The sequence below is a fragment of the Pantoea wallisii genome (assembly GCF_002095485.1).
In the GTDB taxonomy this organism is placed as follows: domain Bacteria; phylum Pseudomonadota; class Gammaproteobacteria; order Enterobacterales; family Enterobacteriaceae; genus Pantoea; species Pantoea wallisii.
The window spans coordinates 1-42,789 of record NZ_MLFS01000046.1; the positions used below are offsets into that span (position 1 = coordinate 1).

At 57.9% G+C, this 42,789-nt stretch carries 29 protein-coding genes, 2 tRNA genes and 4 pseudogenes; 25 read left to right on the forward strand and 10 right to left on the reverse strand.

The features are described 5' to 3' along the window. The 5 genes from HA48_RS15570 to bcsR form a co-directional block, all read right to left on the reverse strand. A partial coding sequence (locus HA48_RS15570) for a tetratricopeptide repeat protein (RefSeq protein ID WP_128602140.1) occupies positions 1–1,629 on the reverse strand: 1,629 nt, incomplete at its 3' end. Next, on the reverse strand, positions 1,622–3,919 hold the full coding sequence (gene bcsB, locus HA48_RS15575; protein ID WP_167377158.1) for a cellulose biosynthesis cyclic di-GMP-binding regulatory protein BcsB: 2,298 nt from the start codon (positions 3,917–3,919) through the stop codon (positions 1,622–1,624). The genes HA48_RS15570 and bcsB, both read right to left, overlap by 8 nt. Positions 3,920–3,934: 15 nt before the next feature. Continuing rightward, positions 3,935–6,550 carry a UDP-forming cellulose synthase catalytic subunit gene (gene bcsA, locus HA48_RS15580; RefSeq protein ID WP_128602142.1) on the reverse strand — a complete coding sequence of 872 codons (2,616 nt, stop codon included), beginning with the start codon at positions 6,548–6,550 and terminating at the stop codon, positions 3,935–3,937. Further along, the gene (gene bcsQ, locus HA48_RS15585) at positions 6,547–7,278 is read right to left on the reverse strand and encodes a cellulose biosynthesis protein BcsQ (protein ID WP_128602143.1); all 732 of its coding nucleotides are present in this window, start codon (positions 7,276–7,278) and stop codon (positions 6,547–6,549) included. The genes bcsA and bcsQ overlap by 4 nt, the downstream gene beginning before the upstream one ends. Continuing rightward, the gene (gene bcsR, locus HA48_RS15590) at positions 7,278–7,472 is read right to left on the reverse strand and encodes a cellulose biosynthesis protein BcsR (protein ID WP_128602144.1); all 195 of its coding nucleotides are present in this window, start codon (positions 7,470–7,472) and stop codon (positions 7,278–7,280) included. Before bcsR ends, bcsQ begins: the two co-directional genes overlap by 1 nt. 193 nt (positions 7,473–7,665) lie before the next feature. On the opposite strand from bcsR, the pseudogene bcsE reads away from it, so the two are divergent. The 6 genes and pseudogenes from bcsE to HA48_RS15620 all read left to right on the forward strand — a co-directional run bounded on the left by bcsE (position 7,666) and on the right by HA48_RS15620 (position 16,559). After that, a pseudogene (gene bcsE / locus HA48_RS15595) lies at positions 7,666–9,209 on the forward strand (cellulose biosynthesis protein BcsE). Next, positions 9,206–9,394: a cellulose biosynthesis protein BcsF gene (gene bcsF, locus HA48_RS15600; protein ID WP_128602145.1), complete on the forward strand. Its 189-nt coding sequence runs from the start codon at positions 9,206–9,208 to the stop codon at positions 9,392–9,394. The pseudogene bcsE and the gene bcsF overlap by 4 nt, the downstream one beginning before the upstream one ends. After that, complete coding sequence (gene bcsG, locus HA48_RS15605) at positions 9,387–11,024, forward strand: cellulose biosynthesis protein BcsG (RefSeq protein WP_128602146.1); 1,638 nt, start codon at positions 9,387–9,389, stop codon at positions 11,022–11,024. Before bcsF ends, bcsG begins: the two co-directional genes overlap by 8 nt. Before the next feature lie 248 nt (positions 11,025–11,272). Continuing rightward, positions 11,273–13,285, forward strand: coding sequence for a biofilm formation regulator HmsP (hmsP, locus tag HA48_RS15610; protein WP_208613142.1), 2,013 nt, complete (start codon positions 11,273–11,275; stop codon positions 13,283–13,285). Positions 13,286–13,516: 231 nt separating this feature from the next. After that, entirely contained in the window at positions 13,517–14,797 is a 1,281-nt protein-coding gene (locus tag HA48_RS15615) for a dicarboxylate/amino acid:cation symporter (protein ID WP_128602148.1), read from the forward strand. A 244-nt stretch (positions 14,798–15,041) separates the two neighbouring features. Further along, positions 15,042–16,559, forward strand: coding sequence for a M16 family metallopeptidase (locus HA48_RS15620; RefSeq protein ID WP_128602149.1), 1,518 nt, complete (start codon positions 15,042–15,044; stop codon positions 16,557–16,559). A 56-nt stretch (positions 16,560–16,615) separates the two neighbouring features. Here HA48_RS15620 and HA48_RS15625 read toward each other — a convergent pair whose 3' ends face one another. Then, on the reverse strand, positions 16,616–17,485 hold the full coding sequence (locus tag HA48_RS15625) for an alpha/beta hydrolase (RefSeq protein ID WP_128602150.1): 870 nt from the start codon (positions 17,483–17,485) through the stop codon (positions 16,616–16,618). Positions 17,486–17,865: 380 nt separating this feature from the next. Continuing rightward, entirely contained in the window at positions 17,866–18,804 is a 939-nt protein-coding gene (gene kdgK, locus HA48_RS15630) for a 2-dehydro-3-deoxygluconokinase (RefSeq protein WP_128602151.1), read from the reverse strand. A 284-nt stretch (positions 18,805–19,088) separates the two neighbouring features. On the opposite strand from kdgK, the gene pdeH reads away from it, so the two are divergent. Both pdeH and HA48_RS15640 read left to right on the forward strand, forming a co-directional pair. After that, on the forward strand, positions 19,089–19,862 hold the full coding sequence (gene pdeH / locus HA48_RS15635; RefSeq protein ID WP_128602166.1) for a cyclic-guanylate-specific phosphodiesterase: 774 nt from the start codon (positions 19,089–19,091) through the stop codon (positions 19,860–19,862). 61 nt (positions 19,863–19,923) lie between these two features. After that, a pseudogene (locus HA48_RS15640) lies at positions 19,924–21,983 on the forward strand (AsmA family protein). On the opposite strand, the gene ppiC reads toward HA48_RS15640, so the two are convergent. Further along, positions 21,984–22,265 carry a peptidylprolyl isomerase PpiC gene (gene ppiC, locus HA48_RS15645; RefSeq protein ID WP_128602152.1) on the reverse strand — a complete coding sequence of 94 codons (282 nt, stop codon included), beginning with the start codon at positions 22,263–22,265 and terminating at the stop codon, positions 21,984–21,986. It abuts the pseudogene before it with no gap. 164 nt (positions 22,266–22,429) lie between these two features. Here ppiC and rep point away from each other — a divergent pair, with 164 nt between their 5' ends. Beyond that, positions 22,430–24,451, forward strand: a complete 2,022-nt coding sequence (gene rep, locus HA48_RS15650) for a DNA helicase Rep (RefSeq protein ID WP_128602153.1) — start codon at positions 22,430–22,432, stop codon at positions 24,449–24,451. A gap of 59 nt (positions 24,452–24,510) precedes the next feature. Here the strand turns inward: rep and ppx are convergent, their stop codons facing one another. Further along, positions 24,511–25,995 (reverse strand): exopolyphosphatase, encoded by a 1,485-nt coding sequence (gene ppx, locus HA48_RS15655; RefSeq protein WP_128602154.1) that lies wholly within the window; start codon positions 25,993–25,995, stop codon positions 24,511–24,513. Positions 25,996–26,001: 6 nt separating this feature from the next. Continuing rightward, positions 26,002–27,296: pseudogene (gene rhlB, locus HA48_RS15660) on the reverse strand (ATP-dependent RNA helicase RhlB). A gap of 116 nt (positions 27,297–27,412) precedes the next feature. On the opposite strand from rhlB, the gene trxA reads away from it, so the two are divergent. The 16 genes and pseudogenes from trxA (at position 27,413) to HA48_RS15740 (ending at position 42,773) form a co-directional block, all read left to right on the forward strand. Then, complete coding sequence (gene trxA, locus HA48_RS15665; RefSeq protein WP_008105741.1) at positions 27,413–27,745, forward strand: thioredoxin TrxA; 333 nt, start codon at positions 27,413–27,415, stop codon at positions 27,743–27,745. 346 nt (positions 27,746–28,091) lie between these two features. After that, a complete protein-coding gene (rho, locus tag HA48_RS15670) occupies positions 28,092–29,351 on the forward strand; it encodes a transcription termination factor Rho (RefSeq protein ID WP_128602155.1) in 1,260 nt (419 codons plus the stop codon). Between the two features lie 261 nt (positions 29,352–29,612). After that, entirely contained in the window at positions 29,613–30,698 is a 1,086-nt protein-coding gene (gene wecA, locus HA48_RS15675; RefSeq protein ID WP_128602167.1) for a UDP-N-acetylglucosamine--undecaprenyl-phosphate N-acetylglucosaminephosphotransferase, read from the forward strand. A gap of 25 nt (positions 30,699–30,723) precedes the next feature. Then, complete coding sequence (gene wzzE, locus HA48_RS15680; protein WP_128602156.1) at positions 30,724–31,773, forward strand: ECA polysaccharide chain length modulation protein; 1,050 nt, start codon at positions 30,724–30,726, stop codon at positions 31,771–31,773. A 10-nt stretch (positions 31,774–31,783) separates the two neighbouring features. After that, positions 31,784–32,908: a non-hydrolyzing UDP-N-acetylglucosamine 2-epimerase gene (gene wecB, locus HA48_RS15685; protein ID WP_128602157.1), complete on the forward strand. Its 1,125-nt coding sequence runs from the start codon at positions 31,784–31,786 to the stop codon at positions 32,906–32,908. Positions 32,909–32,910: 2 nt separating this feature from the next. Further along, positions 32,911–34,170, forward strand: coding sequence for a UDP-N-acetyl-D-mannosamine dehydrogenase (gene wecC / locus HA48_RS15690; RefSeq protein WP_128602158.1), 1,260 nt, complete (start codon positions 32,911–32,913; stop codon positions 34,168–34,170). Then, positions 34,167–35,243: a dTDP-glucose 4,6-dehydratase gene (gene rfbB, locus HA48_RS15695; RefSeq protein ID WP_128602159.1), complete on the forward strand. Its 1,077-nt coding sequence runs from the start codon at positions 34,167–34,169 to the stop codon at positions 35,241–35,243. Before wecC ends, rfbB begins: the two co-directional genes overlap by 4 nt. Before the next feature lie 23 nt (positions 35,244–35,266). Next, a pseudogene (gene rfbA, locus HA48_RS15700) lies at positions 35,267–36,147 on the forward strand (glucose-1-phosphate thymidylyltransferase RfbA). Beyond that, positions 36,125–36,823 carry a dTDP-4-amino-4,6-dideoxy-D-galactose acyltransferase gene (gene rffC, locus HA48_RS15705; RefSeq protein ID WP_128602160.1) on the forward strand — a complete coding sequence of 233 codons (699 nt, stop codon included), beginning with the start codon at positions 36,125–36,127 and terminating at the stop codon, positions 36,821–36,823. Before rfbA ends, rffC begins: the two are co-directional and overlap by 23 nt. Then, positions 36,820–37,950 (forward strand): dTDP-4-amino-4,6-dideoxygalactose transaminase, encoded by a 1,131-nt coding sequence (rffA, locus tag HA48_RS15710; RefSeq protein ID WP_128602161.1) that lies wholly within the window; start codon positions 36,820–36,822, stop codon positions 37,948–37,950. The genes rffC and rffA overlap by 4 nt, the downstream gene beginning before the upstream one ends. After that, positions 37,950–39,203 (forward strand): lipid III flippase WzxE, encoded by a 1,254-nt coding sequence (gene wzxE / locus HA48_RS15715; protein ID WP_128602162.1) that lies wholly within the window; start codon positions 37,950–37,952, stop codon positions 39,201–39,203. The genes rffA and wzxE overlap by 1 nt, the downstream gene beginning before the upstream one ends. After that, positions 39,200–40,270, forward strand: coding sequence for a TDP-N-acetylfucosamine:lipid II N-acetylfucosaminyltransferase (gene wecF, locus HA48_RS15720; protein ID WP_128602163.1), 1,071 nt, complete (start codon positions 39,200–39,202; stop codon positions 40,268–40,270). The genes wzxE and wecF overlap by 4 nt, the downstream gene beginning before the upstream one ends. Beyond that, positions 40,267–41,610, forward strand: coding sequence for an ECA oligosaccharide polymerase (wzyE, locus tag HA48_RS15725; protein ID WP_128602164.1), 1,344 nt, complete (start codon positions 40,267–40,269; stop codon positions 41,608–41,610). The genes wecF and wzyE overlap by 4 nt, the downstream gene beginning before the upstream one ends. A 28-nt stretch (positions 41,611–41,638) precedes the next feature. Further along, positions 41,639–42,373, forward strand: coding sequence for a lipopolysaccharide N-acetylmannosaminouronosyltransferase (gene wecG / locus HA48_RS15730; protein ID WP_128602165.1), 735 nt, complete (start codon positions 41,639–41,641; stop codon positions 42,371–42,373). A 159-nt stretch (positions 42,374–42,532) separates the two neighbouring features. Continuing rightward, a tRNA-Arg gene (locus HA48_RS15735) sits at positions 42,533–42,609 on the forward strand. 88 nt (positions 42,610–42,697) lie between these two features. Beyond that, positions 42,698–42,773 (forward strand) — tRNA-His (locus HA48_RS15740). Positions 42,774–42,789 lie beyond the last annotated feature (16 nt).

Sequence of the window (42,789 nt, forward strand, 5' to 3'; positions counted from 1 at the left end):
CTGCGTCAGACGCTGCGCCAGCGCGCGCATGTTGTCATCCCAGCGCGTTTCCGGCAGACGATGCAGCGCGGCCATGGCGGCGTCATCCTGATTGCCGGAGGAGAGCCACAGCGCCGCGGCATAGAGCGCCGCTGGCTGTTGCGGGTGCTGGCGCACCAGGGTCTCTATTACCTGTGCGCCCTGGCTCTCCGCGCCGCTATTGCGCAGCGCCCCGGCCAGACGGTACGAGAGCCAGATGTCATCCGGGTTGCTTTGCAGCGCCTGACGGTATTTCGCCACGGCCTGCTGCCACTGGCCCTGCTGCGCCAGCGCGTCGGCATCGGCCAGCACTTTACCGGTGCGCAGGTCATTCAGCCGGCGCTGTGCGGTGGTATTGCCTCTGTCGAGTTGCAGCGCCTGCTGCCAGTATTGTTCAGCCTGCGCGTCGTTTTTACGCGCCTGCGCCACGTCGCCGAGGCCAATAAGCGCCCAGCTGTCGCGACTATCCAGCGCCTGCGCGCTGCGATATTGCTGCTCCGCCGCGGCTATATCACCCTTTTTCAACGCGGCATCGCCGTTGTTGATCGCCATCCAGTAGCGGTTGGTCTGCAGAAGCGACTGCCATTTACCTATCTGGGTGCTGGCCTGCCCGGCCTGAATGGCTTTCTCCAGCCAGCTGATGGCCGCCGCACGGTTATTGGCGCGCGCCTGCGCCTGGCCCATGGCGCCCATCAGTTCGGCATCCCCGGGATTGGCTTTTAGCGCCGCACTCAGTGCGGCAATGGCTTCAGCCCCGGCGCCGCTGTCCACCAGCGCCAGCCCGCGTATACGCTGCCGGTAAGCGGGATCGGCCAGCAGTTTCTGCTGGCGTGCCAGCTCGTCCGCGCCACGCTGCTGCGCATCACCACTGGTAAACACCTGCAGATATTGCTGCAGGCTGGCAACACTGCGTTCACTGACCGGCTGATTCTGGATCTGCTGTAGCCACAGCTCAGATGCTGCATCCCGTCCGCCGTCGCGATTCGCCAGACGGCGCAGCTGGCCCAGCGCTTCATCAGGTTGATTGTTCTCAAACGCCATGCGTGCCAGCTGTAACTCGACACCAATATTGCCGGGATAGCGCTGCTCCAGCGCCTGTAGCTGGCGCCAGGCGTTGAGCTGCTGATCGGGCAAGCGCGCGACCAGCCGCCAGTACTCCAGTGCCGTATTGACGTCAGGAAATACGCCCTGAAACAGCGCATCCCAGGCCGCTTTGGCCTCCGGCAGCCGGCCGGCGGTGGCCAGCAGACGCGCCTGCTGCAGCTGCTGGCGGCCCTCATCGGTTGTCAGGCGTAAACCGGCTTCCGATTCCCGCGTGGCAGGCGCGTCCGGCGCGGCTTTTTTCAGCGCGTCCAGTAACGTCTGCGCTTTTGCCCGATCGCCCTGGCGCAGCGCCAGACGGATCTGCGCGGCCATCAGCTGCGGGTTATCCGGATCGATCTTCTCCAGCCGGTACAGCGACTGCTGCACCAGATCGTATTTATTGGTCGATTCACCGGTACGAATCTGCGTCAGCAGCCAGTCAACCGGCGCCACCTGCTGGCCGGTTTCCGCCAGGGCGGCCCCGGTGAGCGCGCCGCCGATCAATAGCGCCAGCGGCAACTTATTCATCATCATCCTGCTCGCCAAGGCGACGACGGGTCACCATGCGCATCAGGCGCCACACAAGCAGGGCGAACAGAATCACCACCGCGACGGCGCACACGGCCAGCCACACCGGGTGCGTTGCCATCGCACTCCACAAGCGCTCCCACCATGGCAAGTGCCCGACAAAATAGCTGTCGCCGACGCGCACGCTGGCGACGCCGGATTCGCGTACCACGCTGGCGGAGCCAAATACCGCGGCGCGTTTGCCGCTGTCGAGCAGCGCGTTATTCAGCAGATCCCACCCGCGCGGGCTGTCGGCCAGCAGCGCCACGACGCTGCGCTGATCGTTGAAGGGTGACTGGAAGCCAATGATCGTCCCGATAGGGCCACGTGAGCTGATGCCGGTCTGACTCTCTGGCGCGCGATCGCTGTCGGTCACCGGCACGTTTTGCGCGCTCACCGGCCGTGACGGCATCTTTATCCAGCTGCGGGCGCGATCGACCAGCACAGTGATCGACGGATTGTCCTGCAGATCCGCCGGCAGCGTGCCGATCAACAGCACATCGGCATCAGTGCTTTTCGCTTTGCTCCAGTCATCGCTCATCTGCACGCGCAGCGCCGGTAAGCCAGTTTGTGCGCCAATGTTGCCGAGCGTATTCAGCAGCGTACTGACTTCACCGCTTTCCGGCTTCGGCGGCATCAGTACCAGGGTTTGCGCCAAATCGGCATAGCGGCTGTAAGGGAAGCCGGCGCTGGCGAAGGTGCCAAGTGAGGGCATTTCGATGTAGTGACGATAGCCAGAGAAATCGATACTGGAGTTATCGTCAATCACCACATGGTGATCGACCGGCGTAACGGTTTCGCAGCGGCCATCGGCGGTGCCGCCTACAAAGGTGTTGGCATAATCAAAGTTGAAGCGCAGCTGGTTTACCGCGCCCAGGCGCAGCGCCGGGATAGTGAGCTGACGATTACTGTCCTGTAAACCCTGTACCAGCGGCAGGTGGAGCAGCTGCTGGCCGGCCGTGTTTTTGCTGGTCAGCGGATAGTCCTGCATGAACTGATTGTTGAGATGCACTGCCAGGCGCGAGCCATCCTGCTGCGTTGGCGAGGTGTAGCGGTACATCAGATTCATATCGATGCCGCGGGCGCGAACCAGGAACAGGTCCGGCGGCAGATTGAGCGTCAGGCTGATGGGGTTAGGCTGCATGCCATCGCCCTGCAGCTGGTTCTGATACTGCGTCAGCTCGGCGAACGTGGTACGGCGATCGGTGCGCACCCAGTTCGGCGCGTCATAAGCCTGACGTGGCGCCTGCAGTTTAACGCTTTCGATGGTTGAGGTATCGCCACGCAGCAGCAGCTCGCCCTGCGCGATGCCCTCAACGGCGGTGAGCAGATCGCTATCGTTACGCCCTAAGATAAGCAGCATTTTCTGATAGGGGTTATCTGGCTGGCTGACCATGCGCACGGTTGGTTTATCTACCGCGGGCAGATCTTTCAGGAAGTCCGGGCGTTGATCGTTAGTGGCAAAGACCACCGCGTGCTGCTGCTGCGGCAGCTGGTTGTAGAGCACCGGGAACGACTGCCCGCGCCACTGCGCTTTGCTACCAAACCACGATGCCAGCAGCGCGGCGGCGCGCTGCTGCTGCAGATCGGGCTGGCTGCTGAACACCATGGGCAGCTGCAGCGGCTGCGTATCGCGTGCGTCAAAAAACGGCTCCGGGAAGTGGGAGAGATCGTTCTTCAGCGGCAGCTTCTGCAGGGTGAGATCGAGCTTGCTCTCTTTGCCGATGTCCATCCAGATGGTGCTGTTAGCCGGGTTTTCACACACGTTGGCATAATGCCCGACCAGCTCCAGACGCACGCGGTTAAAATCGCTGATAAAGCGGGGATCGATAGGTAACTGCGCCTGGTTCTGTTTCCCGAGCTGATCGGCCGCCACGGTAATCAGGCCAACCAGTTCATCATTGAGATAGACCTTGAGCTGCGACAGCGTGGGAAGCAGGGCCGGTGACGGACGATAGCTGAGCGTCAGCAGCGCCTGCGTGACCACTTCATCACTGCGCACGCCAAACTCGATCTGGCTGGTGGGCTCTGTGCCGCGCAGCTTCATGCTGCCCGGAGGTGGCGCGATCTGATTAAACAGCAGCTGGCTATCACGCAGCGGCGCGCTGGCATCAGCCGGCTGCGCCACCAGCGGCAGCGGCGTCTGTTCCGACGCGCCAGAGGCTGCCGGTGCTGCCATCGGCGGCGCGGCCTGTGCCAGAGAAGCGGTGCCCAGCAGCAGGGCAGTGAACCAGCTCAGTTTTCTCGTCATGGTCATATCATCAATTTAATTGAAAGAGGTTGTGCCTGGCGCAGGCAGCGGTTTAATGCTCTGCGGCAACAGCGTTGCCAGCCAGCTCAGCAGTACGGTCAGCCCGCGGAACAGGCGGCGCAACGGCTGTGGGCCATACTCCGCCAGGCGCAGATAGCCTTTGAAACCCAGCACCATGATGTCAGCCAGACTCTGCACCGGCTTATCTTCCGGGAAGCCGTCCTGCCACAGCGCCCAGGTATCGGCGCGCGCAAAGGTACACTGGATAAATTCGATGTGCTGGGGCGTGGTGAGCGCATGCAGGCGAATCCCGGCGCGGCGACCAAATACGCGCTGCACCTGACACGGGAAGCTGAACTCCTGCTGACCGCGCCGCAGCAGCAGTGACACGGCCTCATTTTCGCGCAGCGCATCCGGCTCGCGCAGCTCAACGCCCACGCCGCCGTCGGAGTAGTCACGCAGCGTACACGGCACCATGTGGCCATCCGCCCGGGCTATTGCCGCCGGCATGGCGATCTCTACGCGGTGCGCCTCACGAATCTGCCGCGCTTCCACCGATACCGCGACGGCGCCGCCAAGGATAATCATGTTGTAAATCACCCACACCAGACTGACCCAGATGGTGAGGATTTCGTTGGCCGGCCCATAGGCCATGCGCCAGAACGCCATGCCAATGCCGGCAATGTTGAGCACCACCAGCATCATGTAGGGCTTGGTGATCACCCAGTCGAGATGGCGCTGCTCAACCAGACCGCCTTTCGCGGTGACGTTAAACTTGCCTTTGTGCGGATTGAAGAGCGCCACCGTCGTGGGACGCGCAATGTACCAGGCGAGCACGGTCTCATACACCTCGCTCCAGAACGAGTGACGCCAGCGCCCCTGGATGCGTGAGTTGGTCAGGCTGGTATGCACCATATGCGGCAGCACGTAGATGGCAATCGCCAGCGCCGGTGCGTAGATGATGTAAGCGTGGAACAGCAGAAACGCCAGCGGCGCCAGCAGGAAGATCAGGCGCGGGATGCCGGCAAGAAAGTGCAGCATCGCATTGGCGTAGCAGAGCCGCTGTACCAGCTTCAGCCCCTTACCGAATAGCGGGTTATCGAGGCGGAAAATCTGCACCATGCCGCGCGCCCAGCGGATGCGCTGACCGATGTGCGCCGACAGGCTTTCGGTGGCCAGGCCGGCCGCCTGTGGAATGCGGATATAGGCCGAGGTATAACCACGGCGATGCAGGCGCAGCGACGTGTGCGCATCTTCGGTAACGGTCTCAACCGCGATACCGCCAATCTCATCCAGCGCGCTGCGGCGCAGTACGGCACAGGAGCCGCAGAAGAACGCCGCATCCCAGGTGTCGTTACCGTCCTGCACCAGGCCGTAAAACAGAGATCCTTCGTTAGGCGTCTGACGGAAGCGGCCCAGGTTGCGTTCGAACGGATCGGGCGAGAAGAAGTGGTGCGGCGTTTGCAGCATCGCCAGCTGGTGATCTTTCAGGAACCAGCCCAGGGTAAGCTGCAGGAACGAGCGCGTAGGCACGTGGTCGCAGTCAAAAATTGCCACGTAATCGCTGCGGCAGGTGGTTTTCAGCGCATGGTTGATGTTGCCGGCTTTGGCATGTTCGTGGGTCGGGCGCACCACATAGTTGATGCCAACGCTGGCGGCGAAGGCGCGAAACTCTTCGCGCGTGCCGTCATCCAGCAGATAGATATTGAGCTTGTCCTGCGGCCAGTCGATGCCCATCGCCGCATACAGCGTTGGTTTCACGACGCTCAGCGGTTCGTTATAGGTTGGCACCAGAATGTCCACGCTCGGCCAGCTGGTGATCTCCGGTGGCATGGAGACGGGCTGGCGGTTGAGCGGCCACAGCGTCTGGAAATAGCCCAGCACCAGCACCGTCCACGCATAGGTCTCCGCGCCGATCAGAAGCAGCCCAAATACCAGACTGAACGGGTCATCCCAGTTGAGCGTTTCCGTGTAGCGCCACCACAGATAGCGGCAGGAGATCGTCAGCGACAGCACAATCAGCATCATGGTCGCCAGGCGGCCAGGCACGCGCCGTACCAGCATGGCCAGACCCCACAGCAGCAGCACAAAAATAAACTGCGTCGCGATGCTGAACGGCTGCGAGATGCACAGCAGCGCCAGCAGACCGGCCACCAACGCGGTAAGGATAAACAACCCCTGACGCAGGCGTACCGGTAACCGCTGCAGCTGGCGTTCGGCGCGTGCCGGCAGCCCGCTGGCAATCAGCCGTGCCGGTACGTTACCCAGCCACTGATTAAGGCGCTGACGCCAGCGGAACAGCGGGCCGAAAGCGTTAAAGCGTTTGCGTTCGCTGCGCGCGCTGTTATCCAGCGGCAGTGTCACCATCAGCCACAGGCTTTGCACCGCGTAGCGCAGGAAATCAAGCGGGCGCGGGCGCAGCGGGGAGATGTGCGGGTAATAGCGCTGCCGCTGCTGTAACACCTGCTGCCAGCCCGGCATCTCCAGCCGCAGCAGCGACCAGGCAAGTACACACCAGACCAGGTGGAACGCCAGGGTTAACCGGCCGGCACCGTGCTGCCGCGCCACCTGAGCACGATGTTGCAGCGCCTGCCACACCGGCGGCACCAGCAGCCAGCGCAGCGGATTCACGCTGCACCGCCGGCAACGTTCAGCAGCAGCCAGTTGGCGAGCGTGTTGATCTCCTCGCTTGCCAGCGCATGCGGCCGGTACTCACCCACCGGTTGCTTCATCATCTGCGCTTCCGCCAGCGCTTCATCGCGATGAATCACCTGTGGAATCAGGTTATTGAGTGAGCGCAGCCACAGCTGATGCAGATCCTGCTGCAGCTGGCTGTTAGCGTTAAACTGGTTGATCAGGAACAGCGTCTGCGGAAGAAAAGGGTGCTGATGCAGACGCAGCTGGCAGTTGGCATCCAGCGTCAGTACCTGTAGCAGGCGATCGGCCGCCGCATGAAACGGCTGCTGCCACGGCAGCAGATCCGCAGGCAGGTCGAGAATGATCCAGCGATAGTCGTTTTTCAGGGCCGGAAGCGCCTGCAGTAGCGGCGCAGCACACTCCTCTGGCGCACGGTTTACCATTAAGGTTTGCTGATGGGTCAGGGCGCCAAACGGCAAAAAATCCAGCCCCGGCTGATAGCGCAGCGCGCTGTGGTGCCAGGGTTGCCCGGCGTGCAGTGCCGTCATCCAGCCCGAGGTGTGATTCAGGGGCGTATTAAAGTGGGCCGCGAGCTGATTGGCCGGAGAGAGGTCAATCAGTAGCGCTGACTCCTGTAAGGCATTCAGCGCCCAGCCTAGCGCCGCGCTGAGTGAGGTGGCGCCACAGCCGCCGCGCAAACCCTGTAGGGCGATCACCGGCATTAGCGATTACTCTCCCGTACCGCCGCCATCTCATGCAGCAGCGGCCAGCGCGACAATATCGCCTTCATTCGCTCTTCGCGCGCAATATCAATATAGCGAAATGCCTTGAGGTCAAAGGCCTCGCTGAGTGCCGTGATGTCATCCTGATCTTCACTGGCAGAAGCGATCAGTGAAAAAGCATTTTCAGTTTTCATTACTTGTTTGCCACCAAAAAAAAGGACAACGGAAGAAGAGAGATTATATTATTACCGGGTTTTAAACCGAAGTGATCGATGCGACATAACGGCATTGATATGATTGCCCTGGCGCAGCTTTTTTTATTTCAGCAGTTCCAATCGTCGCCGTCTATATTAAACTAGCCTGGATTGTTCTGATCGCGAATCAAATATGAAAAATCGCTATGCGCTCGGCCTGCAACAGGTTCAGCAGGAATTAATAACACTGCAATCGCCAGGCTTTTACTGGCTCACCAGCCAGCGGCCGGAAGACGCGCGAACATTGCTGCGTCAGGTGGTTAGCCATCAGGAGTTTGCCACGCTGATTAGCGCGGATGAACCCCCAAAGGCATTGCTGACGCCCGATCCGCCTGGCGGACCGGCGCGCATCCCATTATTTTCCCTGCCGGCAAATAAAGCCAGTCTCCTGCATGCAGAGAGCGATTTTGCGCGCGTGCTGAATAATCGCAGCGGCGTAGTGCTGTTTTATAGCCAGGCTGCCTGTGGGGTAAATTATCACCCGGGGAGCTGACGGCGTGGATTAAAGGGCTGCGACGGCTGGTTGTTAAAAAACAAATGACGCTGCTTATGATCACCTCAGGCACGACAATAATTCACCTGCGTAATCATCTGCAACGTTATTTTCGCCAGCTTGATGGTGTCGCCCATTTAGATTTTCAGCAGGATAGCTGGGAATATCGAATTAACTGGTGGTACTCCGCGGATAAATTGCTGGCCGACCGCGCGCTGCGCCTGCGTTGTGTTGATAATCAATTCGTTGCAGAAAAAGATGAGCAGCAGACGATGCCGCTTAGCCTGAACGATGAGAATCAGTTTCTTGCGCAGCAGGGTGTGCTGGAAGGTGCGCCGCCGCTTTCGGCCCAGTGGCAACTGTTTAGCGATAATGAAAGTGTGTTCGCCCGGGCACAGCAGGCAAATGCCGCCACAGTCATCTTTAGCCTGGCCCATAATCAGGATATTCAGTCACTGGCAACCCTGGTCCACAGTTTGCGCCGCTCACGCGGCAATGCGCTCAAGATCGTGGTACGTGAGCTGGGTACCAGCCTGCGTTACAACGATGAGCGTCTGCTGCTGGCCTGCGGTGTGAACGCGATTGTGCCGGGTGCGGCAACGCTGTCGCGCTTTCTGACCACGCTGGAGGGCATTCAGGGTCAGCAGTTTACCCGCCACGTGCCCGCCAATCTTCCGGCGCTGGTGCAGGCGTTGCAGCCGCTGCAGCAGAAGGGTTATCTGGCGCTGGATCCCTTCTGTGCGGCGGTGCAGCAGTTGATGAACAACACGCTGCTGCCCGAGAATGATAAGGGTCTGATGGTCGCCCTGCGCCCGGTGCCGCAACTGAAGCCGGAGCAGATCCTCACCTTGTGTAAACCGCGCCGTTTTGGTGATTTGGTGACGCTGGTGGGCGATCGCCTCTATCTGTTCCTCTCATCATGCCGTTTCAATGACCTGGATATCGCACTGAAGTCGATTTTCTCACTGCCGCACGATGAGTTGTTCAGCAATCGCATGGTGTGGTTTGAGGACAACCAGATTCTGTCTGAAGTGCAAAAGGTGCGTCAGCTGACCAGCGTGGCGCAGCGTGAGACAACGGTTACGTCACAGGTGAGTGAACCGGTAGTGACCTCTGCAGCGCAGCCGCGCGCGGCGCAAACGCCGCAGCCTGTCAGCCTTAACCTCAAGGGAGTGCGCTCATGACGCTGATGGATTGGGTGCAGGTGGCGATCCTGCTGTTACTGATTTTGCTGTTTCTGAAATCGCTGTGGCGACGCTGGTTGCCGCGCCGCAGCACCAGTTTGCTGATGCGTCTGCTGCCGACGCGCGCCCTGAAATCGGAAGGGCAGTGGCAACGTCAATCGACCAAAACGGATAAACATGGATAACAAACCTGCGATGTTGCCCGGTGCGTGGTGGCGCGGCCTCGGCGGCTGGAATTTCTATTTTTTACTGAAGTTTGGCCTGCTGTGGTTCGGCTACCTCAATTTTCACGCCCTGAGCAATCTGGTGTTTCTGGCGTGGCTGCTGTTTCCGCTGCCTTCGCAGCGTCTGCACCGCGTGCGCCAGTGGATCTCGCTGCCGGCAGGCATTGCACTGTTCTGGCACGATACCTGGCTGCCGGGTCTCAACTCGCTGCTGAGCCAGGGTAACCAGCTGGCCGGGTTCTCTCCCGCCTATCTGCTGGATCTGGTGGAGCGCTTTATCAACTGGGAGATGATTGGCGCAGCCTTTGTACTACTGGTGCTCTATCTGTTTGTTGCGCAGTGGATTCGCATCACCGTGCTGGTGACGCTGGCGCTGATCTGGCTAAACGTGCTGACCATTGCCGGCCCGGCAATGAACCTGCTGCCGGAGAAATCGGCAACGCCGGCTGTGGTGCTGAATGATAAACCGGCCGCGAGCAAAGCGCCGGAGGGGCTGGATCAGTCGGCGCCACCGACCAGCGCTAACCTTACCGCCTGGCTTAACCGCTTCTACGACAGCGAGCGGCAGCGTGCGACGCACTTCCCGGATGCGCTGCCCGCCGATTCGCAGCCGTTTGATATTCTGGTGATCAACATCTGCTCGCTCTCCTGGGCGGATATTGACGTGGCGCAGCTGCGTACGCATCCGCTGTGGCAGCATTTCGACATCATGCTGAATAACTACAACTCCGCGACCGGTTACAGCGGGCCGGCGGGGATTCGTCTGCTGCGCGCCAGCTGCGGCCAGACTTCCCACAGTAATCTTTATAAGAGCACCGATCAGCGCTGCTATCTGTTTGATAACCTGGCGAAGCTCGGCTTTAAGCAGCAGCTGATGATGGACCACACCGGCGTGTTCGGTAACTACCTGAAGGAGCTGCGCGAGGACGGTAATCTGCAGGCGCCGCTGATGTCGCAGACCGGCATTGCACCAGAGCTGACCTCGTTTGACGGTTCGCCTGTGTTCAACGATGGCCAGCTGATGCAGCGCTGGCTGGATGACAGAACAAAGAGCAGCGACGCACGCAGCGCTACGTTCTATAACCTGATTCCGCTGCACGACGGCACGCGCGAACTGGGCAGCACGCGTACCGCCGACTGGCAGCCGCGCGCTAAAGTACTGTTTGATCAGCTTGATACTTTCCTCACCAATCTGGAGAAATCAGGCCGGCGGGTGATGGTGCTGGTGGTGCCAGAGCACGGCGCGGCGCTGCAGGGCGATAAGATGCAGATGTCCGGCCTGCGTGATATCCCCAGTCCGGGCATTACTCACGTACCGGTAGGCATTAAGTTTGTCGGCATGAAAGCACCGCATCAGGGACAACCGCTGACGATAGATACGCCAACCAGCCTGCTGGCTATCTCCGAAATTGTGTCGCGCGTGGTGGATGGACAGGTATTTAATGCGCCGAATGTGAATATGTCGGTGCTGACGGATAACCTGCCGCAAACGCCAGTGGTATCGGAAAACGATAATGCGGTGGTGATGATGTATCAGGGTAAACCGTGGATCCGCCTGAACGGCGGCGATTGGGTGGCATATCCGCAGTAATCATCCGCCAGGGTCGGCAGCACGACTGCAGCCCTGGCCCCTGCGGGGCTGCCGCTACCGGGGTTACGTCGCGGTGACCCGCCAGGGCTGACGCTTCACACTTCCCGCCAAAACGCCCATACATCTCGCAAAGGCGTCATCTTCAGCGATTTTCGCCTTTATCCCGACGCAAAAAAAGGCTGACCTGGGATATACTTGCTGCGCACGCAGGCTACTATCACTGCTTATTGCTGCCAGGAGAAGTTTTGTTGCGCGTCAGTCGCTCGCTCACGATAAAGCAGATGGCCACCGTTTCCGCCGTGGCAATGGTCACTATCTGCATCTTTATCGTCATTCAGTTATTCCACTTTGTGCAGCAGCGCAGGATTGATTACGCCCAGCAAATGGAGAACGTGGCGCATACTGTCCGCCAGCCGCTCTCTGAAGCGGTGCTGAAAGCGGATATTCCGCAAGCCGAACGCATTCTCAATACGCTGAAACCGGCCGGTATCCTGTCGCGCGCTGATGTGGTGCTGCCGAACGCCTTCCAGGCGCTGCACGCCGACTTCGCGCCGGAAAAACCGGTGCCGCGCTTAGTCGCTCGTCTGTTTGAGCTGCCGGTGCAGATCACCCTGCCGCTCTACTCTGTGGAGCGCAGCGGGCTGCCAAAGCCGATTGCTTATCTGGTGCTGCAGGCTGATTCATCGCGCGTCTATCAGTTCCTGCTCAGCACCTTATCCACCATGATCACCACCTACCTGTTACTGGCGCTGATTCTTTCCGTCGCCATCAGCTGGTGCATCAACCGCCTGATCGTCCATCCGCTGCGTAACATCTCACGCGAGCTGCAGGAGCTGCCGCCGCCGGCAATTCTGACGCATAAACTGGGGCTGCCGCATAATCATCGCGATGATGAAATTGGTATGCTGATCCGCAGCTACAACCGCAATCAGCAGGTGCTGGAGTCCATCCATGATGAGATGAGCCGCCTGACGACCCACGTTGCGGTCACTGACCTGCCCAATCGCGCGCTCTTCCTGGCGCTGCTGGAGCAGCACATCAGCCATCGCCACAGCCACCAGGCGTGGGGGCTGATGGTGATTCGGATCGAAACGCTGCAGGAGGCCAATGGCGTACTGAGCGATGAGCAGCGCGACACGCTGATGCTGACGCTGGTGGAGAAAATCCGCAGTACTATTGATGACCACACGCTACTGGCGCAGACCGGCCCGAGCGATTTTGCCCTGTTGATGAAGCGCGCGCACAATCCGTTCCGCGCGATGCGCCTGGCGCGCAATCTGATGCTGCGCATCAACCAACCGGTCAATCTGCACCAGCTCCAGCTGCGCCCTAACGCCAGCATCGGGCTGGCGCTGCAGGACGGCGACACCATGTCCGCCAGCGAGCAGCTGGATCGCGCGACCTCTGCGATGATGTCGGCGCGCCATCAGGGTAAAAACCAGATTCTGTTCTTTGATCCCGCCCTGACCGAGCGCGCGCAGAAGCGCCTGACTCAGGAGCATGACATCCTGCAGGGCCTGCAGGATGGGCAGTTCGCGCTCTACCTGCAACCGCAAATCAATATGGCAACCGGCGAGCTGGCGGGTGCCGAAGCGCTGCTGCGCATGCGCATGCCGGACGGCAGCTATGGGTTATCCGAAGAGTTTATTACCAGCGCCGAAGAGATTGGCGTGATATCCGCTATCGGGCGCTGGGTGTTTGAAGAGTCATGCCGCATCATTGCTGGCTGGCAGCGGCGCGGCATTAACCTTCCGCTAAGCGTTAATATCTCGGCGGTGCAACTGCGCGACGCCAGCATGGTGAGCCACCTGCAGAGCCTGCTGGAGCGCCACCGCATTGCGCCCGGCAACTTCGTGCTGGAGATCACTGAAACCGCGCAGATTGGCGATGCGGAACAGGCGATGGCGCTGTTGCGTTCGCTGCAACAAACCGGCGTCGCGGTGGCGCTGGATGACTTCGGCATGGGCTACTCCAACCTCAACTACCTGCACCAGTTCAAAGCGCTGCCGGTTAATAAGCTGAAGATGGACCGCAGCTTTGTTGCCGCGCTGCCGGATGACGACACCATGGTACGTATCGTGGCGGCCATCGCCGAGATCATCCATCTGGATGTGATTGCTGAAGGTGTAGAGACCGCTGAACAGCGCGACTGGCTGCTGGCGCGCGGAATTACTATAGGGCAGGGCTACTTATACGCAGAAGCGCTGCCGTTACCCGTCTTTAATCACCGCTGGCTGAACAGCTTGTCACCCGCAGAATAGTCACGTTATTTATTGATTTTCCTTACAGAATCCCCTTGCGATAGGGTGCTGAAGCGTTTCAGTTCATAGTTAGAGTTTTGTAACTTTTGTAAGGAATGTGAGGGTATACTAATCCTGTTAACAGAGTGTTATTTTCCTCGCCATCGGTAAGGTCATACGCTTCCAGGCGGCTTGCCGCATGCGTTTCCAATAACAATGGCGGTGAATGCCGTCTATACCTGGACACCTGTTATGAAACTGTTCAAAAGCCTCTACTTTCAGGTCCTGCTTGCCATCGGCATCGGCGTCCTGTTAGGCCACTACTATCCTGAGTTAGGCGCGCAGATGAAGCCGCTTGGCGATGGCTTCGTTAAGCTGATCAAGATGATCATCGCCCCCGTGATTTTCTGTACGGTGGTGACCGGCATTGCCGGCATGGAGAGCATGAAAGCAGTTGGACGTACCGGCGCGGTTGCGCTGCTCTATTTTGAAATTGTCAGCACCATCGCGCTGATTATCGGCCTGGTGGTGGTTAACGTGGTGCAGCCTGGCGCGGGCATGAACGTTGACCCGGCGACGCTGGATGCCAAAGCGGTGGCGGTTTACGCGCAGCAGGCTGAATCGCAGGGCGTGGTTGCCTTCCTGCTGGATGTGATCCCGAACAGCGTCGTGGGCGCCTTTGCCAGCGGAAATATCCTGCAGGTGCTGCTGTTCGCGATTCTGTTCGGCTTCGCGCTGCACCGTCTCGGCAACGCCGGCACCGTAATGTTTAACGTCATTGAGAGCTTCTCGAAAGTGATCTTCGGCGTCATCAACATGATTATGCGCCTTGCGCCTATCGGCGCCTTCGGGGCCATGGCTTTCACCATCGGTAAGTACGGCGTGGGTTCTTTGGTGCAGCTCGGCCAGTTGATCGTCTGCTTCTATATCACCTGCGTGCTGTTTGTGGTGATTGTGCTGGGCGTGATTGCGCGCTGGGCAGGCTTCAACATCTTTAAATTTATCGGCTACATCAAAGAAGAGCTGCTGATCGTGCTGGGCACCTCCTCTTCTGAATCAGCGCTGCCGCGTATGCTGGATAAGATGGAGAAGCTGGGCTGTAAAAAATCGGTGGTCGGGTTAGTGATCCCTACGGGCTACTCGTTCAACCTTGATGGCACCTCGATCTATTTGACCATGGCGGCCGTGTTTATCGCCCAGGCCACCAACGCGCATATGGACGTGTTCCACCAGATCACGCTGTTAGTGGTACTGCTGCTCTCCTCGAAAGGGGCGGCAGGCGTGACCGGCAGTGGCTTCATTGTGCTGGCAGCCACGCTTTCGGCAGTCGGTCATCTGCCGGTGGCCGGACTGGCGCTGATCCTCGGTATTGACCGCTTTATGTCCGAAGCCCGTGCACTGACTAACCTGGTGGGTAATGGCGTGGCGACGGTGGTGGTAGCGAAATGGGTAGGCCAGCTGGATGAGAAGCAGATGAAAGCGACGCTCTCCTCAGCAAAAAAGGTGAATAACCCGTCACATACCAGCGCATAATCATCTATTTGCGTTAATTTCCCAAGAAATGCCCGCTGTCACTTGCCCTGACAGCGGGCATTTGCATAATAAACCCCATTGATTTTTTTCCCGATTTTTTTCCTCGTTGCGCGACATCCTGACCTTCCTGTGGTCAAAGAGTCTGTCGTTGAATAAACGTGGCGGTAAAATGCCGCACCGGCCACCCGGCAGTGGCCGCTTATGCCGCGCTAACGAGCGTTTATCTGTTTGAGTAGGGGTTCACATGCAGGGCACCAGAATTCGGCTTTTAGCTGGCGGATTGATCCTTGCGGCATCCGGCTTCGGCGTGCATGCCGAAACACTTCAGCCCGATCCCGCCTGGCAGGAGGGCAAGCTGGACAACGGTTTCAGCTGGCAGTTACTGACCACGCCACAGCGTCCGAGCGATCGTATTGAGCTGCGTCTGATTGTTAACGCCGGTTCGCTGGTGGAGAGCGCGCAGCAGACAGGCTTCAGCCACTTATTACCGCGTCTGGCGATGGTGCATAACACTGTGCTGGATACCAATCAGCAGCGCGCACTGTGGCAGCAGGCCATGGACCCACAGCGTCCATTGCCGCCCGCCATCTCGTCATACGACTACACCCAATATAACCTGAGCCTGCCGAATAACCGCCCCGAGCTGCTGAAAGAAGCCCTGAGCTGGCTGGCGGCGACGGCGGGTAAAATGACCATTAATGAGCAGGTGGTCTCCACCGCGCTGACGGCCACCGATCCCATCGCCACCTGGCCGCCTGATACGCAGGATGTGTGGTGGCGCTATCGCCTTAAAGGGTCAACCATGCTGGCGCACGATCCGGGTGAACAACCGCGTGCGCCGGTCGATATTGCCCAGCTGAACAGCTTTTATCAGCAGTGGTACACCCCGGATGGTATGACGTTGTACGTTGTGGGCAATGTAGATAGCCGCAGCATGGTGGAGCAAATCAACAAAGCGTTCTCGCCGCTGCAGGGCAAACGCGTAGCGCCGGCACCACTTCCCACGCTCTCGCCGCTGCCGCATCAGCCGGTGAACCTGGTGAATGGCAGCATGGCACAGGATCGTTTATCGCTGGTATGGGATACAGCGTGGCAGCCGATCCGTGATTCGCAAAATCTGCAGCGCTACTGGCAGAGCGATCTGGCACGTGAGGCGCTGTTCTGGCATGTGCAGCGTGCGCTGGCGGACAGCAAAGCGCAGAACGTGCAGGTCGGCTTTGACTGCCGCGTGCTGTACCAGCGCGCGCAGTGCTCCATCAATATGGACAGCCCCAATGCTTCACTGGCGCAGAATATGAATCAGGTAGCGAAAGAGCTGGCGGCCGTGCGTGATAAAGGGCTGCCGCAGGAGGAGTTTGATGCGCTGATGGCGCAGAAGCTGCTGGAGCTGAATAAGCTTTTCGCCACCTATGCCCGTACCGACACCGATATTCTGATGGGCCAACGCTTGCGCTCACAACAGAATGCGGTGGTGGATATTGCGCCGGAGCAGTATCAGAAGCTGCGCCAGACGTTTCTTGGTGAGCTGACGCGCGACCAGCTGAATCAGGAGCTGCGCCAGCAACTGACGCAGGAGCTGACCATGGTGCTGATTCAGCCGCAGGGCGAAGCCGAAACCAATGTGAAGATGCTGCAGGAGAGCTGGGATAAAGTGATGGCCCTGCCGGATGCGCCCGCTGCGTCAGCCACGTCTGAAGAGGCGGTAAAACCCGAGGGCAGCGCCAGTGCAGCCCCGGCTGACGCTGCAGCGCCATCGACCTGAGACGGACAGGCGACCTCTTGCGGGTCGCCACTGCTGGCAGGCGCGGACCGACGGCGCTATTTGGCTCGCAGCCACTCGGTGACCAGCATCGGCCAGCTGGCAAGCGGCAGGTCGGCGACGCCGCGAATGCCAAAGCCATGTCCGCCTTTCTGATAGAAGTGAATTTCTGCCGGCACCTTGTGTTCGCGTAGCGCGCTGAAAAACGCCATGCTGTTGTTCACCGATACCGTGTCATCGTCGGATGCGTGAATCAGTAGCGTCGGCGGCGTTTGCCCATGAACGCGGGTTTCCATTGAGTAGGCATCAATCATTTTCTGATCCGGCCATGCGCCTAACAGGCGGGTGCGCGAGCTCTCGTGTGCCAGCCCGTCGCGCATGCTAATCACCGGATAGACCAGCACCATGGCATCCGGACGCGGAGAGAAGTTGTCGGCCTGGTCCTGCACCGGATAGATCTTCTCCGCAAAGCGGTTGCCCAGGCTGGCCGCGACGTGGCCGCCCGCCGAGAAGCCCATCATCACGATGTATTTGCCGTTCATGCCGCGCTGCGCACGTTCACGCAGCACGCGCACCGCCCGCTGCGCATCGGCCAGGGGCGCATCCGGCCCTTCATGGTGGCCGTCGTAAGGCAGGCGATAGGTCATCACTGCCAGCGTATAGCCCATTGAGGTGAAAAAGGTCGCCAGCGCGCTGCCTTCACGGTCAATCAGGACGCGCTGATAACCTCCACCGGGCGCAACCAGCAGCGTGATACCGTTCGGGTTTTCCGGATGCCAGAGGGCGATCTCCGGGCAGCGCACGCCGGTGGCGGCACGATCGTAAGGTTCGTACTCTTTGGCGAGATCGACGATTTGCGGCTGAGCACGCGAATCGCTCGCGCCTGGCGCATCACCGTGCGGCCAGATATTGATAATTTCTGTGTGCATAAACCTGTCCTGAGCAAGGCGTATTGTCATTATTTTTTTCGCGGCCGACGTAATAGCGTCCTGCTATTGTTGATTAAAACATGGTCTTTTTTGTCGCTGCCGTCCAGCCGAAAACCCGCGGTTTTGCCAGATTCAGACTATGCCTGGTGGCCGTTTGTGTTGCCATAACGCCTTGAATATAAAGTGATTAGTTAAGCGTCCCTAAAGCAAGGTTGTCGGCCAGCATGCCGGGCTGAATAGCTGGCGGGCCTAACCGCAACTGACAGGGGAAAATAGGGTGCTAATGCAAACTGGCGGGCGGATTGGGTAAGGGCGGATAATGCAATATTGACGGATGGAAACAGCGGCGCAATGGCGTGCGCCGCTAAAGAGAGAGGCGCTTATACCGGGGCAGGCATCGCACTGAGTGGAATGATGGCGCCGCGATGCTGAATTACTGTGCTGGCAGTAAGATGGCCGCGCGCCGCCGCCGCTCCGGCGCTACCTCCGGCTAAGCGTACCGCCAGATAGCCGGCGCTGAACGAATCCCCTGCGGCGGTTGTATCAATCACGCTCTCTTTCGCCAGCGCAATCGCCGGCACATCACATAATGGTTCATCTCCCTGCGCAATCAGGCAGGAGTCGGCGCCGCGCTTGATCACAATCTCCTGCACGCCCGCCTCGCGCGTGCGGGCAATAACCGCTTCCAGCGGCTGTTCACCCCACAGCAGATGCTCATCATCCAGCGTCAAAAACGCCATGTCGGTGTGTTGCAGCATGGCCGCATAGGCCTGCTGCGCACTGGCGCGATCGGCCCACAGGCGCGGTCGATAGTTATTGTCGAAAATGACTTTGCCACCGTTGCGTCGGCAGGCAGCCAGCAGCGTCATCAGCGTTTCCCGGCTGGCGTCCGGCAGAATGGCCAGGCTAATACCGCTCAGGTAGAGATAATCGTAGTGCGCCAGCTGCTGGCAAATCGCCTCTGCGTGCGGGCCGTCAAGCCAGAAGCGTGCGGCGGCGTCACTGCGCCAGTACCAGAAGGTGCGCTCGCCGTGCGCGTCAGTTTCAATGAAGTACAGGCCAGGCATTTTATTGTCGAGGCGCTGAATCAGCTGCGTTTGCACCTGCTCCTGCTGCCAGGCAGCGATCATCTGGTCGCTAAAGCTGTCGGTGCCCAGGGCGGTAACGTAATCAACGCGCAGCTGCTGGCTATCGGACTGACGTGCCAGATAGACAGCGGTATTGAGCGTGTCGCCGCCAAACCCGCGTTTGATGCTCTCACCTTTTTCGGACAGTTCAATCATGCATTCGCCAATGATAGCGATTTTTTTCTGCGTCATGGTCTTTGGCCTGTAGTGAATTCTGCGTCTTAGTCTCGCGTCTGGTATGGCAGTCGTCAACGTTTTTTAAAACGTCGTTTTAATTTAACTTAAGGCTGAAAGTGGCCATTTAACGGCGATTTAGCGGTCAAAGCGCCGTCTGTTTTGACGATTAAGCCCGCGCTGCGCTGATAGACTCAACGGCTCGTGTGGCTGCTTAGACCAATAAAGTTATCCAGGGGGGTAGCCGATACTTGCCGCTGAGATGCTATATGCAGGCACTCACCACCAACCAGGAAAAAACCATGGTGATGAAGAATTTGATTCATCGGCTGCCTTCTTCTCTTGCACTTGAGCAACAACAGGAAACCAGTCTCTTCTGGCAGCAGTGCCAGCGCTTATATACATTTCAGCCTATCTACCAGGTTTCCGGCCGCCTGCTGGCGATCGAACTACTTACTGCGATAACCCATCCGTCCGCGACGGAAAAACGCCTTTCGCCTGAACACTACTTCGATGCGCTCAACATGGCGCAGCGCCTTGATATTGTCCGTGAACAGCTGGACTTGCTGCTGCAGTGGTCCCACTTTTTCAAACAGCATCAGCTGGTGGCCTCGGTTAATATTGATGGCCCGACCCTGCTGGAGATCCAGCACCACGCGCCGGTCCGCGCGCTGATCGCCCGGCTGCCGTGGGTCCGCTTTGAACTCACCGAGCACCATGCGCTGCCGCAGGAGGAGATGGTTGCGCAGATGCCGGAACTGGGTCCGCTGTGGCTGGATGACTTTGGTTCCGGTATGGCGAACTTCTCGGCGCTGACCGAGTTGCGCTACGACTACATCAAGCTGTCACGCGAACTCTTTATGTTGCTGCGTGCCTCTGATGAGGGGCGTTCTCTGTTCTCCATGCTGCTGTCCCTGATCAACCGCTACTGTAATGGCGTGATCGTCGAGGGCGTAGAGACAGCAGAGGAGTGGCAGCAGGTGCAGAACTCTCCCGCGATGGCGGCGCAGGGTTACTTCTTCTCTCGTCCGGTGCCGTTCAGCCAGCTGGAAAGCCTGGTGCTGGCGCTTCCCTGATGCCGTTCTGCCGCGTCTCGACTATCTTTAATGGGACGTGAAAGGGCATGGAGGAAGAAAAATGTCGCGCGCAGGAAAAGTTGTTAGCTGGATAGTCGGGATTCTCGTCTTCCTGATTGTGGTGATTGTCATCATTATCGCCACCTTTGACTGGAATCGGCTGAAACCTACCATCAACCAGAAAGTCTCGACGGAGCTGAACCGGCCGTTCGCCATTCGCGGCGATCTTGGCGTGGCCTGGGTGCGCAACCGTGAAGAGCCCGGCTGGCGCAGTTGGGTGCCGTGGCCGCAGGTGCATGCCGAGGATGTGATGCTCGGCAATCCGCCTACGGTACCTGAAGTCACCATGGTGCATTTACAGCGCGTGGAAGCCACGCTGGCACCGCTGGCGCTGCTGCATAAAGAGATCTACCTGCCGTGGATTAAGATGCAGCAGCCGGATGCGCGCCTGGTGCAGACCGCCGATAAAAAGAACAACTGGACCTTTGACCTCGCCAGCAGCGACAGCAGTGAGGCCAATGCAGCACCTTCCGCCTGGTCTTTCCGCCTCGACAATATCCTGTTCGATCAGGGCCAGCTGCGCTATCGCGATGCCATTAACAAAGCCGACGTGACGATCAAAATTAATCCACTGGGTAAACCGGTGCCCTATGCACAGGTAGCGGGCGGTGATGAGCGGCAAAAAGGCGCTGGCGACTTCGTATTTGGCTGGCAGGCGAGCGGCACCTACAATAACCAGCAGCTGGATGGCGAAGGTAAAATTGGCGGCATGCTGTCGCTGCGCAGTAAAACCACGCCCTTCCCACTGCAGGCGGATGTACGCAACGGCAGCACGCGCGTGCGCGCCGATGGTACGCTACAGGATCCGCTGAACCTTGGCGGACTGGATGTGCGTCTGCGCTTCTCCGGCGATACGCTGGCTAACCTGTACGGCTTAACCGGCGTTCTGCTGCCTGATACGCCGCCGTATGAGACGGATGGCCATCTGATTGCGCGCTTCAACGAGGCGAAAGGCGCCCTGTTCCGCTACGAAAAATTCAATGGCCATATTGGCGACAGCGACATTCACGGCTCGCTGGTCTATCGCCAGGGCAAACCGCGTCCGTCGCTGACGGGAGAGCTGACTTCTAATCAGCTACGCATGGCGGACTTAGGACCGCTAATTGGCGTCGATTCCGGCAAGGGCAGTGAAAAAACCGCCCAGGCTAAAGCACAGCGCGGCGAGGCCTCAACCCAGCCGGCAGACCGAGTGCTGCCGCATGATAAGTTCGATACCAAAAGCTGGGATGTGATGGATGCCGACGTGAAGTTTAGCGGCAAACGTATTGAGCACAGCAGTAAGCTGCCGCTCAGCGATCTCTATACTCATCTGAAGCTGAAAAACGGCGATCTGCTGCTCGATCCGCTGCGTTTTGGTATGGCGGGTGGCAGCATTAACTCCACCATTCATCTGGAGGGCGATCGCTCGCCCATGCGCGGCCGTGCCGATCTGCACGCACGTAAGCTGCAGCTGCGCCAGCTGTTCCCGGATGTGAACGCCATGCAGCGTAGCCTGGGGCAGCTGAATGGTGATGCCAGCCTGACCGGCAGCGGCAACTCGGTGGCGGATCTGCTGGCGACCAGCGATGGGCAGCTGCGGCTGCTGATGAATGACGGATTAATCAGCCGCAGCCTGATGGAGATTGCCGGCCTGAATGTGGGTAACTATGTGGTCGGTAAGCTGTTTGGCGATGATGAAGTGAGGATTAACTGTGCCGCGACGGATCTCAACGTGCGTCAGGGGCTGGCCACGCCGAAGCTGTTTGTCTTTGACACTGAAAACGCGGTGATCAATGTCACCGGCAGCGCCAACTTTGCGAACGAGCGCCTGGATTTATCGATCAATCCGGAGAGTAAAGGCATCCGCATTATTACGCTGCGGTCGCCGCTTTATGTGCGCGGCACCTTCAAAAATCCGGATGCAGGCGTCAAAGCCGGGCCGCTGATTGCCCGTGGTGCCGCAGCCGTTGCCTGGGCGCGGTGGTAGCACCGGCGGCCGCGCTGCTGGCGCTGATCTCACCCAGCGACACCGACGATAACCAGTGCAGTAATGTGCTGCAGCAGATGAAAAAGCAGAAGTGATCAGTTACGCCACAGTACCTTGATAATGTGGTAACCAAAGGCGGTTTTCACCGGTCCGTAAGGCTGTAGCAGCGGGCAGGAGAAAACCGCCTTATCAAAGGCCGGTACCATCTGTCCTTTACGAAACTCCCCTAAATCTCCGCCGTTCCGCCCTGATGGACAGGTAGAGTGTTTTTTTGCCAGCTGCTGAAAGTTTGCGCCTTTTTCCAGCTGCGCCATCAGAGATGTCGCCTGCTTTTCATCTTTCACGAGGATATGTAAAGCCGCCGCGGTTTTCGCCATGATGCTGTCCTGTTATGTATAATGTGCAGCGCATTATAGCGTAGTGCGCATGGATAGCGTTGTAGGGTCGCCATTGATGGCGGCCTCTGTTCCCGGGTGCGCATCAATGCGCGCCCTGCGTCGTGATGTCCTTCTTTTCTGATTCAACTGAGTGATGACCTTTTATGCGTTTAAACCCCGGCCAACAACGTGCTGTCGAATTTGTCACCGGCCCCTGTCTGGTGCTGGCGGGCGCAGGTTCCGGTAAAACCCGCGTTATCACCAATAAAATTGCCCATCTGATCCGCGAATGCGGCTATCAGGCGCGCCATATTGCAGCAGTGACCTTTACCAACAAAGCGTCGCGCGAGATGAAAGAGCGCGTAGCGCAGACGCTGGGGCGTAAAGAGGCGCGCGGACTGATGATCTCCACCTTCCATACGCTGGGGCTGGAGATCATCAAGCGTGAATATAAAGCGCTGGGGATGAAATCCACCTTCTCTCTGTTTGACGATCAGGACCAGCTGGCGCTGCTGAAAGAGCTGACCAAACAGTGGCTGGAAGAGGACAAGACGCTGCTGCAGCAGCTGATCTCAACCATCTCTAACTGGAAGAACGATCTGGTTGATCCGCAGGGCGCGGCCGGGATCGCCAAATCGCAGCGCGATCAAATTTTCGCTCACTGCTACGGCCTGTATGACCAGCATCTCAAATCCTGTAACGTGCTGGACTTCGATGATTTAATCCTGCTGCCCACGCTGCTGCTGCAGCGAAATCAGGAAGTGCGTGAACGCTGGCAGCAGCGTATTCGCTATCTGCTGGTGGATGAGTATCAGGATACCAATACCAGCCAGTATGAGCTGGTGAAACTGCTGGTAGGGGCGCGGGCACGCTTCACCGTGGTAGGCGATGACGATCAGTCGATCTACTCATGGCGCGGCGCGCGGCCACAAAACCTGGTGCTGCTGAAAGAGGATTTTCCGGCGCTGGAGGTGGTAAAGCTGGAGCAGAACTACCGATCTACGCAGCGCATTCTGAAGTCGGCCAATATTCTCATCGCCAACAACCCGCACGTGTTTGAAAAACGCCTGTTCTCAGAGCTGGGCCAGGGTAGCGAGCTGAAAGTGCTGAGTGCGAACAACGAAGATCACGAAGCCGAGCGCGTGGCTGGCGAGCTGATTGCCCATCACTTCATCAATAAAACGCAGTACAAAGATTACGCGATCCTCTATCGCGGCAACCATCAGTCGCGCGTATTTGAGAAGCTGCTGATGCAGAACCGTATTCCCTACCGCATCTCTGGTGGAACCTCGTTCTTCTCACGGCCTGAGATCAAGGATCTGCTCGCTTACCTGCGCGTGCTTACTAACCAGGAGGATGACAGCGCCTTCCTGCGCATCGTGAATACGCCGCGCCGCGAAATTGGCCCGGCAACGCTGCAAAAATTGGGCGAGTGGGCCAATCTGCGCAATAAGAGTCTGTTCAATGCCAGCTTTGATATGGGCCTGCAGCAGACGCTGAGCGGGCGCGGGCTGGAGCATTTACAGCGCTTCACGCAGTGGCTGAATGAGATTGTGCAGCTGACGGAGCGCGAGCCGGTGAATGCGGTGCGCGATCTGATTCGCGGCATCGATTATGAGAGCTGGTTGTTTGAAACCTCACCCAGCCCAAAAGCTGCTGAGATGCGTATGAAAAACGTCAATACGCTGTTTCAGTGGATGACGGAGATGCTGGAGGGCGATGAACTGAATGAGCCGATGACGCTGGCGCAGGTGGTCACGCGCTTTACGCTTCGCGACATGATGGAGCGCGGTGAGAGCGATGAAGAGCAGGATCAGGTGCAGCTGATGACGCTGCATGCCTCAAAAGGGCTGGAGTTCCCGTACGTCTATCTGGTGGGGATGGAAGAGGGCCTGCTGCCGCATCAGAGCAGCATTGATGAGAATAACATCGAAGAGGAGCGCCGTCTGGCCTACGTGGGCATTACCCGCGCGCAGAAGGAGCTGACCTTTACGCTGTGTCGCGAGCGACGCCAGTACGGCGAGCTGGTACGCCCGGAGCCCAGCCGTTTTCTGCTGGAGCTGCCGCAGGATGATGTAGTGTGGGAGCGCGAGAAGAGAGTAGTCAGTGCTGAGCAGCGCATGAAAACCGGGCAGACGCGCGTGGCGGGCCTGCGTGCGATGCTGGAGAACGCAAAGAAAGGGTAGGCGGAGTTAACTCCCGTTAATGGCCATTTGACGGGAGCTTTTCAGCACAGCGGGTTCTGTTACGAGATCGTCAGCAGCCAGTGCACATACGACTGATAGTGGCTCTCCTGCTCCAGCAGTTCAGCGCGCAGCGGATGTGCCGCCAGCCAGCCAGCGGGCAGGGTCAGATGCAGTGCATCGTCGTCGGCCTGCAGGCGTACTGCGGGCAGGGTGTCATCACGACGGCGGCTGGAGAAGATGATCGCCAGACGTAACAGGCGGCTAAGACGCTCAGCCATACGCGGTGGCACGGCGTTTTGTTGTGTCAGCAGCGCCAGATCAATATTGCCGCTCTGGTTCTGCAGCAGGCAGGCCAGCATTTTTTTCTGAGCGGGCGTGAAACCGGGAAGATCGAGGTGGCGAATCAGGTAGGCGGCGTGCTGCGGTGCCTGACGAAAATCGACGCTGAGGCCAATTTCGTGGAGTGAACAGGCGCTGAGCAGAAGATCGCGACATCGCTGATCCAGCTTCCAGCTGCTGCTTACCTGACGGAAGAAACTCTCCGCCAGCTGACGCACGCGGCTGGCCTGCTCAACGTCAATGGCGAAGCGGCGCTGTACGTTCTGCAGCGTGCGGCTGCGGATATCGCGGTCAATGGGCAGATGCAGCATGCCGTATACCAGCCCTTCACGCAGTGCGCCGCCCGCCAGCGTCATGCTTTCAATGCTCAACTCCTGGAAGATGGCGATCAGAATCGACAGGCCGCTCGGGAACACCAGCGCCCGCTCCAGCGTTAAGCCCTCAATCTCCAGCTCCTCCAGCTTGCCACACTGAATAGCACGCTGTTTCAGCTGCTGCAGCTTGCTCAGGGTGATGCGCTCATCCATGCCCTGCGCCACCATGATCTCCTGTAGCGCCTGTACGGTGCCAGAGGCGCCGACACAGATCTCCCAGCCTTTCTCGCGCAATGCCGCAGCGATTGGACGAATCATCTCGCGAGCGGCCTGTTCCGCCTGGGCAAAGTTCTCTTTTGCCAGGTGGCGATCGCTGAAGAAGCGCTCCAGCCAGGTGACACAGCCCATCGACAGGCTAAACAGCGTGGTGGCATGTGCGCCTTCGCCGGTGACCAGCTCTGTGCTGCCACCGCCAATATCCACCACCAGACGCCGGTCGGAGCCGCCCGTAGTGTGCGCAACGCCCTGATAGATCAGACGAGCTTCCTCTTCACCGCTGATCACATTCACCGGGCAGCCGAGAATCTGTTCTGCGGTCGTGAGAAAATCCTGCGCGTTATGTGCAATGCGCAGCGTGGCGGTCGCCACCACGCGGATCTGTTCAGGCGGAATATCCTGAAGCTGTTCGGAAAAGAGTTTCAGACACTGCCAGCCGCGCTGCATCGCCTCTGAAGAGAGATGACTGGCCTGATCCAGACCGGCAGCGAGGCGCACTTTGCGTTTAATCCGCGCGACGGTCTGAATACTGCCGGATACTTCGCGCACCACCAACATATGAAAGCTGTTGGAACCTAAATCAATCGCAGCATAAAGTGACGATGCGCTTAGCATAAGTGCTTAACCCGAACGTTTACGGTTGTTATTGCGTGGTGCGCCGCCCCGACGGTTACTGTTATTCCCGCCACGACGTGGACCGTTCCCTGAGCGGCTACGCTGCAGGCGCTTCGGTGGCGGCAGCTCGCTCAGCAGCGCGTCGCTGTTGTACTTGCTCACCGGAATCCCGTGCCCGATATACTCTTCGATTGCCGGTAAGTTCAGCGCGTACTCTTCACAGGCCAGGCTGATGGAGTGTCCGCTTGCGCCAGCGCGGCCGGTACGGCCGATACGGTGTACGTAATCTTCGCGGTCGTCTGGCAGATCGTAGTTAAAGACGTGCGTAACGGCCGGAATGTGCAGACCACGCGCGGCAACGTCTGTCGCGACGAGGATATCGACATCACCTTTAGTGAAGTCATCAAGAATACGCAGACGCTTTTTCTGCGGCACGTCGCCCGTCAGCAGACCCACGCGGTGACCATCGGCGGCCAGGTGGCCCCAGATATCTTCACAGCGATGCTTGGTGTTGGCGAAGATGATGGCGCGGTCCGGCCACTCCTCTTCCAGCAGGGTTTGCAGCAGACGCATCTTCTCTTCGTTTGACGGATAGAAAAGCTCTTCTTTAATGCGATGGCCGGTTTTCTGCTCTGGCTCTACTTCGACGTATTCAGCGTTGTTCATGTGCTCAAATGCCAGTTCGCGCACGCGGTAGGAGAGCGTAGCGGAGAACAGCATGCTCAGACGCTGTGTAGCAGGCGGCATGCGGCGGAACAGCCAGCGGATATCTTTAATAAAGCCAAGATCGAACATGCGATCGGCTTCATCCAGGACCACCACCTGGATCGCGCCCAGGTTGATGTGATTTTGTTTGGCATAGTCGATTAAACGACCGGTAGTGCCGACCAGGATGTCCACGCCATCAGCCAGGACTTTGAGTTGTTTATCGTAGCCGTCACCGCCGTATGCCAGGCCCAGCTTCAGGCCCGTCGTCTGTGCCAGGGGTTCAGCATCCGCATGAATCTGTACGGCGAGTTCTCGCGTCGGGGCCATGATCAGCGCACGTGCTGATTGATTTGGCGGCCTTCAACGGCAGGGTGAGAAAGAAGATAATGAAACGTTGACGTCAGAAACGCCATCGTTTTGCCGGTACCGGTTTGCGCCTGACCCGCGACATCACGCCCTGAAAGCGCAAAAGGCAACGCGAGCGCCTGTATAGGCGTGCAATGATGAAAGCCTTTCTTATCAAGGGCTTCCACTACCTGTGGGTGCAGGGCGAAGTCGGAAAACTTCTGTTCTGTTAAGTGTGTTTTGCTCATAGTGTGGTAGAATATCAGCTTACTATCGCTTTACGAAAGCGTATCTGATGAAATAAAGTCAACCTACGTTGGTATATTTTACGCCAATTCGCCAGGCATAATCTTTGGAGTTAAACATGAGCAGCGATAAAATCGTTCACCTGACCGATGACAGTTTCGACACTGACGTGCTGAAAGCCGACGGTGTTACTCTGGTTGATTTCTGGGCTGAATGGTGTGGTCCTTGCAAAATGATCGCCCCGATTCTCGACGAAGTTGCAGAAGAGTACGAAGGTAAGCTTACCATCGCTAAGTTGAACATTGATGACAACCCAGGTACTGCGCCGAAATACGGCATCCGCGGTATCCCGACCCTGCTGCTGTTTAAGAACGGCGAAGTGGCGGCGACAAAGGTGGGCGCGCTGTCTAAAGGTCAGCTGAAAGAGTTCCTGAACGCTAACCTGGCCTAAGCCCGGCGCGGCGTTTGTTCCGCAGTGGTGAATTTTTTCGCCACTGCTGGACGTCTCCTTTCTGGCGTGTTAAGTTGACCTCACTGCATTACGCACTTACCTTTGTAGTTTGCATCTAAAGATTTCCTTTGTCAGACCCCATTCGCATTAAACGTTTTCGTGGTTTGGCAATCTGACGGCTAGCATATTCGGCATCATCTTTCGACCTTCTCTTCGCTCCTTATCGCCACATCTGACGATACTCGTCGAGCAGAGTTGAAAAAGAGCCATTAACAGGCATGGAATTTTTGCCATACCATTCACGACAAACATTTCGAGAATTACCCCGAGTTAAGAACCCATCACTATGAATCTTACCGAATTAAAGAATACCCCGGTTTCTGAGCTGATTACTCTCGGCGAAAATATGGGGCTGGAAAACCTGGCGCGTATGCGCAAACAGGATATTATTTTCGCCATCCTCAAGCAGCACGCGAAGAGTGGCGAGGACATCTTTGGTGATGGTGTGCTGGAGATATTGCAGGATGGATTTGGTTTCCTCCGCTCTGGAGACAGCTCCTACCTCGCCGGTCCCGATGATATCTACGTCTCTCCCAGCCAAATCCGCCGCTTCAACCTCCGCACTGGTGACACCATTTCTGGCAAAATCCGTCCGCCAAAAGAGGGTGAGCGCTATTTTGCACTGCTGAAAGTTAACGAAGTTAACTACGATAAGCCGGAAAACGCGCGTAATAAGATCCTGTTCGAAAACCTCACGCCACTGCACGCAAACAATCGTCTGCGTATGGAGCGTGGTAATGGCTCGACAGAAGATCTGACCGCCCGTGTGCTGGATCTGGCCTCGCCAATTGGCCGTGGTCAGCGTGGTCTGATCGTGGCACCACCGAAAGCCGGTAAAACCATGCTGCTGCAGAACATCGCGCAGAGCATTGCGTACAACTATCCGGATTGCGTGCTGATGGTGCTGCTGATCGACGAACGTCCGGAAGAAGTTACCGAGATGCAGCGTCTGGTGAAAGGCGAAGTGATCGCCTCAACCTTTGATGAGCCAGCTTCCCGCCACGTACAGGTTGCAGAGATGGTGATCGAGAAGGCGAAGCGTCTGGTTGAGCACAAAAAAGACGTTATTATCCTGCTGGACTCCATTACCCGTCTGGCGCGTGCTTACAACACCGTAGTACCGGCCTCCGGTAAGGTCCTGACCGGTGGTGTTGACGCCAACGCCCTGCACCGTCCGAAGCGTTTCTTCGGTGCGGCACGTAATGTGGAAGAGGGCGGCAGCCTGACCATCATCGCCACCGCGCTGGTTGATACCGGTTCGAAGATGGACGAAGTGATTTACGAAGAGTTCAAAGGTACAGGTAACATGGAACTGCACCTGTCGCGTAAAATCGCTGAAAAACGTGTATTCCCGGCCATCGATTACAACCGTTCCGGTACGCGTAAAGAAGAGCTGCTTACTTCCCAGGAAGAGCTGCAGAAGATGTGGATTCTGCGCAAAATCATCCATCCAATGGGTGAGATTGATGCGATGGAGTTCCTCATCAATAAACTGGCAATGACCAAAACCAACGACGAATTCTTCGATATGATGAAACGCTCGTAATTTGCTTTGTGCGAAAATCTTTCGCACAAATTGCCAGGATTTATGACTAACGCCACGTCTTAACGTGGCGTTTTTCATTCGTGCGCATTAGGATTATGCCAGTCAGGAAGCAATGATAATGGCTGGCGTAGCAAGTGATGATTTTTTCAGCAACCACGTGCGCTGCGACAGGATTCAGAGCAGGGATATACGGCAATGACGTGATTTTGCGTATTGTTGTCCACGATTTTAGCTGAGAGCGTTGATGTGAATTTACTCACTATGGGTACAGAGCTTGGATTGACATTCCTTTTCTCGCTGGTGTTTCTCTTTTTTGCCCGTAAGGTTGCAAAAAAAATTGGGTTAGTCGATAAGCCAAACGGCAGAAAAAAACACCAGGGTGTTATTCCCTTAGTGGGCGGAATTTCTGTTTATGCAGGGGTCTGTTTTGCCTTTTTAATCACAAAATCCTATATGCCTAATGGCTGGCTTTATCTATTTTGCGCTGGCGTATTAGTCTTTATTGGTGCACTTGACGATCGATTCGATATTAGCGTGAAGTTCCGTGCCATGATGCAGGCTTTTATCGCGGTAGTCATGATGGCGGGGGCGAATCTTTATCTTCTTAGCCTCGGTTTTATCATTGGCCCGGTAGAATTAATTGTTGGCCCGTTTGGCTATGTCTTAACGCTCTTTGCCGTCTGGGCAGCGATTAACGCTTTCAACATGGTCGATGGTATTGATGGTCTGCTTGGCGGCCTATCCTGCGTCACCTTCGCTGCCATGGGCATCATTCTCTATTTTGATGGCATGACCAGCCTGGCGATGTGGTGCTTTGCCATGATTGCCGCAACCATTCCTTATATTTTGTTGAATCTCGGCTTCTTAGGGCGTCGTTATAAAGTCTTTATGGGCGACGCCGGCAGTACGATGATCGGTTTTACCATTATCTGGATTTTGCTGGAAACTACCCAGGGCCTCAGCCATCCGATTACCCCGGTCACCGCACTGTGGCTGATTGCTATTCCATTAATGGATATGGTGGCGATTATGTATCGCCGTCTGCGTAAGGGCATGAGCCCATTCTCTGCTGACCGCCAGCACATCCACCACCTTATCATGCGTGCCGGCTTCTCTTCACGACAGGCATTTCTGCTGATTACCACCGCGGCAGCACTGCTGGCAGCGGTAGGCGTCTTAGGTGAGTATCTGGCCTTTATTCCGGAGTGGGTCATGCTGGTGCTTTTCCTGATCGCCTTTTTTCTGTACGGCTACTGCATCAAACATGCATGGCGTATGGCTCGCATGATCCGGCGCTTAAAGCGCAGGTGGAATCATGCAAATACCCATAAAAATATACCCAGATAAGCACCCGGATAAGGACTCTTTTGTTATGACCTCTGTCGTTGTGGAGAACGAGCTGGATATGCGCGGCCTCGGTTGCGTGCTGTGGCGTGGAAAGCGCTGGATTGTGGGTCTGGCGTTGCTGTTTGCGCTGCTGGCGTGGGTGGTTTCCCTGCTAATGAAGCAATCCTGGAGCACTACCGCCGTCACCGATCGGCCGACGGTTAACATGCTGGGCGCTTTCTTCGTTCAGCAGCAGTTTTTGAACAATCTGGATGTGCGAAACGAAACGGTAAGCCTGAGTTCACCGGCGCCGACCGTGATGGATGAGGTGTACCAGGAATTTACCATGCAGCTGGCTTCATGGGATACGCGTCGCGATTTCTGGCAACAAACCGACTATTTCAAAAGCCGTAAGAGCGGTAACGCGCATAACGATGCGGCACTGCTTGACGACATGATCACTAACATTCAGTTTACCCCGGCCGATCCGGCGCACAATTCGCTGGATAATATCCGGCTGATTGCAGAAACCGCCGGCGATGCGAACAACCTGCTGCGTCAGTACATCGCTTACGCCAGTGAACGCGCCGCGCGCCATCTGAACGACGAACTGAAAGGGGCCTGGCAGGCACGTAGCGTACAGCTGCAGGCCCAGGTCAATCGCCAGCAGGCCGTGGCGCAGTCCGTGTTTGACCGTCAGCGTCAGCGTATCGAACAGGCGCTGAAAGTGGCGAGCGAGCAGGGCATTAAAGAGAACCGTGCGCCAGCCAGTGGCGAAGCGCTGCAGGATAGCGATCGCTTTCTGCTCGGGCAGCCGATGCTGCAGGCGCAGCTGGATACACTCCAGGCCAGCGGACCGGCGTACGATTTAAGCTATGATCAAAACAGAGCGATGCTGGGTACGCTGCAGGCCGGTCCGCAGCTGGACAAACAGTTCCAAACCTATCGCTATCTGCGCACGCCTGAAGAGCCGGTCACGCGCGACAGCCCGCGTCGCCTGTTTATGATGGTGATGTGGGGCGCTATCGGTGCGCTGGTCGGTGCGGGTGTGGCGCTGGTGCGCCGTCCGCGTACCGCATCAGCCGTCCGTCATTAAGAGAATCAGTGTGAAAGTTCTGACCGTATTTGGCACACGCCCTGAAGCGATCAAGATGGCGCCGCTGGTGCAGGCACTGGCGCAGGATACTGCGTTTGAATCACGCCTGTGCGTGACGGCGCAGCATCGCGAAATGCTTGATCAGGTGTTGCGCCTGTTCAGGCTACAGCCGGACTATGACCTCAACATTATGCGCCCGGAGCAGGGTTTAACGGAGATTACCAGCCGTATCCTGCAGGGGATGAAAACGGTGCTGGCCGATTTCCAGCCGGATGTGGTGCTGGTACATGGCGACACCACCACAACCTTCGCGGCCAGTCTTGCTGCTTTTTATCATCAGATTCCGGTTGGTCACGTTGAGGCCGGTCTGCGTACCGGCAACCTGATGTCGCCGTGGCCGGAGGAGGCCAACCGCACGCTGACCGGGCATCTGGCGAGCTACCACTTTACGCCCACCGAAACCTCCCGGCAGAACCTGCTGCGCGAAAACCTGCCAGACGCCCGCATTTTTGTCACCGGCAACACGGTGATCGATGCCCTGTTGTGGGTGCGCGATCGCGTACTGGACGATGCCGACCTCAATGCACGCTTAGCCGCGCGCTATCCATTTCTTGCGCCGGACAAAAAGCTGATTCTGGTCACCGGCCACCGCCGGGAAAGTTTTGGTGATGGCTTTGAGCGCATTTGTAGCGCGCTGGCACAGATCGCGCGACAGCATCCGCAGACGCAAATTGTCTATCCGGTGCACCTCAACCCTAACGTCAGCGAGCCGGTGAACCGCATCCTGAGCGGTATCGATAACATCATTCTGATCGAGCCGCAGGAGTATCTGCCCTTTGTCTGGCTGATGAACCGCTCCTGGCTGATCCTCACGGATTCCGGCGGCATTCAGGAGGAGGCGCCGTCGCTGGGCAAACCGGTGCTGGTTATGCGCGACACCACAGAGCGGCCGGAAGCGGTCGCCGCCGGAACGGTGAAGCTGGTCGGCACGGATACCGATAAGATTGTCGCTGAGGTTAGCCTGCTGTTGCAGGACGACGACGCGTGGCAGGCGATGAGCCGCGCGCACAATCCGTATGGCGATGGCCATGCCTGCACACGCATTTTGCAGGCACTTAAACAACACAGAGTTTAACTATGAGTTTTACAACCATTTCCGTTATCGGACTGGGCTACATTGGGCTGCCGACGGCAGCCGTTTTTGCTTCTCGGGGAAAAAAAGTGATCGGCGTGGATATCAATAGCCACGCGGTCGATACCATCAATCGCGGCAACATTCACATCGTGGAGCCGGAGCTGGGCGATGTTGTGCGTGAGGCTGTACAGCAGGGCAATCTGCGCGCCACCACCCGGCCGGAAGCGGCGGATGCGTTTCTGATCGCGGTACCTACGCCATTTGTGGACGATCACCAGCCCGATCTGCGTTATGTGCAGGCTGCGGCACTGGCTATTGCGCCCGTGCTGAAAGCGGGCGATCTGGTCATTCTGGAGTCGACTTCGCCGGTGGGCGCAACGGAGCAGATGACGCAGTGGCTGGCGGACGCGCGTCCGGACCTGCGTTTCCCGCAGCCGGGTAACGATGGCGATGTGTTTATTGCGTACTGCCCGGAGCGCGTGCTGCCGGGTAAAGTGATGATTGAGCTGCTGGAGAATGACCGGGTCATTGGCGGCATCACGCCCGCCTGTTCGGCGCGCGCCAGCGAGCTCTACCGCATCTTCCTGCAAGGCGAGTGCGTGGAAACTAACGCGCGTACCGCCGAGATGTGCAAGCTCACCGAAAACAGCTTCCGCGATGTGAACATCGCCTTTGCCAATGAGCTGTCGCTGATTTGTGCCGAACAGGGCATAGACGTCTGGGAGCTGATCGCGCTGGCCAATCGCCATCCGCGCGTCAATATTCTGCAGCCCGGACCGGGCGTGGGCGGGCACTGCATCGCCGTCGATCCCTGGTTTATCGTCGCGCAAAATCCGCAGCAGGCGCGGCTGATTCGTACCGCCCGCGAAGTGAACGATGCCAAACCTGGCTGGGTGCTGGATCGGGTGAAGCAGTCGCTCGCAGAGTGCCTGACCGCCAGCGGCAAACGGGCCAGCGACATCACCATCGCCTGCTTTGGCCTGGCGTTTAAACCAAACATTGACGATCTGCGTGAAAGCCCGGCGATGACCGTGGCGCAGCGTATTGCCGAATGGCACAGCGGCAGCACCTGGGTGGTTGAACCTCATATCGCTGAGCTTCCTTCGCGCTTTGCCGATCGGGCAACGCTGGTAGCCACGCCGGAAGCGCTGCAGCACGCTGATATTCTGGTGATGCTGGTGGACCACGCGCAGTTCCGCGCCATTGACGGGTCGCAGGTCACGCAGCCGTGGATCGTCGATACAAAAGGAGTCTGGCGATGAAACAATTTTTAGTCACTGGCGGAGCCGGATTTATTGGCTCGGCACTGGTGCGTTTTCTGATCGACCACACTGAACATCAGGTCGTGGTGGTTGATAAGTTAACCTATGCCGGCAATCTGGCGTCGCTGGCGCCGGTTCAGCACAATCCCCGCTTCGCCTTTGAGCAGGTTGATATTGGCGATCGTGCCGGGCTGGATCGCGTGCTGGCGCAGTATCAGCCAGACTGCATTATGCACCTGGCGGCGGAGAGCCACGTTGACCGCTCGATAGACGGCCCGATGGCATTTATTGAAACTAATATCGTCGGCACCTATCAGCTGCTGGAGGCCGCGCGTCACTACTGGAACGGTATGGCGGACGCGCGCAAACAGCAGTTCATACTGCACCACATCTCGACTGACGAAGTGTTTGGCGACCTGCACGGCACCGACGATTTCTTCACCGAGACAACGCCGTACGCGCCAAGCAGCCCCTATTCCGCCAGTAAGGCGAGCAGCGATCATCTGGTACGGGCGTGGATGCGTACCTACGGGCTGCCAATCATCGTCACCAACTGCTCCAATAACTACGGCCCGTATCACTTCCCGGAAAAGCTGATCCCGCTGACCATCATCAACGCGCTGGCGGGGAAACCGCTGCCGGTGTATGGCAACGGCAGCCAGATTCGCGACTGGCTCTATGTCGAAGATCATGCGCGTGCGCTCTATACCGTGGTCAGCAGTGGCAAATCAGGCGAGACCTACAATATCGGCGGCCATAATGAACGTCGCAATCTTGAGGTGGTAGAGACGCTGTGCGACCTGCTTGATGAGCTGGCGCCACAGCAGCGTGCGGCCGGCTTAACGCGCTACCGCGATCTGATTACCTTTGTGACCGACCGTCCCGGCCACGATCTGCGCTATGCCATCGACGCCGGCAAAATCGCCCGTGAGCTTGGCTGGACGCCGCAGGAGACATTTGAGAGCGGTATCCGTAAAACCGTCGAGTGGTATCTGGCAAATCCTGAATGGTGGCAGTCAATTCTGAATGGCAGCTATCGCGCTGAGCGTTTGGGCTTAACCACATCGCGCTGAACGCCACTGCATGAGGAGCGATAATGAAAGGTATTGTATTAGCCGGAGGTTCCGGTACGCGGCTGCATCCGATTACCCGCGCAATTTCCAAGCAGTTATTGCCGGTATACGACAAGCCGATGATCTACTACCCGCTCTCCGTGCTGATGCTGGCAGGAATCCGCGAGATTCTGATCATCACCACGCCGGAAGATCGGGCGCACTTTGAACGACTGCTGGGTGATGGTAGCGAGTTCGGCGTGCAGCTCTCCTATGCGGTGCAACCGAGCCCGGAGGGGCTGGCGCAGGCGTTTATTATCGGTGAATCCTTTATCGGCAACGATCGCTGCTGCCTGGTGCTGGGCGACAATCTCTACTTTGGTCAGGGCTTCAGCCCTAAACTGAAAAAAGTGGCAGAGCGCACCAGCGGCGCAACGGTGTTTGCCTATCAGGTGATGGATCCGGAACGGTTCGGCGTGGTGGAGTTTGACGATAACTTCACGGCACTCTCGATCGAGGAGAAGCCTGCGCAGCCTAAATCGCGCTGGGCGGTCACCGGGCTCTACTTCTATGACCATCGCGTGGTGGAGTTTGCCAAACAAGTTAAACCTTCGCCGCGCGCGAGCTGGAGATCACCGCCATCAATCAGATGTATCTCGACCAGGGCGAGCTGGCCGTTGAACTACTTGGGCGTGGTTTTGCCTGGCTGGACACCGGTACGCATGACAGCCTGATTGAGGCCAGCGTATTTGTGCAAACCGTTGAGAAGCGGCAGGGCTTTAAGATTGCCTGTCTGGAAGAGATTGCCTGGCGTAATGGCTGGCTGAGCGACGAGCAGCTGCTGGCGGCCGCGCAGGCGTTAACCAAAACCGGCTACGGCCAGTATCTGCTGGATATTCTGCATGCCCGTCCACGTCAGTATTAATCCCCTTACGTGGGAGAGTGACTTTTTCCACTGTCATACAGCGCGTCTGGATCTGGACGGCCCGACGCCGCTGGCTGAGGCGCTGCAACAGCCGTATGCGCTGCTGCAGGTGAAAGTGCCGGCGACGCGCACCGGGGTGATTGATGTGCTGAGTCAGCACGGATTTCAGCTGGCAGAAGGTGAGGCCGATCTGTCCATCAATATTAAACGCACCGAGCGGCAAACCGGCGTACGTATTGCACGTGAAGCGCAGATCCCTGAGCTGCGTGCGGCGGCGGCGCAAGCCTTCAGCCAGAGCCGGTTTCGTGCGCCCTGGTTTGATGCCGCAGACAGCGGGCGCTTCTATGCACAGTGGATTGAAAACGCGGTGCGCGGCACCTTTGATAACCAATGCCTGATCGCCTGTGATGAGCAGGGCGCGCTACAGGGCTATGTCTCTATGCGCGAAGTGGCAGGCGATGTGCGAATTGGCCTGCTGGGCGTACTCCCGCAGGCGCAGGGAAAAGGGGTTGGGCAGCGGCTGCTGCTGGCCGCCGCCGACTGGGGCCGTGTGCGCCAGCTGGAGCGACTGCGCGTGGGTACCCAACTCAGTAACCTTACGGCAATGCGCCTCTATTTACGCAGCGGTGCCCGGCTGGAGAGTACCGCTTACTGGTTTTACAGGAAAGCTCAATGATCCCTTTTAATGCGCCTCCGGTTGTAGGCACTGAAGTTGAATACATGCAGTCGGCGATGGCCAGCGGCAAATTGTGCGGCGACGGCGGCTTTACCCGCCGCTGCCAGCAGTGGATGGAGCAGCACTTTGGCAGCAAAAAAGTGCTGCTGACCCCCTCCTGCACCGCGTCGCTGGAGATGGCCGCCCTGCTGATTGATCTTCAGCCCGGTGATGAAGTGATCATGCCGAGTTACACCTTTGTCTCCACCGCTAACGCCTTTGTGCTGCGCGGCGCGACCATCGTGTTTGTCGATGTGCGGCCGGATACGCTGAATATCGATGAAACGCTGATCGAAGCAGCAATCACTGCCAAAACCCGCGCCATTGTGCCGGTGCACTACGCTGGCGTGGCCTGCGAAATGGATACCATCATGGCGCTGGCGGCAAAGCACCAGCTGTTTGTGATTGAAGACGCGGCGCAGGGGGTGATGTCGCAATACAAAGGACGCGCCCTCGGTACCATCGGCCATATTGGCTGCTTCAGCTTCCATGAAACCAAAAACTACACCGCCGGCGGTGAAGGTGGCGCAACCTTAATCAACGATGCGAAACTGGTGGAACGTGCCGAGATTATCCGGGAAAAAGGCACGAACCGGAGTCAGTTTTTCCGGGGACAGGTTGATAAATATACCTGGCGGGATATCGGTTCCAGCTATTTAATGGCGGATCTCCAGGCGGCCTACTTGTGGGCGCAGCTGGAAGCCGCAGAGCGCATCAACCAGCAGCGCCTGCGCTTGTGGCAACGCTATTATGAAGCACTGCAACCGCTGGCGACGGCCGGTCGCATCGCCCTGCCGGAGGTACCCGCCAGCTGCCGCCATAATGCGCATATGTTTTATATCAAACTGCGTGACAGCGATGATCGGCAGGCGCTGATCAACTGGATGAAAGAGGCGGAGATTCTTACTGTGTTCCACTATATCCCGCTGCACTCCTCACCGGCTGGCGAACGCTTTGGCCGTTTCCACGGTGACGACGCATTCACCACGCGTGAAAGTGAGCGCCTGCTGCGTCTGCCCTTGTTCTATAACCTGTCGGATAACAATCAGCGTACTGTGATCAGTTCGCTGCTGAGCTTCTTCGCCTGATGTCGTTAGCCAAAGCCTCCGTCTGGACCGCCTCATCCACGCTGGTGAAAATTGTCGCGGGTTTACTGGTGGTTAAACTGCTGGCCGTCAGCTTTGGGCCGGAAGGGGTCGGTCAGGCCGGTAACTTCCGTCAGCTGATTACCGTGCTCGGCGTGCTGGCCGGGGCCGGGATATTTAATGGTGTGACCACCTATGTTGCGCAGTCGCAACAGGACCCGCAGCAGCTGCGCGCGGTAACCGGCACGGCTTCTGCCATGGTATTGGGCTTTTCGACGCTGCTGGCGCTGCTGTTTCTGCTGGCGGCGGCGCCCATCAGCCAGGCGCTGTTCGGGCATGCTGATTACCAGAACGTTGTGCGTATCGTGGCTTTTCTGCAGCTGGGTATCGCCTGGGCTAACCTGACGCTGGCGCTGCTGAAAGGCTTTCGCGATGCGCGCGGGAACGCGCTGGCGCTGATTGCCGGTAGCCTGATCGGCGTGCTCGGCTATGTGCTGTGCTGGTGGCTGGGTGGCTATGCCGGGGCGCTGGTCGGACTGGCGCTGGTGCCGGCGCTGCTGGTCATTCCTGCACTGTGGATGCTGCGCCGGCATCGCGCGGTGCTGCCGCTCAGCTGGCTTAAACCGGTGTGGCAGCCGCAGCTGGCGCGTAATCTGGCTAAATTTACCCTGATGGCGCTGATCACCTCAGTAACCTTACCGGTCGCCTGGGTGATGATGCGTAATCTACTCGCCGAACAGCAGGGTTGGGCGCAGGTGGGGTTGTGGCAGGGTGTTACCAGCATCTCTGACGCTTACCTGCAGTTTATCACCGCCACCTTTAGCGTCTGGCTACTGCCCACGCTGGCGAAGCTGGAGCATAAGCAGCAGATCGCCCGGGAAATTGGCCGCGCGCTGCGCTTTGTGTTGCCAGCGGTTGCTCTCGCAAGTTTTTGTGTCTGGTTGCTGCGCGATGTGGCGATCTGGCTGCTGTTTTCGCCGCCGTTCGCCGCCATGCGCGATCTGTTTGTCTGGCAGTTATGCGGTGACGTCTTTAAAGTGGGTGCCTATGTTTTCGGATACCTGGTGATCGCCAAAGCGTCACTGCGCTTTTATATTCTGACGGAAATCAGTCAGTTTACGCTGCTGACGGCGTTCTCCCACTGGCTCATTCCGCTGCACGGCACGGCTGGTGCAGCGCAGGCCTATATGGCGACGTATGTGCTCTATTTCGCCCTTTGTTGTGGCGCCTTTTTGATTTATTGCCGGAAAAAATGACGCTAATTCACGTGCTGGGATCGGATATCCCACATCACAATCACACTGTACTGCGCTTCTTTAATGACGTGATAAGCGTTGAGATGCCGGCAGACGCGCCACGACCGTTTATGGTGGTGTCTGCGGCACCGGAAACCCTGCTGCGCTACAGCAATCTGCATATCGAGGTGTTCTCCAGCAAGCGTGCACTGGCGCAGGCGGTGATAGCGCGCGCCGCGAACCGTGCGCAGCGCTTCTTTTTCCACGGCCAGTTCAATCCGCATCTGTGGCTGGCGCTGCTGAGCGGCAAACTGCGCCGCCAGCAGGCGTTCTGGCATATCTGGGGCGCGGACCTGTATGAAGAGGGCGCGGGACTAAAATACCGCCTGTTTTATCTGCTGCGCCGTGTTGCGCAGGGGCGGCTGGCACAGGTATTTGCTACGCGCGGCGATCTGCACTTTTTTCAGCAGCGCCATCCGCGCGTCCCCTCCTCACTGCTCTATTTCCCGACGCGCATGCCAGAAGTGGCCGTGCCGGCGGCGCAAGAGAGCGAGACCTTTACCATCCTGCTCGGCAACTCCGGCGATCGCAGTAACCGCCATATAGAAGGGCTGCAGGCCATTCGCCGCCAGTTTGGCGATGAGGTTAACATCCTGATTCCGCTGGGCTATCCGGCCAGCAACTATGAGTATATTGATGAAATTGATGCCGCTGCGCAGCGTCTGTACCCGGGCGGCCAGGTGACGCTGCTGCGTGACAATATTGATTTCAATGCCTATCTGACTCTGCTCAGCCGCTGTCAGCTCGGCTACTTTATGTTCGAGCGGCAGCAGGGTATTGGCACGCTGTGTCTGCTTATTCAGGCTACTATTCCGTTTGTGTTGAATCGCAAAAATCCGTTCTGGCGTGATGTGAGCGAACAGGGCCTGCCGGTGCTGTTCAGCGCAGACCCGCTCGATCGATCGCGCGTCGCCGAAGCGCAGCGTCAACTGGCGCAGTGTGATAAATCCGCCATCGCCTTTTTTGCACCGGGTTATCTGGATGGATGGCGACAGGCGCTGGCGCTGAGTGAAGGGGAGAGAGCATGAGCCTGCTGCAGTTTAGTGGTCTGCTGGTGGTGTATCTGTTTTCGCTGGGCTTTATCCTGACGCTGACCTGGCGTGAGTTCAAACGGGTGCGCTTTAATTTTCATCTGTTTTTTACTCTGCTGTTTTTACTGACCTTCTATTTCGGCTTCCCGCTGACCAGCGTGCTGGTTTTCCGTTTTAATGTCAGCGTGGTGCCGCCTGAGTATCTGCTGCAGGCGCTGCTGGCGGCGACCAGCTTTTACGCAATTTATTACGTTAGCTACAAAGTCAGGCTGCGGCCGGTCGGTGCTGCCCCGCGCAAGCCCTGGCTGGTGATGAATCGGGTAGAAACCAATCTGACCTGTCTGCTGCTGGCGCTGGTGGCGATTGGCACCGTAACAGTGTTCTTTATGCATAACGGCCTGCTGCTGTTCCGGCTCTCAGCCTATAACCAGATCTTCTCCAGCGAAGTCTCCGGCGTTGCGCTCAAGCGTTTCTTCTACTTCTTTATCCCGGCCATGCTGATCCGCTACTTCCTCAAGCCAACACAGCGCCAGTGGCTGCTGTTTTTACTGGTGACGGTGGTGTTCGGTTTACTGACCTATGCACTGGTGGGCGGGACGCGGGCAAACATTATTATTGCCTTCGCGCTGTTCCTGTTTATTGGTATTACGCGCGGCTGGATTACGCTGTGGATGCTGGTTGGCGCGGGCGTGATGGCCGTTGGCGGCATGTTCTGGCTGGCACTGCGTCGTTACAATCTGGATGTGGTCGGTGACGAAGCGTTTTATACCTTTCTCTACCTGACGCGCGATACGTTCTCGCCATGGGAAAACCTGGCGCTGCTTTTGCAAAACTACGACAAAATTGACTTCCAGGGGCTGGCACCCATCTGGCGTGATTTCTACGTGTTTATTCCCGGCTGGTTGTGGCCGGATCGGCCATCAATGGTGCTCAATAGCGCTAACTACTTTACCTGGGAAGTGCTGAACAACCACTCGGGGCTGGCCATCTCCCCGACGCTGCTGGGATCGCTGCTGATAATGGGCGGCGTCGGGTTTATCCCGCTGGGGGCAATCGCGGTTGGCCTGTTAATGAAAGGTTTTGATCATCTGTACGTGCAGGGCCGTGATGCCGGCAATCGCTACAGCGGAGCGATTCTGCAGAGTTTTTGCTTTGGCGCAGTATTCAATATGATTGTTCTGGCGCGTGAAGGGCTGGATGCATTCGGCTCACGCGTGGTGTTCTTCTGTTTAATTTTTGCTGCCTGCATGTGGGTGGCTAAGTTGCTTTACTGGCTGCTGGCGCGTGCGGGACTGATTCGCGCACGCGGCGAGCCAGTTTTACATAGCCCATCTTAACCTCGGGGCATAACGGGAAATTTGAACCATGGAAACCGATAAGCCGCGCTATAGCCTGCGCGGGGTCGATCTTCACGCCTTTAGTGATATGGCGAGCTTTCTCGACTTTCTTATGCCATCCGGCCGGCCGCGCAGCGGTACGCTGGTGGCGATGAATGCTGAAAAAATGCTGACGCTGGAAGAGGATGCGCAACTGCGGGCGCTGATTGCGGAGGCGGAATTTAAATATCCGGATGGGATTAGTATTGTGCGTTCGCTGCGGAAGAAGTATCCGCAGCTGCAGGTGAACCGTATCGCGGGGGCCGATCTGTGGGAAGCGCTGATGGCGCGCGCCGGGCATACGGGGACGCCAGTGTTTCTGATTGGCGGGCGGGAGCAGGTGCTGCAGGAGACCTGCGCTAAACTGCGTCGCCAGTGGAACGTGAATATTGTGGGTAGCCAGAATGGCTATTTTGCGCCGGCCGAGCGTGAAGCGCTGTTTGCGCGTATTGCGGCAAGTGGGGCACAGATTGTGACGGTGGCGCAGGGTTCGCCGCGGCAGGAGCTGCTGATGCGCGATTGTCGCCAGCACTGGCCCCATGCACTGTATATGGGCGTGGGCGGCACCTATGATGTGTTTACCGGGCATGTCACGCGGGCACCGCGTATCTGGCAGCGGTTAGGGCTGGAGTGGTTATATCGGCTGATTCGTCAGCCTTCCCGTCTGCGCCGACAACTAAAGTTGCTGAGATATCTGCGCTATCACTGGCGGGGCGATCTGTAATAACTGTTGATTATCACAGCAATTCCGGCGGGTTAAGTGCTGAAACTGCGTTATTTGTCGACGGAATGCACAAAGCGTAAGCAAACGCGTTTTTTTTAGAAAAAAGCACTGGACAGCCTGAAGTCAAATCCGTAGTATGCCCATCCGCAACGGCGCTACGCGCCCGTAGCTCAGCTGGATAGAGCGCTGCCCTCCGGAGGCAGAGGTCTCAGGTTCGAATCCTGTCGGGCGCGCCATTAGTTTGTGCGCAAGAGCTTCGGTGGTTGGCTTTAACCGCGTTATGCAGTGAATAAAGTAAGCGGAAGCTTACACACCAGAATTATGGTGGCTATAGCTCAGTTGGTAGAGCCCTGGATTGTGATTCCAGTTGTCGTGGGTTCGAGTCCCATTAGCCACCCCAGATTTTGCTGGGACAT

What these genes read in the sequence shown, in the direction of transcription:
- rep (WP_128602153.1), top strand. Translation starts at nt 22,430, where the DNA reads ATGCGTTTAAACCCCGGCCAACAACGTGCTGTCGAATTTGTCACCGGC.
- wzyE (WP_128602164.1), top strand. Translation starts at nt 40,267, where the DNA reads ATGAGCCTGCTGCAGTTTAGTGGTCTGCTGGTGGTGTATCTGTTTTCG.
- wecA (WP_128602167.1), top strand. Translation starts at nt 29,613, where the DNA reads ATGGGTACAGAGCTTGGATTGACATTCCTTTTCTCGCTGGTGTTTCTC.
- bcsB (WP_167377158.1), bottom strand. Translation starts at nt 3,919, where the DNA reads ATGACGAGAAAACTGAGCTGGTTCACTGCCCTGCTGCTGGGCACCGCT.
- bcsG (WP_128602146.1), top strand. Translation starts at nt 9,387, where the DNA reads ATGGATAACAAACCTGCGATGTTGCCCGGTGCGTGGTGGCGCGGCCTC.
- bcsQ (WP_128602143.1), bottom strand. Translation starts at nt 7,278, where the DNA reads ATGCCGGTGATCGCCCTACAGGGTTTGCGCGGCGGCTGTGGCGCCACC.
- ppx (WP_128602154.1), bottom strand. Translation starts at nt 25,995, where the DNA reads ATGCTAAGCGCATCGTCACTTTATGCTGCGATTGATTTAGGTTCCAAC.
- wecC (WP_128602158.1), top strand. Translation starts at nt 32,911, where the DNA reads ATGAGTTTTACAACCATTTCCGTTATCGGACTGGGCTACATTGGGCTG.
- trxA (WP_008105741.1), top strand. Translation starts at nt 27,413, where the DNA reads ATGAGCAGCGATAAAATCGTTCACCTGACCGATGACAGTTTCGACACT.
- rfbB (WP_128602159.1), top strand. Translation starts at nt 34,167, where the DNA reads ATGAAACAATTTTTAGTCACTGGCGGAGCCGGATTTATTGGCTCGGCA.
- wzxE (WP_128602162.1), top strand. Translation starts at nt 37,950, where the DNA reads ATGTCGTTAGCCAAAGCCTCCGTCTGGACCGCCTCATCCACGCTGGTG.
- bcsR (WP_128602144.1), bottom strand. Translation starts at nt 7,472, where the DNA reads ATGAAAACTGAAAATGCTTTTTCACTGATCGCTTCTGCCAGTGAAGAT.
- wzzE (WP_128602156.1), top strand. Translation starts at nt 30,724, where the DNA reads ATGACCTCTGTCGTTGTGGAGAACGAGCTGGATATGCGCGGCCTCGGT.
- rho (WP_128602155.1), top strand. Translation starts at nt 28,092, where the DNA reads ATGAATCTTACCGAATTAAAGAATACCCCGGTTTCTGAGCTGATTACT.
- HA48_RS15625 (WP_128602150.1), bottom strand. Translation starts at nt 17,485, where the DNA reads ATGCACACAGAAATTATCAATATCTGGCCGCACGGTGATGCGCCAGGC.
- pdeH (WP_128602166.1), top strand. Translation starts at nt 19,089, where the DNA reads ATGGTGATGAAGAATTTGATTCATCGGCTGCCTTCTTCTCTTGCACTT.
- ppiC (WP_128602152.1), bottom strand. Translation starts at nt 22,265, where the DNA reads ATGGCGAAAACCGCGGCGGCTTTACATATCCTCGTGAAAGATGAAAAG.
- rffC (WP_128602160.1), top strand. Translation starts at nt 36,125, where the DNA reads ATGCCCGTCCACGTCAGTATTAATCCCCTTACGTGGGAGAGTGACTTT.
- wecF (WP_128602163.1), top strand. Translation starts at nt 39,200, where the DNA reads ATGACGCTAATTCACGTGCTGGGATCGGATATCCCACATCACAATCAC.
- bcsF (WP_128602145.1), top strand. Translation starts at nt 9,206, where the DNA reads ATGACGCTGATGGATTGGGTGCAGGTGGCGATCCTGCTGTTACTGATT.
- wecG (WP_128602165.1), top strand. Translation starts at nt 41,639, where the DNA reads ATGGAAACCGATAAGCCGCGCTATAGCCTGCGCGGGGTCGATCTTCAC.
- kdgK (WP_128602151.1), bottom strand. Translation starts at nt 18,804, where the DNA reads ATGACGCAGAAAAAAATCGCTATCATTGGCGAATGCATGATTGAACTG.
- HA48_RS15615 (WP_128602148.1), top strand. Translation starts at nt 13,517, where the DNA reads ATGAAACTGTTCAAAAGCCTCTACTTTCAGGTCCTGCTTGCCATCGGC.
- HA48_RS15620 (WP_128602149.1), top strand. Translation starts at nt 15,042, where the DNA reads ATGCAGGGCACCAGAATTCGGCTTTTAGCTGGCGGATTGATCCTTGCG.
- rffA (WP_128602161.1), top strand. Translation starts at nt 36,820, where the DNA reads ATGATCCCTTTTAATGCGCCTCCGGTTGTAGGCACTGAAGTTGAATAC.